Here is a 57534-nt window from a genome sequence, read left to right on the forward strand (position 1 = left end):
GGTCAGGGGCATCAACTTCGAACTGCCGATCCAGCGTGTTATCCGCGACAACCGATGGCTTGCCACCATATCGCCCAGGTCGACGTTTGTATCCGATCTGCGCTGCAATGCCTGCCAAGCTGGCCAAACGTGCCACACGGTTCTCTGAACAGGTCTCGCCAGCATCGCGCAGGTCGTCCGCCAATTTGCGATATCCATAGACCTTACCGCTATCGGCCCGTGCCTGCTGGATCAGCACCGTCTGACGTGCATCCTCAAGGGCACGCTGGCTTAACGGTTCTTTAAGCCATGCATAGAACCCGCTGAAATGAACCATCAGCACGCGGCACATGGACCGCACAGAAAACTCTGCGCGGTGAGCCTCGATAAACGCGTACCTCACTGAGATTCTCGCGCGAAGTACGCGGTCGCCTTTTTTAGAATGGTACGTTCCTCGGTCACTCGCGCCAGTTCGCGCTTCAGCCTTTTTTTATCTCAGCAGCCTGTTCTGCAACTTCAGATCGGACACGGGGCGACTTCGCAAATTGTGCCTTCCAAGTGTACAGCGATTTGGTGCTGATCCCTAGGCGCTCAGCAACTTCGCTGACCGCATATCCACGCTCAACAACCTGTGCCACAGCGTCCTGTTTGAACTCGTCCGTAAACCGTATTCCCTTGTTCATATCCGTCTCTCCTTGGTTCCAAAATTACCAGGCAAACCGTCTACAAATCTAGGGGCACCTCAAACCGCGCCACCTGACCATCGGTGATCGGCGGGATAATCTGAATGATGAGCGTGATCGGAGGGCAAACGGTGTGGATTGGAGAGCTCTCTAGAGTGTGGCCATGGGCACTTACTCAGCTCAAAGGTCGTTAATGCACACCCTCAGCACCCGCATAGGTGGTGTTGGAGCCGGGGCACTAAACCGGGGCATTCCCGTCGCTGGGGGCGCCTTAAGCGCTTAGTAGACTGGCTCTGAGACTGGTGGCTGGGGTGGTAGGATTCGAACCTACGATCTCCTGTACCAAAAACAGTTGCCCTACCACTAGGCCACACCCCAACACACCGCGCTATTAAGGGGATGGGGCGGGTTAGGCAAGACCCGAAATGCGAAAATTTGCTATTCTTCTGCGGCGTTCGCTTTCAGCAGATCTTCGCGGGCTAGTTCTGCCCTTTCTTGTGCCACAAATTTCTCCAACTCCTTATCTGCCGTCGCCATGACGTCTTGCACGGGGGCAGGTGTGGCGGCTTTGGCGGGGGTATGGGGCTCGGCGTCATCGGGCGCAGTTGTCTGGCCGGTGATCCGGTATGTCGGGTACGGTGCGGCGATACCGGCGTTGTCAAAAGCGGCCTGGGTAAGGCGAATGGCTTCGGACCGGGCGAGCACGATATTTGTGTCGTTCTGGTTGATCCACGCGGCCATTGTTAGTGTGACCCAGCTGTCGCCCACGGTTTCCACCCAGACCGAAGCCTCGGGGTTTTCCAGCACGAAAGACAATCCGTGCAGCGTTTCCAGCGCCATCATGCGGGCACGATCCAGATCGGCATCGGGGGCCACGCCAAGCGCAAAGGTAAAACGCCGCTCGGCGTTGCGCGAAAAGTTGACGATGCGGCTTTTGAAAACGGTCGAATTGGGGATGCGGATGTGGTTGCCATCAAAGCTCAGCAGGATCGTCGCGCGGCTGGTCAGGCGGATCACCTTGCCGGTGTCGCCCTCGATCTCGACCGTGTCGTTGGGGCGGAAGGGCTGGCGGATCGACAGCATGATGGATGCGATGAAATTCTCGACCGTGTCGCGTACGGCAAAACCGATGGCGAGGCCGACAATACCGGCCGCCCCCAGAATACCGGACAGCAGCGCGGTGGCATTGACGATATCAAGCGCGACAACCAGACCGCCGATGATGAACAGCAGGCGGGTGATCTGGCGGTAGATGTCGGCGATAAAGGCATTGGGTGACAGACGCTCCCAGGGCTGGCGCCGCCGGGCGAGCCAGAAGCCGAAGAGAACGATCAGCAAGAAGACCGTCAGGGCCACAAGGGCCAGCGGCAGAAAGGCGATGGTCTGTGCCGCACGATCGCGAAACCGTTCCAGCGCGGGGTTCAGCCGTTCGACCACATCGGTTGATTCCAGCACTTCGTTCCTGATCGCCACCACGCCTTCGATCCGGCCGACAATCGTGTTCAATCGTTGGGCTGCATCGGTGTCCAGTGTTGTCCCGCGCAGAGTGACAATACCCGAGGACACAACCACAGAGATATCCCCATAGCCGTCCAGCGCACCCAAAATATCGCGGATGCGCATCGCCATTGCAGCATCGGACTGTGCGTCGTCGGCGACAGCAATTGTGCCGGTTGGCTGATCATCGCTCTGGGCGAGACTGGCGATGGGAGAAATTAGAAATATCAGAAGTATAATGATGCGCATGGGAAATTCCGTGAAATATTTCACACCACGGTAAGGGGGGCTGAGTGGTGATGCAATCACCCAGCCCCTATGGCATCAGGTCGACGTACAATCGATAAGGATTGCGCCGCTGCGTCCGCCTGCTTCGACCGCTTCGTGTGCGGCAATAGTCTCGCTCAGGGGATAGATACGTTCGACAGGACAGTTCAACGCACCCGCGCCAAGTGCAGAATGCAGCTGCGCGATCCGTGCATCACGGGCCGATTTTTGCAGCAGATAAATCAGGATGATGTCAATTGTCACAGCTTTAAACAGCAGGGGCAGGAATGGCATCTTGGGTTCCATGCTTTTGGCAGATCCGTAGACGGCCAGGCGTCCGTTCGGGGCGATGGTCTCTGCGTCGCATGCGATATTGAGACCGAGTTCGACTTCGACCACTGTGGGAAAGAGCGCCCCGTCATTGGCTTGCACCGCACGTGCGGCCAGATCGGGGGCCGCATAATCCAGAACCACATCGGCACCGGCCTCTTTCACACGATCCATATCGCGCGGGCTACAGGTCGCAACGACAAATGCGCCAGCCCATTTGGCAAGCTGCACCGCAAGCAAGCCGACAGTGCCTGCGCCTCCTTGAATAAGGACGCTTTGGCCTTCGATGTCACCGCCGCCCAATACGGCCTCTGCGGCCGTAAGCCCCGGAATGCCAAGGATCGCGCCCGTTTCGAAGCTTACGTCATCGGGCAGCGGGACGGCCATGTCGGCAGGTAGGGTGATATGGCTGGCCGCAGTGCCAAAAGGGCGCTGCCACTGGCCGTTCCAGATCCAGACCCGCTGACCCACGCGCGTAGGATCGACGCCGTCGCCCACCGCTTCGATGACACCAGCGCCGTCACTATGCGGGATGATCGTATCGAAGGCAGGGCGGGTCATGCCGGGTCGGCCCATGCGGGATTTCACATCCGAAGGGTTCACGCCGGAGAAGGCAAGTGCGGCGCGGACTTCACCTGTAGCGGGCGCGGCATCAGATAAATCCTGTGCTGTCAGGACATCCAGGGCGGGGCCGAGTTTAGAATAGGTGATCGCATGCATGTCGCTGTCCTTTGCAAAGAGCGGTGCGTTCACCCTGACGCATCGGGACAGGCGGCGCAATTGCAAGGCGGGGGCAGAGATTCGGGTGCCACAGCTTGCGCAATAGACAGGCGGTGACGCTTATGGGATCAGTCCAGCACCTCTGTCGCGCCGACACCCCATAGGCGGGATTTGGGGGCCCAGCCCTTGTACCCACCCGAGCGCAATTCGCACCATTCCAGATCGCATTCCCCAAGGCGTGCCACGACACCGAGTTCGAGGGCAGCGGACACGGGTGCTGCGGGATCAGGTCGGGCATGGAGCGCCAGCATGTCGCGTTCGACCAGCACGGTACGGGTGCCGGAGAGCAACGAATAATGTACCCAGCCGCCCATGCCGTCACGGTCTTCGACTCGGCGCCAATGGCCGTGTTCAGCGGTGATGCGCAGCGGCATGTCACGGCGTTGAAAAACCCAGTCGATGCGGTGTGACAGCGACGGGCCGCGGCGCACGTTGCCCTCGGATGCCTTCATCGACACAAACCGCGGCAAAGGCAGATTGGTGACCGGCCCGGTTTCGCCCGCAGCGGCTGGCATGGCCAGACACTGCACGAGGATAAGCAACGCACCAAGGGTGCCTTTGACGGTATGTTTCAACATGGGTGCTGCCTGCACTATGATTTGTTTGCTCTTTTGCCGTGCGGGTTCTTGTGCCTCGCGCTTGCATGGGACACCATGCGCCCAAGGTACGTTAAGGCCAAGTCCCGGGAGGAAGAGAATGTCAAAGAAACGGTTGAGTGTTGTAGTGACGCGACGGTTACCCGACGCGGTTGAGACGCGCCTGTCGGAACTCTTTGATGTGAAGCTGCGGCTTGATGATGTGCCGATGACCCGGTCCGAGTTGAGTGAGGCGATGAAGGCTGCGGATGTGCTGGTGCCCACCGTGACCGACGAGATCGACGCCGCCATGATCGGGCAGGCAGGCGACCAATTGAAGCTGATTGCCAACTACGGCGCGGGCGTGGATCACATTGATGTGGCTACGGCGCGGCAGCGGGGCATTCTGGTAAGCAACACGCCGGGTGTTCTGACTGATGACACCGCGGATATGACAATGGCCCTGATCCTGAGCGTGACACGGCGGATGCCGGAAGGCATGGCCCTAATGCAAAAGGGGAAGTGGCCCGGCTGGTCGCCGACCGCTCTTTTGGGAGGACGTGTCAGCGGGCGGCGTCTTGGGATCCTCGGCATGGGCCGGATCGGCCAGGCGGTGGCGCGGCGCGCGGCGGCCTTTGGCATGCAGGTGCATTACCACAACCGCCGCAAGCTGCATGCGGAGATCGAAGAGAGCCTGGAGGCCACCTATTGGGAGAGCCTGGACCAGATGGTCGCGCGGATGGATGTGATTTCTGTGAACTGCCCACATACGCCGTCAACGTTCCATCTGATGAATGCACGACGGCTGAAACTGATGAAGCCCGATGCGGTGATCGTAAATACCTCACGCGGAGAGGTGATCGATGAAAACGCCCTGACGCGGATGCTGCGGGCCGGAGAGATCAAAGGCGCGGGTCTGGATGTTTATGAACACGGCACGCAGATCAACCCGCGTTTGCGCGAGCTCGATAACGTGGTGCTGCTGCCGCATATGGGGTCGGCAACGCTTGAGGGCCGGTTGGAGATGGGCGAGAAAGTCATCATCAACATCAAGACCTTTGATGACGGGCACCGGCCACCGGATCAGGTTGTCCCGTCGATGTTGTGAGAGTGTCGCGGGCGGTTGCATAAAGGAGCGGGCAAGCCCGCATTCGATTTGTTTTATTGGGGCTCTGTCTCAAACCCCGCGGGATATAAGGCCAAAAAGAGAAAGAGGGAGCGCGTGATGTGGAAGACTTTAAGTATCTTGTTTGTGGTTTTGGGCAGCGCCGTTGCGGCGCAGCAAGCCGCTGATGCGGTCGCGCCCGAAGCCGCTGGCGCGGGCGCGTTTGTAGATTTGCCGCCTGCCTTTGCCGAAGCGCTTGCCCAGAAGGATGCAGGTGCGCCTGTAGTGGCCCAGAATTGGATGATTGCGGCCGCGAACCCCCATGCTGTGCAGGCGGGGGCCGAGGTTTTGGCCACTGGCGGGACGGCTGCGGATGCATTGGTGGCCGTGCAGGTGATGCTTGGGCTGGTAGAGCCGCAAAGCTCCGGCCTTGGGGGCGGTGCGTTTCTGGTTTGGTACGATGCTGCCAGTGGTGAGATCACCACATTGGACGGGCGCGAAACAGCGCCTTTGGCAGTGACACCACGCTTGTTTCAAGATGAGGCTGGCGCGCCGTTGAAGTTCTTTGACGCGGTGGTCGGCGGATTGTCCGTTGGGACGCCCGGCACTCCTGCATTGATGGCAGAGGTGCATGCCCGTTGGGGCAATCGCGACTGGGCTTCGCTTTTGCAACCCGCGATTGATCTGGCCGAGACCGGATTTGCGGTGTCCCCCCGACTTGCCGGGTTGGTGGAGGGGGACCAGGCGCGGCTGGTCTCATCCGACGTTACAGCGGCGTATTTCATGCCGGAGGGTAAGCCGGTTGCCGTTGGTGATATCTTGAAGAACCCCGCCTATGCAGAAACGCTGCGGGCTTTTGCGGCGGATGGTGCTGCGGTTTTCTATGGCGGTTCAATCGGCAAGGATATTGTGGCAACGGTTCGGGGGGCCGATAATCCGGGTGTCTTGGCCGAGATGGATCTGGCGATCTACCGCGTGAAAGAACGCGCTGCGGTCTGTGCGCCTTATCGCGATCACGAGGTTTGTGGCATGGGGCCGCCTTCATCGGGGGCCGTGGCGGTCGGGCAGATTTTGGGCGCGCTTGAGGGATACGACCTGAGCGCGGGACCGCAGGATGCCACGGTGCGGCGGTTGATGGGCGATGCGGCGCGCTTGGCCTTTGCCGACCGGGGGCGGTATCTGGCGGACAGTGACTATGTGCCCGTGCCTGTCGCGGGCCTGCTTGATCCGGCCTATATGACCGGGCAGGCAATGCAGCTGGACACGGAAACTGCGCTGAAAGAGGTCGCACCAGGCAGCCCCGACTGGGATCACGCGCGGCTTTGGGCCGATGATGAGAGCATTGAGCTGCCCTCGACTTCGCATGTCTCGATCGTGGATGCGGCGGGCAATGTTGCCAGCTTGACCACGACCATCGAGAACGGATTTGGCAGCCGCCTGATGGTGGGTGGGTTCTTGCTGAACAACGAGTTGACGGATTTCTCCTTTCGCAGCCACAAGGACGGTGTGCCGATTGCCAACCGGATGGAGCCCGGCAAGCGACCCCGGTCCTCGATGGCACCGACGATTGTGATGAAAGATGGCGCGCCGGTAATGGCGGTGGGCAGTCCGGGGGGCAGCCGGATCATCGGCTATGTCACACAGGCCATTGTCGGCGTGATTGATTGGGGGCTTGATGTGCAGCAGGCGGTCAGCGTGCCGCATGCGGTAAACCGTTTTGGCGCTTATGACCTGGAAGAAGGCACAGACGCGGAAAAACTGAGCGCGCCGCTGACCGACATGGGGTTTGAGGTGAACACGCGGGCGCTGACGTCTGGCCTGCACATGATTGCAATTGGCGATGACCTGCTTGGCGGGGCCGATCCGCGCCGCGAAGGCATTGCATTTGGCGACTGAGGAGAGAACGACATGGCGGATGGTGGGGCACTTGAGGGCGCGCTGACACGCAACGAAGAGGGCATTCAGGGCGCTGTCGGGGTCTTGAAGCAGCAGTTTGGCGAGCGGTTTCAGACCGGCCAGTCGATCCGGGAACAGCATGGCCACACCACCACATGGATCGCCAACCAGATGCCCGACGGGGTGGTCTTTGCCCAATCCACCGCCGAGGTCAGCGAGATCATCAAGGTTTGTGCCAGCTATAAGGTGCCGGTAATTGCCTTTGGCACCGGCACATCGCTGGAAGGGCATGTGAACGCCCCTGCCGGCGGGATTTCCATTGATCTGAGCCAGATGGACAAGGTGCTGGAGGTCAACGCAGGTGATCTGGATTGCCGCGTGCAGCCCGGTGTGACGCGCGAAGCGCTGAACACCCATCTACGCGATCAGGGGCTGTTCTTTCCGATTGACCCCGGAGCCAATGCCTCGCTTGGGGGGATGACTGCAACGCGGGCATCGGGCACCAATGCGGTGCGTTACGGCACAATGAAAGACAACGTGCTGAGCGTCGAGGCGGTGATGGCGGATGGCAAAGTGATCCGCACCGCCAGCCGGGCCCGTAAATCTTCGGCAGGCTATGATCTCACACGGCTTTTGGTTGGGTCTGAAGGGACGCTGGGCATCATCACCGAGATCACGTTGCGGTTGCAGGGCATTCCCGAAGCGATGTCTGCGGCACGCTGTTCTTTTCCGAGCGTTGAGGCCGCATCGAAAACCGTGATGGCAGTCATTCAATACGGTCTGCCAGTCGCACGGATCGAACTGCTGGATTCCATGGTGGTGCGGGCGCTGAACAATTATTCCGGGCTGCATTTGCCAGAAGGACCGCTGTTGCTGCTAGAGTTTCACGGATCCGAAGCCGGAGTGCGCGAGCAGGCCGAAACCTTTGGCCTCTTGGCCGAGGAAGAGGGCGCATCGGGTTTTCAGGCCACCGCCACGACTGAAGAACGCAACAAACTTTGGCAGGCGCGGCACGATGCCTATTGGGCCATGCTGGCCCTGCGGCCGGGGTGCAAGGCAGTCACGACCGATGTCTGCGTGCCGATCTCACGGCTGGCCGAAGCGGTCACCACGGCGCAAGCCAAGGCCGAGGCGTTGGATCTATTTGCACCTATCGTTGGCCATGCGGGGGACGGGAATTTCCACGCATCTTTGCTGATCGATATGGAGGATGCGGCAGAACTGGAGCGCGCGAGAGAGTTCGTCAGTTGGCTGAACGATATGGCGATTTCAATGGATGGTACCTGCACAGGTGAACACGGCATCGGTCAGGGCAAACGGCCCTATCTGGTCAAAGAACTGGGGGCCGACACCGTTAGTGTGATGGGCGCAATCAAACAGGCGTTGGACCCTGACAACATCATGAATCCGGGCAAGATTTTGCCGGAGTGAGCTGCTTCTTTAGTTGCTTGGATAAATGTTCGGGATCGCGGAAGCCATAAATCTTCGCGAACCGGCCACAATAATATCGCAATTTCTAGGTCTTCTTGGACAAGATTCAGGAGGGCTGAACATGGCCAGATTTATATTGTTGATCGGTATTATGCTGTTGGCGGGCGCGGCCTTTGTGGTGAATGACGCCACCAAACGGTCGGTGCAGAACCCGGATTATACATTCGATACAGCCGCCTATGCCAGCGAGTTGCCGGGCAGAATCAAGACTTATATGTCCGATGATGTGGGGCCGCGCATCGCAGCTCTGCCGCAGGTTGCACGCGAAATGGTGCATGACTACCAAAACCCGCCCGAAGAACAGGTCGAGGCGACAGACCGTCTTGCCACCATCAAGCATCGCAACCGCTCGTTTGCCCGCAACGGGATCAGCATGGATGATCTGGCCAACATGAGCCCGTGGGAAATTTATGAAAACCGTGAACTGATCATGAAAAGCATGACGCAATCGGCCAAGAACCAGATGGGCAATGTCATGAAGTAGTGCGTCAGGGGTCTGGTAGGATCCTTGTCCGGCAGTCGGGGTTCCTGATTTTGCCGATTGCCTCACGGGCAGAACTTCGCCCCTGCTAAGCGTTCTCTGACCGCTTCCACCTCAACCTGTCTTCGTCCCTGCGGCGTCACGTGATCACAGGTCGGTTTCTTGATATGTTGGGTCGGCTGCTGCCTGCGCATTTGCTCTGCTGCCCGTAAAACGGATGCATGCGGTCAGAAGGAGTCGGGCAGATGAAAACAAACGTCAAAGCATTGGTTGTGGGTGGCGGTGCGGTGGGCACCTCGATTGCCTATCATCTGGCGGCTGCGGGCTGGGATGATGTCATGCTGCTGGAGCGGGACGAGCTGACCTCGGGCTCCACATGGCATGCGGCAGGGCTGCTGCCCTATTTCAATATGAGCTATGCTACAACGCATATTCACGACTACTCCATCCGCTTTTACAAAACGCTTGAGGAAGAGACAGGCCTGAACGCCGGTTTCGCTGTCGTCGGCAACCTGCGTATGGCGCAGACGGACGAGCGTATGGATGAATACATGCTCTACGCCTCTACCGCAGAGACATGCGGCGTGCCCTACACCTTCATGACCCCGGACGAGATCAAGGCGAAATGGCCGCTGATCCGTACCGAAGATCTCAAGGGTGCGCTGTACCACCAGACCGACGGCTATATTAACCCCGCCGATGTCACCATGGCGATGGCCAAGGGTGCGCGCCAGCGTGGCGTGATGATCGAGCGCAAATGGCAGGCCGATGCCTTTCACTGGAACGGCGAGGCATGGGAGGTCACCGCGACCAAGATGGTGGAAAAGGGCGGCAACCTTGTGCCGTCCGAAGAGCAAATCGTAATTACTGCTGAACATGTGGTCACGGCATCAGGCAACCACGCGCAGCGCACCGCCAAGATGCTGGGTATCAAGATGCCCGCGATCCCGGTTGAGCACCAGTTCATTGTGATGGATCAAGATCCCGCTCTGGTCGAATTTCGTAAAGGTCAGGGCAATGTCGAACATCCCGTCATCCGCGACGCTGATGCGCAATCCTATGTGCGAGAGGAACGCGGTGGCTGGATCCTGGGCGTCTATGAAAAGGACGCGCCAGCACGGTTTGAATACGGCGTGCCCGACAGTTTCCGCGCCGATCTGTTCCAGCTCGATCTTGAGCGGATCGAGAGCCAGTACGAAGCGATGATCCATCGCATTCCGTCTTGCGAAGACTCGGGCCTTAAGGACGATTTCAACGGCCCGATCTGCTATACCCCCGATGGCAACCCGCTGGTCGGTCCCGCACCCGGTCTGCGCAATATGTGGCTGGCTGAAGGGTTTTCGTTCGGCATCACGGCAGCGGGCGGCACGGGGTATTATCTCGCGCAACTCATGGTGAAGGGAGAGGCCGAGATCGACATGGCCTCGCTCGACCCCAAACGTTACGGCGACTGGATGACGACCGAATTCGCGGCCCGCAAGAACGAGGAAGCCTACGAGCACGTCTACATCCTGCACCACCCGGATGAAGAACGCCCCGCCTGCCGGCCGCTGCGCACATCGCCTGCTTACGACCGCCAAGCCGCCCGTGGTGCGCAGTTCGGCTGGGTCAACGGCTGGGAACGGCCCAACTATTTTGCGCCTGAAGGGTTCTCCGACCACGACAGTCGCAGCTTTCGGCGCGGTGGCTGGTGGCAATACGCGGTGGAGGAGGCCAAAGCGATCCGCGAGGGCGTCGGCCTGATCGATGCGACCGCCTTTACCAAACATCTGGTCAAAGGGCCGGGCGCGACGCAATTCCTCGATTGGTTCACCTGCAACAAACTGCCATCAGTGGGCCGCATCAACCTGACCTATGCGCTGACGGGCGCAGGCACGACGCGCACGGAATACACCATCGTGCGGCTGGCAGAGCATGAATATTATCTTGTGAGTGCAGGCGGTTGGACCGCCTATGACAGCGATTACCTGCGCAAGGCGATTGAGGACAAGGCACCTGAATTCGGCTATATCGAATGCCATGACGTCACCACACAATGGGGCGTCTTTGCTATCGCAGGCCCCAAATCCCGCGATGTCTTGAAAGAGATCGTGACGGATGCGGACCCCGAAACCGTCCTGTCCAACAAACGCTTTCCGTGGCTGACCATGCGCGACATCGAGCTGGGCATGTGCCCCGTGCGCGCCATACGCGTGGCCTATACCGGCGAATTGGGCTGGGAATTGCATCACCCCATCGAAATGCAGAACTACCTGTTTGATCAGCTTGAAAAGGCGGGCGAGCCACACGGCATGAAGCTGGTAGGTGCCCGTGCACAAAACTGGTTACGGCAGGAGAAGTCATACCGCGCCTTCGGTACGGAACTGGGCCGTGATGCCACGCCGCTCGAGGCTGATCTGCCGCGCTTTGTCGATCTGAACAAGGAATTCCACGGCAAACAGGCGATGGCCGATCACGGCATTAACGCGAAATGCGTGACCGTTCTGATCGACGGGCCGGACGATGCTGACCCCTGGGGCCGCGAAGTGCTGTACCTGGGCGACGAACGGACCGGACGTCTCACGTCAGGCGGCTATTCCGTGGCCTTCGGTAAATCCATCGGCATGGGCTATGTGAAACCCGACCATGCGGTTGTTGGCAACAAGCTGAAGGTTAAGATGTTCGACCAGCTTTGGGATGCCGAGATTGTCGAAGACAGCCCCTATGACCCCAAGAATACAACGATCCGCATAGACGGGTAAGGGATTCGCTGGGGGGCTTTACCGCGCCCGCCGTGCCACCCAGGCTTCCCAATCGGCCCGTGTGCCGTTGAAGGCGTTCAGGTCCACGTCCCCTTCCATACCGGGCACGCGGCCCGTGGCGCTGTATTGCCAAAAGGTCCAGCGCTGGCCGGGATAGGCCTCGCGCGGGGTCTTGGCCGTGGTGCGTAGCCAATAGTCGTATCCGGTAAAACTGCGCAGGTTGTTCTCTGCATAAAAACGCGGCGTGGTATAAATGATTGGGCGCTGGCCATAATGCGCCTCGACGATTTTCAGCCAGACGCGCATCTGCCGCTGTACTTCAGCAGCAGGCGGGCGGACGGTGGCGCAGGTGGGGGAGAACGGGTTCCACTCCATGTCCAGCACGGGCGGCAAGGCACCGGCCGTGCGCGGGACATTGCGGATGAACCACTGGGCCTGCACTTCAGGCGGGGTGCAGAAATAGTAGAAGTGATACGCCCCGCGCCACATGCCCGCACTGCCTGCATTGCGCCAATGCTCTTTAAAGCTAGGGTCCAGCAGATCGCCGCCCTCGGTCGCTTTCAGAAAGGCAAAGTTCGCGCCATTGGCCCGCGCGATGCCGAAGTGTACATTTTTCTGAAACCGTGCAGCATCAATGCCGTGTACCGGGAAACTGCGCGGTGTGGGGCGCGAGAAATCCACCGGGTCCGCATCGCGAAAATTCGGTGCAAACAGAACGCCGGGCGCGGCAGGTGGTTTGCCTGTGTCTCCGCCACCACAGGCGGCAAGCAAGACGAGGGCGAGGCTGGCGATCAGGGGACGCAGGATCATGGCTGGGGCTTTCTGGCAAAGAAGATCAGATTATTGGCGGGCATTTCAGCCGGTACATCGACGATAAGTCCGGCTGCATCCAGCCAGCTGCGCATCTCGGCCGTGTCTTTGTACCCGATTTCGGGGTCGGCGCTGCGCAATTCGCTATCGAATCTGACGTCCCCCGCGCTGGTCAGGACGCCATCGCGTTTAAATGGACCATAGATCACAAGACAGCCGCCGGGGGCGACAGCCTGCGCCGCTTCATCAAGAAGCGCGACAACGCTGCGTGTCGGGATGAGGTGCAGAAGGTTGACCACCAGCACGAGGTCATGCTCACCATGCTTAGCAGCCCAACCTTTTTGAGCCGCATCCAGCAGCGCGGCTGGGGCGACATTTCTGACGCCAGCCTCGGCCACATGCGCGTCGATGCTGCGCAAGCGCGCGGGTTCGATATCAGTCGGCTGCCACACCAAGCCCGGCAAGGAAGACGCGAAATGCGTGATATGCTGGCCCGTGCCGCTGGCAATCTCCAGCGCCTTGCCAGAAGCAGGTGCATGATCGCGCAGAAATTCTGCAATGGCCTGCGCATTGCGCGCGGCAGCGGGCGCAAAGAGTTTACCCCCTTCGCGGGGTTCTGCCACACTGGCGCTGGGCGGCAGCTTGCCGGTCATGTGGTGAACCTGTCGGGTGTCAGCGCTTCAACGGCGAAAGACGGCAGCGCGGGTGTCCGGCCCATGATCAGATCTGCCACGAGTTGCGACGCGGCGGGTGCTGTCTGAAAGCCATAGCCACCTTGACCTGCGCACCAGACAAAACTGTTCTCGATTGGGTCCGGCCCCAGAACCAGGGCGCGGTCGGGCGCAAAGCTGCGCAACCCCGCCCAAGAGGCGAGCAGCCGGGTGACAGGTTTGGTAACCATTGCCTCATAGCGGGCGATGCCTTCGGCCAGCACCATGTCGTCCGCGTAAGCGTCATGCGGCTCGACCGGGTCTTCATCGGCAGGCGAGACAAGCAAGGCGCCCGCGTCCGGTTTCGCATACCACGTCTCGCCTACACCAAAGAACATCGGCCAATTCGATACGTCATCACCGCTCGGTGCCGGTATCCGCGCCATAGAGCGGCGGTGCGGGACGATATTGAGGGGCGAAATGCCCGCCATGCGTGCGATTGTATCGGCCCAGGCACCTGCGGCATTCACAACTGTGGCGCAGGTATATTGTTCCTTTTCGGTATAGACGGTCCAACCCCGTGCCGAGCGCGTGATAGAAATGACCGGTGATTTGGCGATCACCTCGCCGCGGTTGCGACGTATCTCGCGAATGAAATCCTGCATCATCCGGTCGGTATCAATATCATAGGCCGCAGCGTGATATCCCGCAAAGGCAACAGCTTCTGGATCAAGCACCGGCACCATCTCGATAGCCTCAGCTGGCAAGATGACATCGACACCCATTTTCTGGGCGTCTGCCGTGAACACATCCTGCTCATCAGGGCCGCCAAGGATCATCAGGCCGCGGGGGCTTAGATAGCCGCCGTGTGCCTCGAAGTGGTAATCCTTGCTGGCGGTGTTCAGGGCGATTGTACTGGGCAGGCCATATTGCTCCTCGAACAGGGCGGCTGATCGGCCGGAGGCGTGATAGCCGGTGGCGTCTTCCTGTTCCAATACGGTGACCCGCGCATCAGCGGAAAGCCGCGCTGCGGCAGACAACCCTGCGATGCCGCCACCGATGATAACGATGTCGCTCATGCTTGTTCTTCTAATCTATCAGTGGCGGGGGGCGGCGTGGGCGAGAGCGCCGTGATGCGGGCATAAAGCGCGGGCGAGATGGTAAATTGCGTCGCATCCAGCGAAGGCTGCAACTGCGCAAGCGACCGTGCTGAAATGATCGGGCTGGGGCCAGTTGGATGTGCTGCGGCCCAAGCCACGGCAAGGGTCGCGGGATGCACGCCCTCTGCGGCAGCAAGATGCACCAAACCCTCTGCCGTGTGATGCATCGTATCGACGCCGTATCGCGCGGCGTAGCGGTCATTCTCGGTCAACCGGCCAGAGCCACCATCGCTGTATTTCCCGGTCAGCAGGCCACCGCCCAATGGCGAATAGGGGGCCACATGGATGTTCATCGCATCAGCCATCGGCAAGATCTCAACCTCTGCCTGGCGTTTGACGAGGTTGTACATCGGCTGGATCACCGCGACCGACAAATCAAACTGCGCCGCGATATGTGCGGCATTGGCGACCTGCCACGCGGCAAAATTTGACAGGCCGATTTGGCGGATATGGCCCTGCGCCTTGAGATCGGCAAAAGTGGCAAAGCTTTCTTGCAGCGGTGTGTCAGGGTCAAAGCGGTGCAGGTAGAGCACATCAAGCGTATCAATTCCCATCCGCTGCCGCGAGGTTTCGGCGGAGTTCACGATATTCACCCGACCCGCACCGCCTGAATAGGCGGCCTTGGTCGCAATGATCAGACTGTCGCGCTTTTCTTGAACAAATCCACCAAGCAGCCTTTCGGACGCCCCATCAGTATAGACATGCGCGGTGTCGAAATGGTTGATCCCCGCCGCGATGCAGGCATCGAACATGGCGCGGGATGCATCCGCGTCGGCGCCGCCGCCAAACTGCATCGTGCCGAAAGCAAAGCGGCTCGCGGGCGTCCCATCTGGGCTGGTGAGTGTTTGCTTCATTGGTCAGTTATTGCCTTTTTCAGTCGCGCGCTGATAGGCGGGGCGCGCCTTGATCTGTTTCACAAACTGCGCAAGTGCGGGGAATGCGTCGGCCTGTCCCATCCGCTCAACCGCGATTTCGGCAGGGAAGCTCAGCATGATGTCGGGCGCACTCAGATCATCCAGCACGAAATGCCCCGAAGGGCGGACAAGTCCGTTCATATAGCTGAAGTGGCTGGTCAGTTCTTCCTGGATACGCGGATGCAGCGGCGCGCCGGCATCGCCCAGACGCCCGACATAGAGGTTCAGCAAAATCGGGATCATGGCCGAGCCTTCAGCGAAATGCATCAGTTCCAAATGGCGGATGTATGCGTCACTGTCCGCTGGCGGGATCATCTGGGGCGCAAATTGCGCGCACAGGATTTCAGTAATCGCGCCGCTTTCGGTGATCAGTCTGCCGTCCATCTCAATCATCGGTGATTTGCCCAGCGGATGTACGGCCAACAATTCCGGCGGTGCCAGATTGGTCTTGGTATCGCGTGTATAGGAGACAACCTCGTAAGGTTCACCGATCTCTTCCAGGAGCCAGAAAATACGGTGCGAGCGGGAGCGGTTGAGATGGTGAAGTTTGATCATCGCGATGGGTTCCTGATTTGGGTCCATCGCAGTGTATTACCTGTTGAATGAAAGGAAAGGGCAGGATCAGTAACGATCGGGCAAAACGGCGCTGATCTGTCCCGGTTGGAACCCCTGAATGGCCCGGGTCAGTTACTCTATCTTCACGATCCGCAGGCGGGGTCACCGATTGAACTCTTTGGCATGTCGGATAGTGCGGCTTTAAACGCGAAAGGGCCAGCGCGACGGCTGGCCCCCTGAAAATGTCTCAGGCTTGCACCTAGTTCGGAATGTCGCCCTCGATGCCTTCGACATAGAAGTTCATGCCAGCGAGCGTGCCATCATCGGCTGTCTCGCCTTCTGCCAGAAAGTCGCTGCCGTCCTGTTTTTTCAGCGGGCCGGTAAAGGCGTGGTACGAACCATCGGCCAGCGATGCTTTTAACGCCAATGCCTGTTCCTTGACCTCGGCCGGGACTGCGTCCGAGATTTCACCGATGCCGACCATGCCAGCGCCGATGCCGTCCCATGTGTCAGTGCTTTCCCATGTACCGTCCATCACAGCACCAACGCGGGCGATGTAATAAGGGGCCCAATCGTCGATAATCGAGGACACACGCGGGAAGGGGGCGTACTGGCCCATGTCCGACGCCTGACCAAAGGTCACAACGTTGCCTGCTTCCTGCGCAGCGGCCTGTGGGGCGGTGGAATCTGTGTGTTGCAACACCACATCTGCGCCCTGTTCGATCAGAACCTTGGCGGCATCTGCTTCTTTTGCAGGGTCGAACCATGTGTAGGCCCAGACGATCTTGAACTCTACATCCGGGTTCACCTTGCGGGCATGGATGAAGGCAGAGTTGATGCCACGGATCACTTCGGGGATTGGGTAAGACCCGATGTAGCCGATAATATTGGATTTCGTCATCGAGCCCGCGATGTGCCCTTGGATGGCGCGGCCTTCATAGAAGCGTGCGGAGTAGGTCGATACGTTGTCCGCCCGCTTGTAGCCGGTCGCATGCTCGAACTTCACATCGGGAAACTTGGCCGCCACATTGATCGTCGGGTCCATATAGCCGAACGACGTGGTAAAGATCACATCGGCACCATCAAGCGCCATCTGCGTCATCACGCGCTCGGAGTCGGGTCCTTCGGCTACAGATTCGACGAATACGGTTTCGACCTTGTCGCCGTATTCCGCTTCAACAGCCAAACGGCCTTTGTCGTGCTCGTAGGTCCAGCCCCCGTCACCGATAGGGCCGACATAGACAAAGCCGACTTTGGTTTTCTCGTGGCCATCGGCATAGCCCGTGGTGGCCAGACCAAGTGCAACGGCGGCACTGGCCAGAAGTGTGGTGAGTTTCATGTATATCCCCATTTTATTACCCTTGTCGGGCAGTTGGCCTCTAGGACGAGGCGTGGAATGTCCGACCCAAACAGGCCGGAGCAGCAGACTTGTCACGGCTCAGGATAACCAGAACGATGATCGTGATCAGATAGGGCGACATTGCCAGATATTCGACAGGAATGGCAACGCCCGCTCCCTGTAGATTTAGCTGCAACTGTGTGATTCCGCCAAAAAGATAGGCACCCAACAACAGCCGCCAGGGCTTCCAGCTGGCAAAAACAACCAACGCGAGAGCGATCCAACCAACACCGGCGGTCATTCCTTCGGTCCATTGTGGCACGCGGATGAGGCTGATGTAGGCACCGCCCAACCCCGCACAAGCACCGCCGAACATGATCGCCAACGTACGAATGCGGACAACCTTATAGCCCAGCGCATGGGCCGCATCATGGCTTTCGCCGACCGCCCGCAAGATCAGACCGGCACGCGTAAACTTGAGCGTGGCCCAAACACCGGCGACCAGAGCAACGCCGAGATAAAGGATGATATCATGCGTAAACAGGATCGGGCCGATGACGGGAATATCTGCAAGCGGACCGAAGTTGATATCCGGCAGCCGCGGTGGTTTGATCCCGACATAGGACTGGCCCAGAAGCGCAGAAAGCCCAAGACCAAAGAGTGTAAGCGCAAGGCCCGAGGCCACCTGATTGGCAAGCGCGATTTGCGTGAGGAAGGCAAAGAGCAGGCTGAGCAACGCGCCGCCCACTGCTGCGGCTGCAAAGCCCAGCAGGGGAGATCCCGTCTCGACCGCCGTGGCAAACCCGCAGATCGCCCCGGTGATCATCATCCCTTCAACGCCAAGATTGAGCGTGCCGGATTTCTCGACGACAAGCTCGCCAAGCGCGGCAAAGATCAGAGGGGTCGCCGCGACCAGAAAGCCTGCGACAAAGAGGATCGGATTGATCGCTGAAAGATCCATTACGCCACCTCTGTCCGGCCCATGCGCAGCCGGTAATTTGTCAGCACATCCAGCGCCAGCAGGAAGAACAGAAGCATCCCCTGGAACACCTGAATCGCGGCGGCAGGCAAGCCCAGCTTGGATTGCGCGATGTCACCGCCAATATAGGTCAGCGCCATCAGCAGCCCTGCCAGCAGGATGCCAATTGGATGCAACCGACCCAGAAAAGCAACGATGATCGCCGTGAAGCCATAGCCGACATTGAAATCAATCGTCACCTGCCCGGCGGGGCCAGAAATTTCGAACATGCCCGCAAGACCGGCCAGCAACCCCGATGTGCCAAGGCAGAACAATACCAGCCGCGTCGGGTTCACACCAGAAAACCGTGCGGCGCGGGGGGCTTCTCCGGTGACGCGGATGGCAAAGCCAAGCCGGTGTTTGGTCAACAGAACATAGGCAAAGATCACCGCAATCATCGCCGCAACGACACCCCAATGCATGCCGGTGCCTGCGATCAGATCGGCGTTGTGCGCCGGCGCATACTGCTGCAGGTTGCGCGATCCGGGAAAGCCAAAGCCTTCTGGGTTTTTCAGCAAACCCAATGACATGGAAGCCAGAAATTGTTCCGCCACGTAGACCAGCATCAAGGAAACAAGGATCTCGTTGGTGCCAAACCTGACTTTCAACAGCGCCGGGATCATCGCCCAGATCCACCCTCCGAACGCACCGGCAAGCACCATCAACGGAAAGATGTAGAACCCCTCCGCCGGATAAAACGCAAGGCCCATGCCAGCGCCAAACAACGCGCCCATGATGTATTGCCCTTCAGCGCCGATGTTCCAGATGCCTGCTTTGAAGCCAAGGGACAGGCCGATAGCGATCAACACCAAAGGTGCGCCTTTGATCAACAATTGGGGTCGGTAGAAAAACGCGAACTCGCCAAAGAGCGGATCCCAGAAGATCGTCTTGATGGCGATGAACGGGTCTTTCCCCAATGCCGCAAACAGCAGCCCGCCGAAAAACATGGTCGCCAAAACCGCCAGTACCGGCGTGGCCAGAGAAAAGGCGCGGCTGGGCTGGGGACGTTTTTCGAGCCTGATCATGCGCCTGCTTCCCGCGTTATCTTGTTCTTAGAGTTTGAATGCCACGGTTCAGACATGGGCCACCTCCATACCATGTGCGCCGCCCATCATCAGGCCAATCTCCTCAACCGTCAGCCCCTCCGCAGGGCGTGGGTCTGACAGCCGCCCCTCGTTCAGCGCCGCAAACCTGTCGGAGATTTCCATCAGTTCGTCCAGATCCTGCGAGATCACGATGATCGCGGCACCACCCTCTGCGAGATCCAGCAAAGCCTGCCGGATCGCGGCAGCGGCCGAGGCATCGACACCCCATGTGGGCTGATTGACCACAAACAGATCGGGGCGTTGCAAGACTTCGCGGCCGATCACAAATTTCTGCAAATTACCCCCGGACAAAGACCGCGCTGCATTGCCTGGCCCTGGTGTGCGCACATCAAAAGCGTCGATGACCTTTTGTGCAAACCCCCGTGCCTTGTTCCAATTCAGCATCCCGCCTGTGTCCAGCTTTTCGCGCATCGCCGCGGTCAGCATTGCATTTTCGGTCAATGACATATCAGGGGCGGCGGCATGGCCAAGCCGTTCCTCGGGGGCGGAAAGGATACCCATCGCGCGGCGGGGCGTCGGACCCAAAAGACCAATGTCACGGCCTCGAAAGCTGATCATGCCGGGCGCACTAAGCGTCTCGCCTGACAAGGCGGCCAGCAGTTCATCCTGCCCGTTACCTGCGACACCACCAATGCCCAGCACTTCCCCGCCGCGCACATCGACCGAGATGTCGCGCAGAGGCATCCCAAAGGCGCTGGGCGATTTGGCAGACAGGCTTTGAAGCGATAACACCACATCACCCGGCGTCTTGCCCGCCCGCGTGGGCGTTTGCAGCAGCTTGCCGACCATCATTTCTGCCATGTCCCGGGCGGAAGTCTCGCGCGGGACACAATGACCCACCACCTTGCCCAGCCGCAGGATTGTTGCGCTGTCACACAGGGTGCGGATTTCCTCCAGTTTGTGCGAGATATAAAGGATCGCAGTTCCCTCGGCACTGAGCTTGCGCAGGGTTTTGAACAGGATTTCAACCTCCTGCGGGGTCAGCACGCTGGTGGGTTCGTCCATGATCAAGAGCTTCGGGTCCTGCAGCAGACAACGGATGATCTCGACCCGCTGACGTTCTCCGGCTGAGAGGTCACCGACAGTGCGGTCAGGGGCAAGCGGCAGGCCGTAAGTGTCGGAAACGTCTCGGATTCGCTGGCTCAGGGCGCTGAGCTTTGGTGCATTTTCCATCCCCAGTGCGATATTCTCTGCAACGGTCAGCGCCTCGAACAGCGAGAAGTGCTGAAACACCATGCCTACGCCAGCGGCCCGTGCGGCACGCGGCTCACTTGGGGCGAAGGGGGCGCCGAACATCTGCATTTGGCCTGCGTCGGGTTTGACCAACCCGTAGATCATCTTGACCAAGGTCGATTTGCCCGCGCCGTTCTCGCCCAGCAGCGCGTGCACTTCGCCCGGCGCAATGCGCAGGGAGACGTCTTCATTGGCGATCACACCGGGGTAGGCTTTGGTCAGGCCCGACAGGTCAAGCAGAGGTGTATCGGTCATGCAGCGGCCTTGCGTTCTATCTGCGCCAGAAGGGCATTAACCGTGCCTTTGGCGATCTGGTCGGGTCTTTTGCCCAGCGATTTGTCGCCAATGGGGCAGGTGATGGCCGCGGGGTCAAGCCCCGATTCTGTCAGTCGCTTGCGAAACCGTGCGGCTTTGGTGGCCGAACCAATCAATCCGATGCTGGTGGCATCGCGTTTTAGCAAGGCGGCGCAGAGGGCAAGGTCGATATCATGCGAGTAGGTGAAAATCAGGTGGTGCGCGCCGGGTGCGGCGTGACGGGCAAGGCGGGTCATATCTGTGGCAGGCGTGCAGGTGACATAATCGTCCACGTGGGCAGGAAACCGATCTGCGGCGCTGTCGATCCAGTGTATGTCGAAGACCTCCGGCGGGGCCGTACGGACCACTGCGCGGCCCACATGTCCGGCACCCCACAGCCAAAGTGGCGTGCGGACCTGTGGTTCGATTTTTGGCTGCCAAACGGGTGTTGTACTCGGGTCGGTGTCTCGTGGCGCATCGGTATAGCGCAGGGACACGACGCCACCACAACATTGGCCGAGGTTTGGACCAAGTGGCAGTGTTTCGGTACGCGCTGTTTCGCCCTTTTCCAGCATGGTGCGGGCGGTGGCGATGGCTGCATATTCCAGTGCGCCGCCCCCGATGGTCCCTTCGGTGCTGCCTGCCGTCACCTTCATCGCCGTGCCCGTGTCGCGGGGGGCAGAGCCACGGGTGCCTGTTATCTCGATCCAGATTGCGCTCATCCTCTGGTCCTTTCCACGGCGGCAAGAACGGCTTCGGGCGTGGCGGGCGCTTGCAAGTCGCCGTAGGCCGGACCGCAGGCCGCCACCGCATCCGACAGGGCGGCAAAGGCGGAAATACCCAGCATGAAGGGCGGCTCTCCCACCGCTTTGGATCGGTAGATGGTCTGTGCCGGATTGGGCTGATCCCAAAGCGTCACGTTGAAAATATCCGGTCGGTCCGAACAGGCGGGGATTTTATAGGTCGAAGGCGCATGGGTTTTCAGGACGCCGTCATTGTCCCAGACCAACTCTTCGGTCGTAAGCCATCCCGCGCCCTGCACAAACCCGCCTTCGATCTGGCCGATGTCGATCGCGGGATTCAGCGACGCGCCCGCGTCATGCAAGATATCCGTGCGCAGGATACGATTTTCCCCCGTCAGCGTGTCGATCACCACCTCGGTGCAGGCAGCCCCATAGGCAAAGTAGAAAAAGGGGCGGCCCTTGCCAGCGATGCGGTCCCACTCAATGTCTGGTGTCTTGTAAAATCCGGTGGCCGAAAGCGAGATACGCGCTTCATAGGCTGCGGCGGCGGCCTGAGCGAAGGTTATGGTATCTGAGCCGATGGTGACCAAGCCATCGGCAAAAGTAATGTCCTGAGTCTGATAGCGTTCGGACAAGTGTTCGGTGATGCGTTCGCGGATCGTATCGCACGCCGCGCGGACGGCCATGCCATTCAGATCGGTGCCGGAGGAAGCGGCAGTGGCCGAGGTATTGGGGACTTTTGCGGTGTCTGTCGCGGTGATCTTGACCGCGTCCAGCGGCACGCCAAAGCGGTCGGCAGCAACCTGCGCAACTTTCTGGAACAGCCCTTGGCCCATTTCTGTCCCGCCATGGTTCAGTTGGATCGAGCCGTCCTGATAGACATGCACCAGCGCCCCCGCCTGGTTGAGATGGGTCAGCGTGAAAGAGATGCCGAACTTGACCGGGGTGAGTGCGATCCCGCGTTTGAGGATGGGGTTGTCCGCGTTCCATTTTGCAATCGCGTCGCGGCGTGTCTGGTATGCGGCATCCGAGGCCAGTCTGTCGGTGAGGGCGTTGATGATGCAATCGGTGACGGGCTGGTGATAGGGCGTGGTCTGGATGTCCGATGGCATCTCCGGAATGTTCGCATTCTGCGACTGCTGCGCGCCGCGTGTCGTGCTGTCCTGTGCAACATCGGGCAGGGGTTGTGTGGTTTCCGGCACGGCGGGCGCGTCTTCAATACGGTCGGCATAAAAATTGACACGCCGCACCACCAGTGGGTCAAGCCCAAGATAAGCCGCGATATGATCCATGATGCGTTCGATCCCCAGCATCCCTTGAGGTCCGCCAAAGCCACGAAACGCGGTGGCAGAGGCCATATTTGTGCGCAACCGGTGCGAGGTGATGCGGATATTGTCCAGTTGATAGGCGTTGTCGCTGTGCAGCATCGCCCGGTCGGCCACCGGCAGGCTTAGATCCTGCGACCAGCCGCAGCGGGTGTAATGGGTCACGTCCAGCCCGGTGATCCGCCCTGTGCTGTCAAAACCTGCAGTGTAGTCGATGCGGAAGTCGTGCCGCTTACCGGTGATGATCATGTCAGCGTCGCGGTCATAGCGCATTTTACAAGGCTTGCCGGTCAGCGCAGCCGCGACGGCACAGGCCACTGCCAGCGCGTTGCCCTGGCTTTCCTTACCGCCAAAGCCGCCGCCCATACGCCGGGTTTCCACCCGGACCGCGTGCATCGGTTCGCCGATGGCGTGGGCGACTTTGTGTTGTATTTCCGTGGGGTGCTGGGTTGAGGAGTGCACGACCATGTCGCCGCCTTCTTGCGGCAACACCAGAGCAGCCTGGCCTTCGAGATAGAAGTGTTCCTGCCCGCCCATGGTGATGCAGCCCGTCAGAGTGTTTTCAGCTTTGCCGAGAGCCGATTGCGCATCGCCCTTTTGGTAGATGCGCGGGCCATCTTCAAAACGGCTGTTCGCGGCGAGTGCGTCTTCAATGGACAGGAGGGGGGGCGCTTTTTCGATCTCGGCGCTGCCTCGGGTGGCGGCGAAACGGGCGGCGAGATGGGACTTGGCGATGACCAGAAAGAGCGGCTGTCCTGCGTAGTGGACACTGTCTTGTGCCAGGAGCGGCTCGTCATGGGCCGAAGGGGAGACATCACAGTCATATGCGAGGTCTGCGGCGGTAAGCACCGCGATCACGCCGGGCGCGCTCTTCACCTTTTCAAGGTTCATCGCTTTCAGTTTTCCCGCAGCACGGGTGCTGGTGCCAAAGGCCAGATGCAGTGTGCCTGTGGGTGTGGGAATGTCGTCGGTATAACGTGCCGCGCCGGTAACATGCAGGCCGGCCGCGTCATGGGGCAGAGGCTTGGCGACGCTCATGGCATCACCGCAAGCAGATCTGTGGCCGTTCCTTGAGCGTCATGCAGATAGCGCAGCAGCATATTCTGAGCGGCCTGCATGCGGTAGGCGGCAGACGCACGGACATCTGTGAGGGGTTGAAAGTCCTCCATCATCGCCTTCATCGCGTCGCGCATCGTTGCTTCATTAAACGGCTGGCCGATTAGCGCAGCCTCGGTCTTTCCAGCGCGTTTCGGGGTGCCAGCCATGCCGCCGAAGGCAAGGCGTGCCGTCTTGATGGTGTCATCCTCGCGCGTGATCGAAAGGCAGCCGCAGACCGCCGAGATATCCTGATCGAACCGCTTGGAAAGTTTGTAACATCGCAATGTGTCCACTTGTTTCGGCACTGTAATCGCCTCGACAAATTCACCGGGTGCGCGGTCTTGTTTGCCGTAGGCGATGAAAAATTCTTCTAGCGGCAGGCTACGCCGTTTGTCCCCCCTGCGTAGGTGCAGGGTCGCGCCAAGGGCGATCAATGCGGGCGGGCTGTCGCCGATGGGGGAGCCGTTGGCGATATTGCCGCCCAGTGTCGCGGCGTTGCGCACCTGGAGGGAGCCATAGCGGCGCAGCATCGCGCCAAGGCTGGGAAAATGCGGGGCCAGGATCTGTTCGACTTCTGTGAGGGTGGTCATCGCGCCGATGCGGAAGTCCGTGGCGGTTTCGGTAATGCCGCGCAGATCAGTGCAGCGGTTTAGAAAGGCCACTGGGCCAAGGGTGCGGTGCTGTTTCGTGACCCAAAGACCCACATCAGTGGCTCCCGCGATCAAGGTTGCATCGGGGTGGTCGGCGTACCAATCGGCCAGTTCATTCTTGGTCGTGGGTTGGACGGTGCCGGACTGGAGATCGACCACCTTAGGCACCTGTGGTGTTGCGGTATTTTTAGCCAAAGAGAGGAGATGCGCGGGCACGGGTTGGCGGGCGGTGTCCTTTGCGGCGCGGATGATCGGCGCATAGCCGGTGCAGCGGCACAGATTGCCTGCCAGTTCCGTGTCGTGATCTGTCGCCCCGTTTAAATGGCTTGTGGCCATCGAGACGACAAAACCCGGGGTGCAAAAACCGCATTGGCTGCCGTGGTGGTCGATCATTGCCTGCTGCGCGGGATGCAGGCTGCCATCCGGTGCGCTGAGCCCTTCGACGGTCGTGATCTGTTTGCCGTTCACTTGCGGCAAAAACAGGATGCAGCCGTTCAAGGAGCGGCTGCTGTTTTCGTCTGTAATCATCACGGTGCAGGCACCGCAATCGCCTTCGTTGCATCCTTCTTTAGTGCCGGTCAGGCCGCGTTCTTCGCGTAGCCAATCCAGCAGAGTGGTGGTGGGGGAAACATCGTGAAGGGTAACGGGGCTTCCGTTCAGAGCAAAGGTGACGTCCATGCCTGTGAGCCAGTCGCGGTACGAGTGCCACATAAGGACTATTGCGTTCGATGCGACGTAGAACACGGGCGTCCGGGCGGTGCAGGTAAGCTATGCGCTGGGCGGCAGGGATTGCAAGAAAAAACCCTTCGGCATGGATTGGGTGCTGGCGGCTGGGGGGCGGGATGTCTAATCTTTGGGCATGAAACATGCTCCCCGATTCATTCACCTGCGCACCCATTCTGAATACTCGTTGCTGGAGGGGGCACTGCGGCTGAAAAAGCTGCCGCAGATGTGTGTCGATGCGGGCATGCCTGCGCTGGCGCTGACCGACACCAACAACATGTTCGCGGCGTTGGAGTTCTCGGTCGGGATGGCCGGGGCCGGGGTGCAGCCGATCATGGGCTGTCAGGTCGATCTGGCCTATGTCGCTGTGCAGCCCGGTGAAAAGCCGCGCGATCCTGCGCCCGTCGTCCTGCTGGCGCAGAGCGAGCGTGGATATGAGAACCTGATGAAGCTGAACACTTGTCTTTATGTAGATAAGGGCGGGCAGCTGCCGCAGGTGACCCTGGATGAGCTCGAGGCGCTTTCGGGCGATATTATTTGCCTGACCGGCGGGCCGGATGGCCCGGTTGGGCGGTTGCTGCGCGGTGGGCAAACTCCGGCGGCAGAGGCGCTGATGGTGCGGCTGGCGAAGATGTTTGGCGACAGGCTCTATGTCGAGCTACAGCGCCATCCCGGCGAGAATGGCCAGCCCGAAGCCGAACGGTTGACCGAGCGTGGGTTCGTCGAGATGGCCTACGCCATGGATTTGCCGCTGGTTGCCACAAACGACGTCTACTTCCCAAAGACAGAGATGTACGAAGCGCATGACGCGCTGATCTGCATTTCCGAAGGGGCCTATGTCGACCAGCAGGCAGACAGGCGGCGACTGACGGCGCAGCATTATTTCAAGTCGGAAGCCGAGATGGTGACGCTGTTTGCCGATCTGCCAGAGGCGCTTGAGAATACGGTCGAGATTGCCAAACGCTGTGCCTTCATGACCTACCGCCGCGATCCGATCCTGCCGAAGTTTGCCGATGACGAGATTGCCGAATTGCGCCGGCAGGCGCAGGAAGGGTTGAAGGCGCGGTTGGCGATCATCCCCCATGCGGCCAGTATCGAAGACTATGAAAAACGGTTGGATTTCGAGTTGGGGATCATCGAAGGGATGGGCTTTCCCGGCTACTTCCTGATCGTTGCGGATTTCATCAAATGGGCCAAGGATCAGGAGATTCCCGTGGGGCCGGGGCGTGGCTCCGGTGCGGGCAGTCTTGTTGCCTATGCGCTACTGATTACTGATCTGGATCCGCTGCGCTATTCCTTGCTGTTCGAACGGTTCCTGAACCCCGAACGGGTGTCGATGCCGGATTTCGATATCGACTTTTGCATGGACCGGCGCGAAGAGGTCATTCAATATGTTCAGCAAAAATACGGCCGCGACAAAGTGGGGCAGATCATCACCTTTGGTGCGTTGCTCTCGAAAGCTGCGGTACGTGACATCGGGCGCGTTTTGCAGATGCCATACGGTCAGGTGGACCGTCTGTCCAAGATGATTCCCGTCGAGGGAGTCAAACCGGTTTCGATCGAGAAAGCGCTTGCTGATGAACCCCGGCTTCGCGAGGAAGCCAAGAGCGAAGAGGTGGTGGCACGGCTGCTGAATTACGGCCAGCAGGTTGAAGGCCTGTTGCGTAACGCATCGACCCACGCGGCGGGCGTGGTGATCGGGGACAGGCCGCTCGACGCTCTTGTCCCGCTCTATCAGGATCCGCGTTCCGACATGCCCGCGACGCAGTTCAACATGAAATGGGTCGAACAGGCGGGTCTGGTCAAATTCGACTTTCTGGGCCTCAAGACATTGACGGTCATTCAGAACGCTGTGGACCAGATCAAGGCATCAGGCCGCCATTTGCATATCGCGGCGGACGGGACAGTGCTTTTCTCACCGCCCGAAGGATTGCTGGACGATATTGCGACCATCCCGCTGGATGACGAGGCGTCCTACAAACTTTATGCCAGTGCCAAAACGGTGGCTGTGTTTCAGGTGGAAAGCTCGGGTATGATGGATGCCCTCAAGCGCATGAAACCGACCTGTATCGAAGATATTGTTGCCTTGGTGGCACTGTATCGGCCCGGCCCGATGGAGAATATTCCGACCTATTGCGAGGTGAAGAACGGGCAGAAGGAGCTGGAGTCGATCCACCCGTCGATTGACCACATCCTTGCTGAAACCCAAGGTATCATCGTTTATCAGGAACAGGTGATGCAGATCGCGCAGGTCATGGCGGGCTATAGCCTTGGCGGTGCGGATCTGTTGCGGCGCGCGATGGGTAAAAAGATCGCCGAGGAAATGGCAAAGGAGCGCCCGAAATTCGAAAAGGGCGCGATGGAAAACGGGGTCGACAAGAAGAAAGCGACCGAAGTTTTCGACCTCTTGGAGAAATTCGCCAACTACGGTTTCAACAAATCCCACGCGGCTGCCTATGCCGTGGTCAGCTACCAGACCGCGTGGCTCAAAGCGAACCATCCAGTCGAGTTTATGGCCGGGGTGATGAACTGTGATATCCACCTGACCGACAAACTATCCGTCTATTTCGAAGAGGTCCGCAAGCGGCTGGAACTGCCTTGGGTGCCGCCCTGTGTGAACCGGTCGGATGCGACCTTCAAGGTGGTGGACGGCGCTTTGGTCTATGCGCTGGGCGCATTGAAGAACGTGGGCGTTGAGGCGATGAAACTTATCGTGGAGGGAAGGGACGGCAAACCTTTCGCCACGCTCTTTGATCTGGCGCGGCGGGTCGACCTGAAACGTGTGGGCAAGCGGCCGCTGGAAATGCTGGCGCGGTCAGGCGCGTTCGACCAGCTTGATCCCAACCGTCGCCGCGTGTTCCAGGCGCTTGATCCGCTGGTGAATTATTCCGCCGCGATCCATGAGCAGAAAGCGTCGAATCAGGTGTCGCTGTTCGGCGAAGCGGGCGATGACCTGCCCGAGCCGCGCATGATCCCTTGCGATGACTGGGAAGCGGCTGAGCGGCTGACCGAAGAATTCAAAGCGGTGGGTTTCTACCTCTCTGGCCATCCGCTGGATGACTATATGACCCCGCTCAAGCGCAAATGGGGCAGTGATGCAGGCGTGCCTTTCCTGACGCTGGACGAGTTGACCGATAAGGTCACAGACCGTGGCGCGATGAACGCACGGCTGGCGGGCGTGGTGGCGGGGCGGCAAGAACGGAAATCCGCGCGCGGCAACCGTTTTGCCTTTGCCCAGATGTCCGACCCCACGGGGGGCTATGAGGTCACGTTGTTCTCGGACACGCTTGAAGCCGCACGAGACCATCTGGAAACCGGGGCAAAGGTTGTCGTCACGGTCGAGGCGACGATGGAGAGTGATCAGCTCAAGCTTCTGGGCCGGTCTGTGGCCCCGATGGATATGGCGGTGGCGGACGCGGGCAGCATGGGTCTGCGCGTTTTCATCGACGGTGCGGATGCGATTGCGGCTGTGTCGGACGTGCTGGAAGGCGCGCGGCGCGCGACAAAATCTCCTGCACGCGGGCCGGTACACCTGTGCTTGATGGACGCGAAACTGCCCGGTGAAGTCGAGGTCGATCTTGGGCGTGAATATCCCGTCACGCCCAAGATCAAAGGCGCGATCCGGTCGCTGGGAGGCGTGCTCGAGGTCGAGGAAATCTGAGCACACTTCCTCATGCAAAGATCCGCCAAGTGCGCGATGCTTGGTGGACGCGCTTCACCGCTTCGGGTAGACGAACAGTTAACGGGAGTGAGGGGTGCCATGCGCGTTGCAGGGATTTTGACAAGTATTGCGCTGTTGGTATCGGCCTGCGCTGATCCGCTTGCAGGAGTGCCGCGCATATCAGATGTAGACTTGGCCGACACGGATCCCGCCGCCAGCGCGATTGCCACCGATTCCGAAGTCGCCCGCGAAGGATTTTTTGGCTCCGAAGCCGCCACAGGTGCCCAAGACCCTGCTGTGGCAGCGCCAACCGCAGCCCCTACGCGCCGTGGGGGGGTGCTGGACCTCTTTCGCTACAGGGCAAATACGCCCGCTTCTGGTGGTGCCGATGATCCGCTAAGCCAGGATGCCTTTGCCGCCGCGAAAGCCGCCGAAAACAATGCGGCGGCTGCGCCGACAGAGCGTGCGGCACCGGCCTCTGAGGCCGCGCCGGCACCCGCCCGAAAGGCCGGTTTCTTTGGTCGTCTGACCGCCCGCCCGTCAGCCGAGGAAAAACCCCGCAGCGGAATCGACGCGATGGAAGTCTCCTTTGGCGAAGTGCTGCCCTACGGACTGATCGCACGTAGCTGCGGTGCCAAGGGCAAATCCATGGGCCGCAAGGTCGAGAACGCCAGCGCCAGCGGTTTCGAGCTTTATGATTCCAACCCCTCGGCCACCGGCGCACGGACATTCTATATCACCGGTTTCAAGGATGGCTGCCCACGACAGCTGACGGCAGCGCAGGTCTTGCTCGGTGCACCATCGCTCTATGAGCAATTGCACTATGGACCGGGCGGAGAATTTTTGCCTGTTGGTGCCACCGACTCCGCCTATGAAAAGGTCAAAGGCCAGGTCTGTGGCGTGCGTAAGGGCAAACCCTGCGGCTCAAAAATGCGGCGGCTTGAACGCTCGACCTTCTTTGTCAACGCATACGCCAGCCCCACAGCCAACAACAGCTGGTCCGAATTGCTGATCCACGAAGGCGTTGTTGTGGCGTCTTCGATCAAGAAATCCAGCTGAGGTTAATAGTGAGGCGGCCGTTCGTCGCCGACCACAACACCACCGCTCTGTGACGCTTCCCGTTCGCCTTCGCGCTGCATCAGCATGTGCACGCGGCGGTTCAGGGTAACGATCTCCTCGGCCTGCCGCGCGACGATCTCGCTCAGGTCATCCACGGTGCGCGTCAGATGCGCAATCTGTTCTTCAAGCTGTTCCATGGGCGCGGCCCTAGCATGGACAGGCCCTCAAGCCTAGCCATAGCTTGCCCGTCCCTGCCGCATAAGCTAGACGCGCAATCAGACCAGACCCTGCTGCGTAAGGACCATCATGGCCAAGCCCAAAAAGACCCCCCGCCCCAAGGCAGAAACGCCAAAAGGCTTCCGCGATTATTTCGGGGCCGAGGTGACACAGCGCACCGAAATGCTGCGCAAGATTGCCGCTGTCTATCACCGCTACGGGTTTGATGCGCTTGAGTCGTCGGGCGTTGAGACGGTTGAGGCGCTGGGCAAGTTCCTGCCCGATGTCGACCGCCCGAACGAGGGTGTGTTTGCGTGGCAGGAAGACGCTGATCTGGAAAAGCCCGGCGATTGGCTGGCCTTGCGATACGACCTGACGGCCCCCTTGGCGCGGGTCTATGCGCAGCACCAGAATGATCTGCCCAAACCTTACCGCCGCTATGCGATGGGCCCCGTGTGGCGGAACGAAAAGCCCGGACCGGGGCGTTTTCGCCAGTTTTACCAGTGCGATGCGGATACGGTCGGCGCGTCCAGCGTGGCGGCGGATGCCGAGATTTGCGCAATGCTGGCAGATTGTTTGGAAGAGGTCGGGATCGAGCGCGGCGACTACATCGTGCGGGTCAACAACCGCAAGGTGTTGAACGGCGTGATGGAGGTTGCCGGTCTGGCCGGTGATGACAAGGAAGCCGAACGGGGGATCGTGCTGCGCGCGATTGATAAGCTGGATCGGCTCGGGCCGGACGGTGTTCGGGCGCTTTTGGGGGAAGGGCGCAAGGACGAGAGTGGGGATTTTACGGAAGGTGCGGGGCTGAGTGAGACGCAAATAGAGAAAATAATGAGTTTTGCTACAGTCAATGAGCACATTAGCTTTGTCTTAGAGCGACAGGAAGTACCCGAAAGCGTTGCAGTAAGATTTCCTGGCCTTGCGCAAGCTGCGATTGGTGCCGGATCACTTAAAGACGGTCGCCCAAGCATCGAAGGGCGTGGCAACGAACAATCTGGAAAGCTCTGGAATGTTGCGGCCATTAGAGCGCTTTCAACACTCGTAGCGGGCTCGGAAGATGGTGAAGCTGGTTTAAACGAGCTACTCACGATCGTGGATCTTCTAGAGCCGTTGGGCTATGGCCCCGACCGCATCGTCATCGACCCCTCCGTCGTGCGCGGCCTTGGCTACTACACCGGTCCAGTCTTCGAGGCCGAACTCACCTTTGAAATCAAAGACGAAAAAGGCCGCACCCGCAACTTCGGCTCTGTCGCGGGCGGGGGGCGCTATGACGATCTCGTCAAGCGCTTCACCGGACAGGAAGTGCCGGCCACCGGCGTTTCCATCGGCGTGGACCGGCTGCTGGCAGCGCTCGACGCCAAGGGTCGCCTCGACAAAACGGCGGACGGTCCCGTGGTCGTCACGGTCATGGATAAATCGCGCATGGCGGACTACCAAAAAATGGTTGCCGACTTGCGGCAGGCGGGTATCCGCGCCGAAGTATACCTCGGCAATCCCAAGAACTTCGGCAACCAGTTGAAATACGCGGACAAGCGCGGCTCTCCTGTTGCCGTGATCGCGGGCGAGGATGAGTTCCAGAACGAAAAGGTCCAGATCAAGGACCTGATCCTGGGGGCCCAAATTGCGGAAAACGCGACGCTGGAAGAATGGCAGGCGCGAGAGAACCAGTATGAGGTGGATCGCGGCGATCTGGTAAGCGAAGTCGCAAAGATCATACAAAGGCAGGCCTGATGCCCACTCGTTCGCAAACACTGGCGAAGGCCAATGCCCTGCGCGGCATGTTTGAAACGCAAGGCGCGGTTCTGGTCGAGCCGCCGATCCTGCAACCGGCAGGCACGCTGCTCGACCTTTATGGCGAGGATATCCGCGCGCGGGCTTATGTGACCTCGGATGCGCTGCGCGGGGAACAAATGTTGCGGCCTGATTTTACCGTGCCGGTGGTGCAGATGCATATGGCAGATGGCGCGGAACCTGCGCGATATACCTACGCGGGCGAGGTGTTTCGCCGGCAGGAACACGACCCTGACCGCGCCAATGAATATGTGCAGGTGGGCTACGAGGTCTTTGACCGCACCGACCCAGCAGGCGCGGATGCCGAAGTCTTTGCCCTGATTGCAAGCGCGCTGGACGGATTGCCCGTCACTCCTGTCACTGGAGACATCGGTGTGCTGATGGCTGCCGTGGACGGATTGCAAACCACCCAACGGCGCAAAGCTGCGTTGATGCGCCACATTTGGCGCCCGCGGCGGTTTCGACAGATGCTGCATCGCTTTGCGGGTCAAACACCGATACCCGCAACGCGCGCGGCTTTGTTGGCCGGCGACGTCATAACGGATGCGCCCTTAATCGGATTGCGCAGCGCGGCAGAGATCGGCGCACGGGTGCAGGCCCTGCATGATGATGCCGCCGCACCGCCGATCACCGGCGATGAGGTCGACTTGATCGAGGCGCTGCTTGGCCTGCGCGAAACCCTGCCGTTTGCTTTGACCCGGTTACATGATCTGGCGATGGACCTGCCCGCGATCTCAAGTGCTGTGGCGCGTATCGATGCGCGGGCGCAGGCATTGGCGGCGCGGGGCGTGGCGATTGACCAGCTTATGTTCGATGCCAGCTACGGGCGGTCGCAAATGGAATATTACGACGGTTTCGTCTTTGGCTTCCGCGCAGAGGGGCGGCCCGATCTACCCTCTATTGCGGGCGGTGGGCGCTATGATGCGCTGACACGGCGGCTGGGGCAGGGGGCCGAAATTCCTGCCGTGGGCGGCGTGATGCGCCCCGGTCTGATGCTCGAACTGGAGGCGGCGCGATGACGCTCAAGCTGGGTGTGCCCTCCAAAGGGCGGCTGATGGAAAAGACATTCGACTGGTTTGCGGCCCGTGGCATCACGTTGGAGCGGACCGGATCGGAACGCGAATATGCAGGCCGGGTCGAGGGGATAGAGGGCATCGGCCTGATGCTCTTGTCCGCGGGAGAAGTGCCACGCGAATTGGCGGCAGGGAACATTCACCTTGGCGTCACGGGCACCGATCTGGTGCAGGAAAAACTTGCGCTCTGGGATCAGCAGGTGGAGCCGCTGGCAGAACTCGGGTTTGGTCACGCAGACCTCATCCTGGCGGTGCCGCAGGCGTGGATCGACGTTGATACGCTGGATGATCTGGATGCAGCGGCGGCAGCTTTCCGTGAAAAACACGGGTTCCGCATGCGCATCGCCACAAAATACCACCGGCTGGTGCGCGACCACCTGCGCACCCACGGCGTGGCCGATTATGCGCTGGTCGACAGTCAGGGGGCCACCGAAGGCACCGTAGCCAACGAAACCGCCGAAGCCGTGGCCGACATCACCTCAAGCGGACAGACGTTGCGGGCGAACCATCTGAAACAACTCAGCGATGAACCGATCCTCCAATCACAAGCGACGCTGTGGCGCAGTCGCGTAGCTGAAATGGACAGCGGCGATGAGCAGGCGCTGAATGCGCTGCTCGCCCGGCTCTAGAGGACCCCGATCTCGGCCAGAGCGCGGTTCAGCTCGCTGGGGAGTGCAGCTTCGTTCTCGCGCCCTTTGGGCAGGTCCATTGGCGCATCGGTCGGATCAAGGTAGCGCCAGCCCTGAAACGGGCGCTTCAGCGACGGGGTCACGCGAATGATCTCTGGATCGAGCACAAAGCCGCATCGCCGGATGCCGTCCTTCCCGATCTTCTCGTCAAATCGCAGCACCTTTTGCCGCGCCTGTATCTCGCCCTTGATCACCCAATAGATCGATCCGCCGTTCAATACCTCGGCCTCGCGCTTGGGCCACATGCGGGTAATATGGTAGTACAAGCCATCCGCCACCTGCCGCGACCGGTGCTTCTGCCAGTGCTGTAAATCCTCAATACTGTCCGTGCCGACGCTGAGTTTCACCAGATTGACGTATTTGCTCATTTCTTACCCACAGATATATCCACAGACTCACCCCTGAGCCACGACATAAGGTAGTCGATTGGTCGCAGTAATCAAACTGTGGTGGTTTACCGCAGGATCGGTTACTTTGACTTTCCCCATTGATCAAAGGATTCGTCATGTCCCGCTTTGCCGCCCCCATCGCTGAACAAATCTGGGATATGAAATATAGGTTTAAAGAGGCCGATGGCACACCCTGCGATGTAACGGTCGAAGACACCTGGCGTCGCATTGCCCGCGATCTGGCGCAGGTCGAAGGCGAACCTGACGTTTGGGAAGACAAATTCTACGCGGCGCTTGAGGATTTTAAGTATCTGCCTGCAGGCCGTATCACCGCCGGTGCGGGCACCGCGCGTCGGGTGACCCTGTTCAACTGCTTCGTGATGGGCACGGTCCCCGACAGCATGGGCGGCATCTTTGACATGCTCAAAGAAGCGGCTCTGACCATGCAGCAGGGCGGGGGCATCGGTTATGATTTCTCCACCATCCGGCCCAAGGGTGCCGATGTGCTGGGCGTGTCCGCAGATGCGTCCGGCCCGCTGTCCTTTATGGATGTTTGGGATGCGATGTGCCGCACGATCATGTCCGCAGGCTCGCGCCGTGGCGCGATGATGGCGACCATGCGCTGCGACCACCCGGATGTGGAAGACTTCATCGCCGCCAAACAAGACCCCGTTCGCCTGCGCATGTTCAACATGTCGGTGCTGATCACCGATCCGTTTATGGACGCAGTCAAGGCGGATGGCTCCTGGGATCTGGTGTTCGACGGCAAGGTCTACCGCACCGTGCAGGCCCGCGACCTGTGGAACACCATCATGCAGGCGACCTACAGCTACGCCGAGCCGGGGGTGATCTTCATTGACCGGATCAATGCGGCAAACAACCTGAGCTATTGCGAGACCATCGCGGCCACGAACCCTTGTGGCGAACAGCCCCTGCCGCCCTACGGTGCCTGCCTTCTGGGGTCGATCAACATGGCGCGGATGGTCGCTGATCCGTTTGAGGACAGCGCAAAGCTGGATGAGACCGCCCTGCAAGAGCTGGTCGCCACCGCCGTGCGCATGATGGACAACGTGGTCGACGTGTCGAAATTCCCGCTGCCCGAACAAGAGCGCGAAGCACAAGCCAAGCGCCGGATCGGGCTTGGCGTCACCGGTCTGGCGGACGCTTTGTTGATGGTCGGTTTGCGTTACGGCTCTGATGAAGCCGCTGCGCAGACGGAGACATGGATGAAAGCTATTGCTCGCGCGGCCTATCTGGCTTCTGTCGAACTTGCCAAAGAAAAAGGGGCCTTCCCGCTGTTTGACGCCGATGCCTATCTTGCATCCGGCACCATGACGCAAATGGACGACGACGTGCGCGATGCGATCCGTACCCACGGCATCCGCAATGCGCTGCTGACCTCCATCGCGCCCACCGGCACGATCAGCCTATATGCGGGTAACGTGAGTTCGGGAATCGAGCCGGTCTTTGCCTACGCCTACACCCGCAAGGTCCTGCAAAAAGACGGCACCCGCACCGAAGAGGAAGTCGTCGATTACGCCGTGCAATTGTGGCGCGAGCTGAAGGGCGACGCGCCTTTGCCCGACTATTTTGTCAACGCCCAGACATTGCCCCCGCTGGAGCACGTCAAGATGCAGGCAGCCGCGCAAAAGTGGGTCGATTCAAGCATTTCCAAAACGATCAACTGCCCCGAAGACATCAGCTTTGATGCATTCAAAGAGGTGTACATGGAGGCCTGGGACACCGGCTGCAAAGGCTGCACAACCTACCGGCCAAACGATGTGACCGGCAGCGTGTTGAGCGTGTCTGAGGACACCAAGGCGGACAAGCCCTTGCCGGTGCAGGAAGGCGGCGAAGTGGTCTATATGTCCGAGCCGCTGGACCGTCCCGAAGAGCTGGAAGGCAACACCTACAAGGTCAAATGGCCCGACAGTGAACACGCAATCTATATCACGATCAACGACATCGTGCTGAACGGCCACCGCCGGCCTTTCGAGGTGTTTATCAACTCCAAGAATATGGAGCACTTTGCCTGGACCGTGGCGCTGACGCGGATGGTATCCGCTGTCTTCCGGCGCGGCGGAGATGTGTCATTCGTGGTGGAAGAACTGAAAGCCGTCTTCGACCCCCGCGGCGGCGCTTGGATGGGCGGCAAATACATCCCCTCCATCCTCGCCGCAATCGGCGGTGTGATTGAACAACACATGATCTCCACCGGGTTCATCGCGGGCGAGGGCATGGGGCTGAAATCTGATCCGCAAGCCAAGGTCGTGGGATTGGACGCGCCGCGTGGCAAAGCCTGTTCCAGCTGCGGTCAATACGATCTGCGCATGGTCGAAGGCTGCATGACTTGCGGCTCTTGCGGACATTCGAAATGCGGGTGAGTTGAGCAGAGGGGGATTGAGCCCTGTGTGGGACACACCATAACATGTCCATTATGTAGGGTTTCTTGTCCATTACGACACATGATTAATGACCACTGGCAACAAGAGCTGTCAGTGGTTTCTTTTTTAACAATGACTTAAGTTGGTTCAACGTCGTAGGGTGCGATGGCTTCCTTTGTCCCGTTGGTGAGACGGGGCTTGCGTTGACGTAGACGCTTGTTTGTTCTCTATAAGTTCCAGGGCTCCGGAGCCTTTCATATCAAACCCAATGTCGGACCATGGGTCAGGCAACCGGTGCATAGCAAAGCTGTGTGCTGGGATCTGAAAGGAATCCGTTATGCTTAAATCAAACATCCCGGTTGCGAACATTCGCTTCTTCGACGACGACCCCCACGGTTGCCCATCTTGAGAGGAGGTTCTCCCGATTTCTGAGAGGGTTTCGCGAGCGGCGATGCGTTGCCCGGCAGATTGTAAGAGTTGCTGAAGGTGGACCGAAGGAGAACTTAGACCTCTACGGGAACTCTCTTTCAACGCAAGATAAGGTCAAGATCGAGAGGCGCGGTTTAAGATATGTTGAACGGCAGGAAGCGGCGACAGGTTCACATTGCAACAATGGCCACAAAGAACATATACAGTCTTCACCAAGGGCAGGCATTTCTCGATAAGTTACTCCACGACGCGAAGTAACTGCTGCAGGCGCTGCACGGATGGCAACATATCCCAGTATTATAGAAGGGCTAAAAACCGGTCTGAACTAGCACACGACCTCTATCCAGCAGCCCCAATCTATACGATCATTCACATCGGCGCGCCCGACGCCCCCACGACTGCCGACCGGCAAGTGGGAGGTCGCAGTCTAGAGCGCGGTAGATGGCGACGCGCACATACCCCTGCCTACTTCGGAAACCAGTGCTGCGTCCTGTTGGCGAAGGCAACGAGCGAGAGCATCACCGGTACTTCCACCAGAACACCGACAACGGTTGCGAGAGCCGCACCGGAGCCCAGCCCGAAGAGGCTGATGGCGACGGCGACCGCCAGTTCGAAAAAATTAGATGTGCCGATCATGGCGCAAGGGGCTGCGACGTTGAACGGGATGCCCCATGCCCGGGCCGCGCCATAGGCCAAGAAGAAGATACCGTAGGACTGGATCAGCAGCGGCACCGCGATCAAGGCGATGATCAGCGGGCGGTCCAGAATGACCTCGCCCTGAAAGCCGAACAGCAGCACGACTGTCAGGAGCAGCCCGAGGATCGAGAACGGCTGCACGCGGGCTTTGAAAGCATCTACCGCCGCCTCGCCGGCCTTTGCGACAAGCCTCCGGCGCGTGGCATAACCGGCGACCAGCGGCAGCAAGACGTAAAGGCCGACGGAGAGGAGCAGCGTATCCCAGGGCACGGTGATGTCGGTCACGCCCAGCAGGAAGGCCACGATGGGTGCGAAGGCAAAGACCATGATCACATCGTTCACGCTGACCTGTACCAACGTGTAGGTTGCATCGCCGCGGGTGAGGTTCGACCAGACGAATACCATCGCAGTGCAAGGTGCCGCGCCCAGCAGGATCACCCCCGCGAGGTAGGCTTGCGCATCGTCCGGCGGAATAAGACCTGCGAAGACATACTCGAAAAACAATACCCCGAGTGCGGCCATCGTAAAGGGTTTGATCAGCCAGTTCACCACCAGCGTCACGACCAGCCCCTTCGGTTTGTCGCCGACCTGCTTTAACGATCCGAAATCCACGCCGACCATCATCGGATAGACCATCGCCCAGATCAGCACCGCAACCGGCAGGTTCACTGAGGCGACCTGCAGCGAGGCCAAAATGGAGAAGAGACCCGGAAAGAAGTTGCCCAGCAGCATTCCCGTGCCAATGGCGAGTGCCACCCAAACGGAAAGCCAGCGCTCAAAAACTCCCAGTCCCGCCGCAGCGGGAAGCGTTGTGTCGGTCATTTCGGGTGGGTATCCATTCTAGTTGTTTTTCGCATCAACACGCGCAGGAAAGCTCATCGATGACGGGTTGGCAAAGTTCAGGACGTCCGCCGCAGCAATCTTCCAAAAGAAAGGCCAACAGCCCGCGCACTCCGTCCATATTGGCGAAGTAGCGGATGCTACGACCCTCCCGCGCGCTCCGGATCAGGTCTGCACGTGACAGAATGCTCAGGTTGGTCGACATTGTATTTTGCCGAACCCCGAGCGTGTCGCCTATGTCGCCTGCCGTCAATCCGGCCTCGCCAGCCTTTATCAGCAGGCGGAATGCTTCGAGCCGGGTGGACTGGCTGAGTGCAGCGAAAGCGTCGAGAGCGGTTATTTCATCCATATATCTGGAAGTATTGATGTGTTTGATTGGAGTCAAACAGTTTTGAGAAAGCCGGGTTGCTTTGCCCATTCTTCTAGTCACTTAGAAGGTGTGTTCAGCAGTTCTCGAAAGTCTCACCGATATTTCAGCGGGCAGTCATAGCAGATATTGGTGCGATGCAAGCTACCGGCACATCTGGCTAGGTTCCCTTGGTGCGTTGACCTGAAGACCTTCTTGCGACTTAAAGGCTCCGGAAACCGGGCAAGAACGAAGCATCGTCGCCCATTGAGTAAGGTGAACCAATATGGCGGATCTCGGCGTGAAGTTCGGAAAAGACGTAAGGATCATTGTGACCGGCGGCACCCTTGATAAGGTGCACGACGTCCAGACAGAGGGTTTGGCGTTTTCATCTGATGGGACGACCCATCTGCCAGAAATGTTGAAGATCGGGCGCTGCTACTTTCCGGCTGTGCAGCTTTTGATGCTGAAAGACAGTTTGTACTTTGACGATGCCGATCGGGATGCGATTGCGGCTGCCGTCGCGGGGGCGGACGAGCAGGCAATCGTCATTACACATGGGACCGGAACCATGGGAGAAACCGCCCGGTTTCTGGCAGACCATGTCGGCGAAAAAACGGTCGTTCTGACGGGCGCGATGCGGCCTTTCTCGCTGTCGTCGTCAGACGGCGAATTCAATTTGGGCAGTGCAATCGTTGCCGCGCAATTGCTGGAAGCGGGGGTTTGGGGTGCCATGAACGGGCGCGTTTTTCCGGCAACTCAATTGAACAAGAACGTGGAACAGGGCAGGTTCGATGCCTAGGCAACCGCAGCTTTAAAACCATCCACAGGCACGAAAGACGCGCAATGAATTTCACCATCGGTATTGGCCCGAACATCCGTAAATCCGCTTACTTCGATGCAACCCTGCGCGACGGGGTCAGGGGGTTTTCGGTCTACAACCACATGTATATCCCTTCCCATTTTGGCGATCCGGAAGGGGAGTATGACCTGCTCATGACCGGCGTCGCCATGTGGGATGTGGCAGCCCAGCGGCAGGTGCAACTGGCGGGGCCTGACGCAGACAAATTGGCGCAATATCTGACGCCCCGCGATCTGAGCAAGACAAAGGTAGGGCAAGGCCGCTATGTTACTCTGTGTGATCACGACGGTTGGCTGATCAATGATCCGGTCCTGTTGAAGCTGTCCGAAAAGCGTTTCTGGCTGTCGGTTGCAGACAGCGACATTCACCTCTGGGCGACGGCGCTTGGCCGTGAAAAGGGCTGGGATGTCGAGGTGAGCGAGCCGGACGTGTCACCGCTTGCGATACAGGGGCCGAAAGCAGTGGAAGTCGCTGCGGCCCTGTTCGGAGATCGTGTCAGAGAGTTCCGCTATTTCGGGTTTGAGGAAACCGACCTTGACGGTATTCCGCTGGTGCTTGCCCGGTCGGGGTGGTCCAAACAGGGAGGCTACGAGCTTTACCTGATGGATCATACGCGCGGGTCCGAGTTGTGGGACAAGGTCAAACAGGCGGGGGCGGCGTATGGGATTGGTCCCGGCGCGCCAAACGATACGGAACGACTGGAAAGCGGTCTGATCTCATATGGCGCGGATATGCGCTGGCAAACGCATCCGGCCACGCCATTCGAGATGGGACTCGGCGGGATGGTCGATCTTGAGGCAGGCCATGAGTTTGTTGGGCGAGCGGCTTTGTCAGAACTGGCCAAAAATCCTCCATCAAGGGTTCGGGTCGGAGTGGTTATTGATGGCAATCCACCAATTCCGGGTGCACCCGTGCAGATGAAGCTTAATGCTGATGAGATTGGCTTTGTCAGCGAAGTCGCGGTGTCAAAGCGGTTGGGCAAAACTATCGGGATCGGATTGATCCGGGCTGAATTGGCTGAAGAGGCTGAAGGCCTGCAGGTTCTTATTGATGGAATTGCATACCCTGCGCATCTGCATGCCATCCCATTTGTAAAGTAAATCGCTAAAGTCAGAGCAATCGACAGAGCAGGGAACGCTGGGGCAGAGGATAGGGGGGGCGAAGATGACCGATAGTGCGAACAACTTTGACTATATTGTGATCGGTGCTGGATCGGCAGGGTGCCTGATGGCGAACCGGCTCAGCGCGGATCCGAAGAACCGCGTCTTGCTGCTGGAGGCAGGCAAGCCCGACAATTACCACTGGCTCCACATTCCTGTCGGGTACCTCTATTGCATCGGCAACCCGCGTGCGGACTGGATGTACAAGACGCAGGCCGCCAAGGGGTTGAACGGGCGCAGCCTGCTGTATCCACGTGGCAAAACGCTGGGCGGCTGTTCGTCGATCAATGGCATGATCTACATGCGCGGTCAGGCCCGGGACTACGACAACTGGGCCAGGCTGACCGGCGATGAGGACTGGAACTGGGAAAACTCCCTGTCCGATTTTATGGCGCATGAGGACCACTATAAACTGGATGACGGTGCAGACCCTGCGACCGGCGACAACAGCCGCTTTTCAGATATGCACGGCACGGGCGGTGAGTGGCGCATCGAAAAGCAACGTTTGCGCTGGGATGTGCTGGACAGCTTTGCCGATGCGGCGGTCGAAGCGGGTATCGAGAAAACTGATGATTTCAATTCGGGCGACAACGCGGGCGTTGGGTATTTCGATGTGAACCAGCGGTCCGGTTGGCGGTGGAATACATCGAAAGCGTTTCTGCGTCCGGCCAAGAAACGCGAGAACCTGACAGTCTGGACCGAAGCGCAGGTTGAGAAGTTGACGTTCGATAGGGATGCAAACGGCGCGTTGCACTGCACCGGCGCTGTCGTGAACCGCGCAGGTGCCTCGATCACCGTCACTGCAGGGAACGAAGTAGTCCTGTCCGCAGGAGCCGTGAACTCGCCGGCAATCTTGCAATTGTCGGGCATCGGGCCTGCTGCACTCTTGAAAGAACACGGGGTCGAGGTTGTCAAAGACGCCCCGTATGTAGGCGAAAACCTTCAGGACCATTTGCAGATTCGCACGGTCTACAAGGTGAAGGGAACCAAGACACTCAACACTCTGGCAGGGTCGCTGTTCGGCAAGGCAATCATCGGCCTCGAGTATATGTTCAAACGCTCCGGCCCGATGAGCATGTCGCCCAGCCAACTAGGTGCCTTCACGCGGTCGTCTCCTGACCGGGCCCATCCTAATCTGCAATACCATGTGCAGCCGCTCAGCCTGGAGGCCTTCGGCGAAGACTTGCATGACTTCCCGGCGATGACAGTCTCTGTGTGCAACCTGAACCCCACCAGCCGCGGTCACATTCGCATCGCGTCGTCCAATTTCCGCGATGCGCCGGAAATCTCGCCGAACTATCTGGACACGGAGGAGGACCGTAAGGTCGCGGCTGAAAGCCTCCGTCAGGTCAGAGAAATCATGTCCCGGTCCGCGATGAAGGCCTATGCACCAGAAGAACACAAGCCCGGCATCCAGTACCAGACCGACGAAGAGCTGGCCAAGCTCGCAGGCGACATTGCCAGTACGATCTTCCACCCCGTTGGCACTGTCAAAATGGGCCAGGATGATGACGCAACAGCCGTTCTGGATTCGCATCTGCGGATGAAAGGGGTAAAGGGGTTGAGGGTGGTGGATGCTTCCGTGATGCCTGAAATCACCAGCGGAAACACCAACTCTCCGACAATCATGATTGCTGAAAAAGCGGCAGGTTGGATACTGGCGGGCCAGTAAATTAGGTCGGCCACCCGCGACGATCGCAGGTGGCCGCAGAGTTCTTAGAACGGGCTGTCAGGATAGTAGAAGTCCATCGCGTTCTCTTGTGTCACCAGCACGGAGCCGATCACAAAGCTGCCGGACACCGGCGCGTTGGATGTGAGGCCAACGGCCGTCAGCTCAATCGCTGTGGCAATCATCGAGGGCGGGTAGGTGACATTTGCAGGGATCATCGCGTCGCCATCGGCGGTTCGCTTGATCATTTCCTTCATGCCTGCGCCGCCCAGTACGAATTTCACGTCATCGCGGCCAGCGGCTTCGATGGCGGCCAATACACCAATGGCCATGTCATCATCCGATGCCCACACCGCGTCGATGCTAGGGTATTTCGACAAGAAATCCTGCATCACGGTAAAGCTGTCATCACGATTCCAGTTGCCGTGCTCCATATCCAGAACGTTGATGCCGGACCCTTCGATGGCTGCGGTGAAGGCGTCGACGCGTTCATTGTCGATGGTGGTCGGAATGCCGCGGAAGACGACAATATCGCCGCCCTCCGGCATCTTGGACGTCATATAGTTGCCGGAAACCGTGCCAAAACCGGTGTTGTCTCCTGCCACATAGAGGTCTTCGATGCCTTCAACGGACAGACCACGGTCCACGACTGTGACCCAGGCACCGCTGTCAGACACGGCCTGAACGGGCGGAGTCAGAGGGTCGGATTCGAAGGGCAGAACCACCAGCGCGTCGATGTTGCGTGTGGCGACCATGTCTTCGATGTCATTGACCTGTTTGCCCGGATCAGAGGCAGTGGCCAGAACAAAATCAAGACCGGGATAGACATCTTCCAGACGCTTGACGGTCTCGGCTGCATGAAAGTTCATGCCACCGGCCCAGCCATGTGTCGCGGCGGGAATGGACACGCCGATCACTTTGACGTCGTCGTCTGCAAATGCAGCGGTGCTGACAGCTGTCGCCAGTGCCGCTGCGATAAACGTTTTTGTATATTTCATGTTTGCTCCTCCCATGAAGCGGTTGCGCGCGGCTTAACCTGCCGGCTTGCGTTCGCGCTGTAGGATCACAGCGAGAATGATGATGACGCCCTGGATCGCACCATTCAGATAGGGCGAGACAAAGTCGGTCAGATTGAGAATATTGCCGATCAGGCTGAGGATCAGCACGCCGATGACGGTGCCCCAGACACGGCCGAAGCCACCTTTGAGCACCGTGCCACCGATGATTACGGCTGCGATGGCTTCAAGCTCCCATAGCACGCCTGTCGATGCGGAGGCCGACCCAAGGCGGGGGACGTACATGATCGTCGCGATGCCAACCAGGATACCCAGTGCCGCATAAGAGATAAGGCGCGTGCGGCGAACATTTACGTTGGAATAATGCGCTACATGCTCGTTTGATCCGGTTGCCGCGCAATGACGGCCATAAGCAGTGCGAGACATGATGATCTCGCCGATAATCACGACGACGGCAAAGACGATAATCGGCCAGCTGATCCCGAGAATCCCGTCAAAGTAGACAGGCCGGTAGAAGGAGCGCAGGCCAAAATCCAGAGACAGCGTGCCGCCGTCCGCCAGCCATGTCACCAGTGAACGGTAAATGCCCATAGAGCCAAGGGTCACGATAAACGCCTCAATCCCCAGTGTTGTGATCAAGAACCCGTTGAGCAGCCCCGCCAACATCCCCGCAGCAATCGCCGTTAGCATGCCGAGCAGAATGATAGGGATGCCGATACCCATGCTGGGCAGGGCCGCATTCATCACTAGGATCATCAACCCAGCGATAAAGGCAGCCATCGAGCCCACCGACAAATCAAGCCCGCCTGCGGTAATCACAAATGTCATGCCCACCGCGATGATCCCGATAAAGGCGGAGCGCGCCAGCACGTTGGTAATGTTGGCCGCACTGAGGAAGTTGGCGTTGAGCATTGTGCCGATCAGCAAAAGCACCAAGAGCGCAATGATCGGGCCAAGCACCGACATGGAAGGCATTCGAAACCGCGTGGGGTTTGATGTAGTCGCATCTGTCATTCTTTTGATCCTCAAGCCATCTGTGGCGCTTGTTCGGCGCGTAATCCCATCGACAGGCGCACAATCGCAGCTTCGTTTATTTCATCGCGGGCAAGCGTGCCGCTCACCTCGCCCAAGCGCATCACCATGATCCGATCTGCTAGGCCGATGAGTTCGGGCATTTCGGACGCGATGACGATGATGGCATGACCGGCGTCAGCCAGTTTGCGCAAGAACGCATAGATTTGTTGCTTCGTCCCGATGTCGATGCCGCGTGTCGGCTCATCCACGATCAACACGCGCGGCTCGGAAAGCATAACCTTGGCCAGCAGCAGCTTTTGCTGATTGCCGCCGGACATGTTGCCCACGCGCACGTCCCGCGTCCCCGCACGAATGTCGAATTCCGCGATGGCGTTCGTCAGGGCGGCTTCTTCGGCGTTACGGTCGATCATGAAATCGCCGAACTTGTGCAAATTGGCCAATGTCAGGTTGTCACTCATGCCGCGCTCCAACAACAGCCCGCGCAGTTTGCGATCTTCGGTCAAATAACACAGGCCTGCGCGCTGCGCATCGCCGGGGCGCTTGAAGTGGACAGCATCGCCAAACAAGGTGATCTGGTGCGCTGTGGAAGGGCGCAAACCTGTCAGCCCCTCCATCAGTTCGGTGCGACCCGACCCGATCAGCCCGCCAACGCCAAGGATCTCGCCTTGGCGCAGGGTAAAGGACACGCCCTTGGCAAATCCGGGAACGCTCAGGTCTTGCACATCCAGAACCACAGGTGCATCCGCCGCCACGCCGGGTTTGTTGGGGTACAAGTCAGAGACATCGCGCCCCACCATTGCGGTGGCCATGGCATCCTCATCCATCTCTGCAGTGGGGCCGGCATGTACAACATCGCCGTCCCGCATGATCGTCACACGGTCCGAAATTTCTACCACTTCATCCAGTTTGTGAGAGGTGAACAGAATGGCCGTCCCTGCCGCGCGCAGCGCCTCAACCTGTTTGAACAGCACGTCGGTTTCGCGGTTGGTCAAGACCGCCGTCGGTTCATCCATGATCAGCACCCGCGCATCCCGGGACAGCGCTTTGGCGATTTCGACCATTTGTTTTTCGGAATTGGATAGATCCGACACCAGCGTATCGGGTGCCACATCGCAAGCCACCCGCGCCAGATATTCGATACAGCGCCGGCGCATTTGCGATTTGTCCAACAACAGCCCGCGTTTTAGCTCACGACCCAGAAAAATGTTCTGTTCGACGGTCAGTTGCTCGGCCAGATTGAACTCCTGATGGATCATAACGATCCCCGCAGCCTCGCCATCCTGCAAGCTGGCGAAGTGCACAGGCTTCCCTTCAAGCTGGACTTCGCCCTGTGTCGGCGGCTGATACCCCGCCAGAATTTTCATCGTTGTGGACTTGCCCGCCCCGTTCTCGCCAATCAATGCGTGCACACTGCCTGCATGCAACGCGAAGTTCACGCTGTGCAGCACCTCGACAGGACCAAAGCTTTTGCTGACGTTGCTCAAGGCGATGATCGGGGCAGGGGTCATAGGGCCGTCCAGGCGGCGTTGTTCGCCGATGAAGAAACGCAGGCCGTGATAAAGCGCATACCGTCCATGCCCGCAGTGATCCCGGGCAGAACCCCCATGGCGCTTGCCCGATCCGCGCCGCCTTGCACTGCACGAATGGCATCGGCGGCTTCGGTATAAAGTGTGGCAAAGCCTTCGAGGTATCCTTCGGGGTGGCCGCCCGGAATACGGCTGACAGCTTGCGAAGCTTCGGTTGCGCCGGACCCGTTGCGTGTCAACAAGCGTTTCGGCTCGCCGTGGGGCGTGAACCAGAGGTAGTTCGGATCCTCCTGGTTCCATTCCAGCCCGCCTTTTTCACCGTAAATCCGCAGCTTAAGCGCATTTTCGTTGCCGGGCGCGACCTGACTGGACCACAGCATGCCGCGCGCGCCACCCTCAAAGCGCAGCATCATATGCGCGTTGTCATCAAGCGTGCGACCCGCCCCGAAGGATTGCAGATCCGCCGCAAGGCTTTCGACGCGCAACCCGCTGACAAAGCACGCCAAATTATGGGCATGGGTCCCGATATCGCCGATTGAACCGCCTGCACCGGAGCGCGCAGGGTCGGTACGCCATTCGGCCTGTTTCACCCCTTCGTTTTCCATAGGCGAGGTCAGCCAGTCCTGCGGATATTCCGCCTGAACGATGCGCACCGTTCCCAGTTCGCCCGAGGCGATCATATCCCGCGCCTGCCGGATCATCGGATAGCCGGTGTAATTGTGGGTCAATACGAACAGCGCCTTGCTGTCTGCGACGGCCTTCTCCAGATCAGCGGCATCCTCCATGGTCGAGGTCAGCGGCTTATCGCAGATCACGTGGATGCCCTGCGCCAGAAAGGCTTTGGCGGCTGCGGCATGCACATGATTGGGCGTGACGATGGAAACGGCTTCAATGCCGTCCTCGCGCGCGGCTTCCGTCGATGCCATTTCCTCAAAGCTGCCGTAAGACCGTCCAATCCCAAGCGCTTTTGCACTTTCGGCTGATTTTTCAGGGGTTGAGGACAACGCACCGGCGACCAGCTCAAACCGGTCATCAATGCGCGACGCAATGCGGTGGACGCCGCCGATAAAGGCATCATTGCCGCCACCGACCATTCCCAAACGAATACGTGCCATCAGTCGATCCCCAACATCCTGCGATTTGCAGCCTCATCCGCGCCGCCATCTGCGAAGTCGTCAAAAGCGCGTTCGGTGACGCGGATAATGTGGTCGCTGACGAACTGCGCACCTTCACGCGCGCCGTCCTCGGGATGCTTCAAACAGCATTCCCATTCGACCACGGCCCACCCGTCAAAGTCGTTGGCCGCCATTTTGGAGAACACGGCCCCGAAATCGACCTGCCCGTCGCCAAGACTGCGGAAGCGGCCTGCGCGATCAACCCAGGGCTGATAGCCGGAGTAGACGCCTTGCCGTCCTGTCGGATTAAACTCCGCATCTTTGACGTGGAACATTTTGATGCGGTCTTTGTAGATGTCGATATTGTCCAGATAATCAAGGCATTGCAGGACATAGTGGCTGGGGTCATACAGCATGTTGCAGCGTGCATGATTGTCGACGCGCTCCAGAAACATCTCGAACGTGACGCCATCGTGCAGGTCTTCGCCGGGGTGGATTTCGTAGCAGATGTTGACGTCGTTATCTTCGGCATGATCCAGAATGGGCCGCCAGCGTTTCGCCAGTTCGTCAAAGGCGGTTTCTATCAGGCCGGCAGGGCGCTGCGGCCAAGGATAGACATAAGGCCACGCCAGTGCGCCGGAAAATGACACATGGTTCTTGATGCCCATGTTGGCCGAGGCAGAGATGGCTTTCATCACCTGATCCACAGCCCATTCCTGCCGCGCCTTAGGGTTGCCATGCACGGATGGATCGGCAAATCCGTCAAAGGCTGTATCATAGGCCGGATGCACTGCGACCAACTGCCCTTGCAGGTGGGTCGACAGCTCTGTCACCTCCACGCCGTTCTCGACGGCTTTACCCTTGAATTCATCGCAATAGTCTTTGCTCGACGCGGCCTTGGCTAAGTCGATCAGGCGTGCGTCCCATGACGGCACCTGTACGCCTCTGTATCCGCAATCAGCAGCCCATTTCGTGATGCTGTCCCATGAATTGAACGGCGCTTCGTCACTGGTGAATTGCGCCAGGAAAAGTGCGGGTCCCTTGATCGTTTTCATAGTGTTCCTCCCTGTTCGCCTAAACGAAGCGATTGACGATGTTTTCGAGAATTTCTTGTCGGCCCGAGCGTGGTTGCGGATTGACATCACCCGCCTCAAGCTCTGCCGCGATACTGGCGAAATCACTCTCAAGCAGCGCTTTGCCCTGGGTGCTGTCCCACCCCGCGTAACGCTCGGCGCGCATCGCCTCTAGCGTGCCGTCTTCCAGCATTGCAACCGCGGCTTTGAACCCGCGTGCGCAGACATCCATCGCACCTGCATGGCTGGCGATCAGATCAATCGGGTCCAGCGACTGGCGCCGCAGCTTGGCATCAAAGTTGGTGCCGCCGGTGGTGAACCCGCCCGCCTTCAGAACCTCGTAATAGGCCAGCGCGACCTCGGGCACATTGTTGGGGAACTGGTCGGTGTCCCAGCCTGATTGATAGTCGTTGCGGTTCATGTCGATGGAACCGAAGATGCCCAGAGAAGAGGCCAACGCCAACTCGTGCTCAAAAGAATGGCCCGCAAGAATGGCATGACCCTGCTCGATGTTCATCTGGACTTCATCTTCCAGGCCGAATTCTTTGAGAAAGCCGTACACCGTGGCGACATCGAAATCGTATTGGTGTTTGCTGGGCTCTTGTGGTTTGGGTTCAACCAGAATGGCACCTTTGAACCCGATCTTGTGTTTGTATTCCACGGCCATCTGCAAGAACCGCCCGGCCTGCTGGCGTTCGCGCTTCAGGTCGGTGTTAAGGAGCGTTTCGTATCCTTCACGCCCGCCCCAAAGGACATAGTTTTCACCACCCAATTTGTGCGTGGCATCCATGCAGTTTTTCACAGTCGCGGCAGACCACGCGAAAATCTCTGGGTCGGGGTTGGTGGCCGCACCCGACATAAATCGGCGGTGACTGAACAGATTGGCCGTTCCCCACAGCAGCTTTGTTCCGCTGGCGTCCATCTTCTCGCCCAGATAGTCGATGATCTCTTTGAAGTTGTTCAGGCTTTCTGCAAAGCTGTCGCCTTCGGGTCGGATGTCGGCATCGTGCCAGCAGAAGTAAGGCACATTGAGTAGGTTAAACATCTCGAAGGCCACGTCCGCCTTGAGCCGTGCCAGATCCATCGTGTTGCCGAACCAAGGCCGCTGAAACGTCTCGGCACCAAACGGATCACCGCCCGGCCATGCGAACGAATGCCAATAGGCCACGGCAAAGCGCAAATGCTCTTCCATCCGCTTGCCCATGATAACCTCGTCAGGGTTGTAGTGGCGAAAGGCCAGATCCGTGCTGTCCGGTGCGTAGGCCAATGGGGAGATATCGTTGAAAAAATCGGTCATGTGTTTTGGTCTTTCATTGGCTCGTTCAGGGGATCGGCAGGGAGATTGTCCCGCACATAGATTGTTGGCGTCAGCTCCGGCATGGCGGGTGTCTCGCGTTGGTCGATCAAGGCGCGCAGCACCGCAAAGGCGCGGTTGATTTCGACATCCGGGCGTTGGTCGATCACCAGATCAATCTGACCCGCGATCAAAGCCTGCCGCGAATGGGCGACCAGTTCGTGCACAACGCAATAGGGCCGCTGCGCAGGCTTGGCGCTGATGGCAGAGATCAGACCCGAGTTGCCAGCGCCCACATTGTAAAGCGCCGTCACATCGGTTTGCTGAGCCAGCAACCGGTCGGTTTCAGCCTGCAAAATAGAAGGGTCATCTTTGGTCAGGATCGGGTCAAGTACGGTCAACTTCGGAAAGTCGGCTGCAATCACCTCGCGGAAACCTTCTAGCCGCTCCGCGTGGTCGCGGGCGTCCAAGGACCCTACGAAGGTTTGGATCGCCCCGCGCCCTCCCGCATGGGCCATGCCGGTCATGCGTGCCGCCGTGCGTCCGGCAACGACATTATCAATGCCGATATAGGCCTCTCGGAAATCTCGGGGAAGGTCGGAGACCAACCCGATTACCTTGATCCCGCGTGCGCGCAGATCAGCAAGTGGTTCTTCAATGACGTTGCTTTGAAGCCCAACGATTGCGACGCCGTCAAAGTCCTTCTGACGGAAATCAGCAATGCTATCAGACAGCCCCTCGACGGAAAACGCCGAAACCTCATAGATATCGACACTCACACTCTCAGCACTCAGGTGCGCCGCGACCTGCGTTATGTGATCGCGGATCCTGTTGAAAAAGGCGTTCGTTCCTTTGGGGATCAAGAAAGCAATACGGTACACCCGTTTGCGCGACAAATTCGCCGCCGCAACATTGCGGACATAATCAAGGCGGGTAACCGCTTCGCGCACTTTGTCGATGGACTTCTGCGCCACATTTCCGCGGTTGTTTATCACGCGGTCTGCGGTCGCATAGCTGACCCCTGCCGCCTGTGCGACATCATGCAATGTTGGATTAGACATGATCGCTCCCCCCAAAGACGAATCTCCCAATCGTCTCCTTGTCGTGCATTTGAGCGCAGAAATATGATGGACGTCAATCATTTTCTGATAGACGTCCATCATTTCGGGCGGATTCATTGCTGTTTGAAGAGCTTCGCGGTCGGGAGGGCGAGCGTGTTAATGGTCGAAGGTTAGTCTTCTGGAAGAATGTTTAGCCCTCAAAAAGACGGTTGCCGACGGAGACCGAAAGCGCTCAACCGACCTTGTTTCCTTGGCTCCAGACACCTTTGAGCAGCGGAAGTTCACCTGCCATACGCACCCGCAAGACATCGCCGCGCGAGCCTTTTGCAAGGGCACCCCGATCCTTCAAGTGGGCAGCCTTGGCCGGATTTCGCGTAACGGTGGCAACAGCGCGTGGCAGGTCGTTCCAGATACTTGCCAGGCGGAAAGCGGAAAGCAGGAGGGCCGAGGGCACATAATCAGACGAGACGATGTCCAACAGATCCGCCTTTGCCAATTCCTCTGCGGCGACATTGCCAGAGTGGGAGCCGCCCCGGATCAGGTTCGGCGCGCCCATCATCACGGCGATCCCGTGAGCGCGACAAGCCTCTGCCGCCTCGACAGTTGTCGGGAACTCGGCAAACCCGACACCATTTCGGGCGGATGTTGCAACGTGGGCGGATGTTGTATCGTCGTGGCTGGCAAGCACCGCGCCAAGACGGCCAGCTTCGGTCACCGCACCGCTTTCATGCTTGGCACCAAAGCGCTTTTGCAAGCGCAGCAGGTTCTCCACATGCTCGGCAAACTCGGCATCGTTCATACCGCGTTTTTTGCTTACGTAGGTCTTGAGCGCGGTCATGTCGCGAAACTGTCGCTGCCCCGGCGTATGGTCCATCAGACTGACGATGCCGACGCGATCGGCCGGGCCAAAGGCGGCCAGTTCTTCCAATAGCGTTTCAGAGCAAATCTCTGCCCGCAGGTGCAAAAAGTGGCTTATCTTGAAGAAACCCTGCGCGCGGGCTGCCAGCATCTCGTTGGCCAGTGTGCGGGCATAATCAACGTAACGGCCCTTTCCGCTGTGAATTGATCCCACGCGCATGGCGTCAAAGACGGTGGTGATCCCGGTCGAGGCCAGTTCCGCATCATGTGCGATGAGGGCTGGAAGATGCGGCCAGTCTACTTCCGGGCGGGGCTCCATATGACGCTCGACGTTGTCCGTATGCAGTTCGACCAGACCCGGAAGCACCAGATCACCTTGGCAATTCATGGCACCGGTCGGGATGTGATCGCCTTCCTTGATCTCGGTGATGACCCCACCTTCGATGGTGACGGACCCGGTTATGACGCGGTCTGGCAGCACAAGCTGTGCATTCGCGAGGCAGAGATCACCCAACGTATCGTCGGGTTGCGTCAAGAATGACGGTGAAAAGGGAGAATTCATGTCATACCTCAAGGCGCTATGGCAAAGTTTGTCATTATGAAACCTGCGTCAGGTGGAGCAACGCTGTGCCGCGTGCAATAGTTTCGGAGAGCGGCCCATCGTTGCAAAGGTGGATCACCTCCAACCCGTCCGGCAAAGGCTTGTCCGCCTGAGCGAGCCGTAGTGCGATCTCGGCGCTGGTCTCTCGCCCCCGGGCCGCCAAACGGTGCGCAAGTGTCTCGGGCTTTGCGGTGATATTAAGCACGATAAGCTGCGGGAAAATCCTGGCTGCGTCCGCCAAAGCCTTGCGCGAGAAATTGACCAGACAATCGGTTCCCTTGCACAGCTGGTAATTGACCGTGATCGGCACGCCGTAATGCAAGCCGTGGGCACCCCAATGCACGGCAAATGCCCCATCCGCAGCCAAAGCTTCAAACTGGGCTGGTGTTACCGCATCGAAGTCTTCTCCGCCCAGTTCAGGCGCACGGGTAATGACGCGGCGCACCAGATGAATATCCGGCATCGTCTGTGCGATACCGACCATGACACTGTCCTTGCCAACGCCAGAGGGACCAACGACCGCGATAAGACGCCCTTTGCTCATGCCGCCAGACCCGGTGTGAAGCGTCCAACGTCGATTTCGCGGTCACACACCCGCGTTCGTGCAGCTTCGTCATGGAAGATGCCGATGATCGCCGCTCCACGGGTTTTGGCCTCTTCGATCAACGAGAGCACGACCTCTCGATTGGCCGCATCAAGGCTTGCAGTGGGTTCATCAAGCAGCATAGCGGGGTAGGGATGGGCAAAGCCTTGTGCGATGTTCACGCGCTGTTGCTCACCGCCCGAAAATGTTGTCGGCGAAAGGGACCAGAGGCGTTCGGGGATGTTCAGTCGGGTAAGCAAGCCCCGCGCGCGCTCTTGCGCCTCGTCTGCTGATACGCCCAAAGTGCGCAAAGGCTCTGCCACCACATCTAATGTCGCGACGCGTGGCACCACCCGCAGGAACTGGCTGACATAGCCCAGAACCTCCCGGCGCAGAGCGATCACCTCGCGCGGTTCAGCCTGCACCATATCCACACCACCTATGCGGATTTCGCCAGCCTGCGTCAGGTAATTGCCGTAGATCATGCGCATCAACGTGGATTTACCGGCACCTGAGGCACCTGTCAGCGCCACGCATTCGCCAGCAGACACCGCAAAGGACACATCATTGATCACCTCGATGACGGCGCTGCCCTGATTGTGCAGGGTGAAGGTCTTGGAAACGTTTTTCAGTTCAATCATGGTCATACCTGTAAAACGGAGCTGACAAGGAGCTGGCTATAGGCGTGTTGCGGATCGTCGAGCACCTGATCGGTCAGACCCGCCTCGACCACATGACCGGACTTCATCACCATCAGACGGTCCGCCAACAGGCGCACCACAGCCAAGTCATGGGTGACGATGATTGCAGACAGGCCCATGTCCCGCACCAAACCACGTAGCAAATCCAGCAGTCGTGCCTGCACCGAGACATCCAGCCCACCTGTCGGTTCGTCCATGAACACAAGCCTCGGGCCGGTGACGAGGTTGCGGGCAATCTGCAAGCGCTGCTGCATGCCGCCCGAAAACGTCGTGGGCCGGTCATCCAGACGGGAGGCATCAATCTCGACCCGGCCAAGCCAGTCTGTGGCTTTATCACGGATATCGCCGTAATGTCGCTCGCCCACGGCCATCAATCGCTCGCCAACGTTGCCACCCGCACTGACACCCATGCGCAACCCGTCGCGGGCGTGCTGGTGGACAAAGGCCCAATCGGTACGACCAAGCATCCGGCGCTCTGGTTCAGACATGGTGAGCGTGTCTCGGAAACCGTCCGTGCGGCTATCAAATATAACCTGTCCCGCATCGGGTGCCAGGTGTCCCGCCATGCAATTGAGCAGTGTGGATTTGCCTGACCCGCTTTCGCCCACAATCCCCATCACCTCACCGGGATAGAGGTCGAAAGACACATCGGCGCAGCCAATATGGGTGCCGTATCTCTTGGTAATACCCTCAACAGACAGCAAAGGTGTCATGCTGCGTCCTTTCCGCCATTGTCTTTCCCAATGTGGCCTGCCGCCTGCCGCGCTTCGCAATAGTCTGTGTCAGAGCAGACAAACATCCGCCCGCCCGTGTCATCGATGATCAACTCATCGAGGTAGCTGTCGGTCGCGGCGCACATGCCGCAGCCATGATCGGCTTTGGACGCCTCGAAGGGGTGATCCTCGAAGTCGAGGCTTGTCACTTGCGTATAGGGCGGCAGCGCATAAATCCGCTGCTCCCGACCCGCGCCAAAGAGCTGGATCGCCGCCATATCGCCCAGCTTGGGGTTGTCGAATTTGGGGATCGGGGAAGGGTCCATGACATAGCGCCCCTCAACCTTCACCGGATAGGCGTAAGAGGTCGCGATATGCCCGTGACGGCTGATGTCTTCGTACAATTTCACATGCATCAACCCGTACTCCTCAAGGCTGTGCATCTTGCGTGTCTCGCTTTCGCGGGGTTCCAGAAAACGCAGCGGTTCTGGGATCGGTACCTGATAGACAAGGATCTGTCCGTCGTTAAGCGGCTCTTCGGGTATCCTGTGGCGTGTCTGGATGACTGTCGCCTCCTGTGTTGCAGTCGTCGTCTGCACCCCGGCGGTGCGTTCGAAAAAGGTGCGGATCGACACCGCATTCGTGGTGTCATCGGCGCCTTGGTCGATGACCTTGAAGGTGTCATCCGGCGTCAGGACTGCTGCCGAGACTTGCACGCCGCCCGTGCCCCAACCATAGGGCATCGGCATTTCGCGGCTGGCAAAGGGTACCTGATAGCCGGGGATGGCCAGCCCCTTGAGGATCGCGCGGCGGATCATCCGTTTGGTTTGTTCGTCAAGGTAGGCGAAGTTGTATTCAATCATTCTGCAGCCTCCTGCACCTGGCCTGTGCCCGCTGCGTTTCGGAGCTTGCGCACCAGCTCCAGTTCGGACTGAAAATCGACGTAATGCGGCAGCTTGATGTGTTCGAGAAAACCCGTCGCCTGAATATTATCCGCATGATACAGGACAAATTCCGCGTCCTGTGCTGGCGCGCCAAGGTTGTCCTCTCCCAGCTCTTCCCACCGCAGGGCCCTGTCGACCAACGCCATAGAGATTGCCTTGCGTTCGGCCTGTCCAAAGACCAGCCCATAGCCACGGGTGAACTGCGGCGGTTCGGTTTTGGACCCTTTGAACTGGTTCACCGTTTCACATTCCGTCAATGTGACTTCACCAATTTCAACAGCAAAGCCCAGCTCGGGGATGTCCATCTCGACAGGGACTTTGCCAATGCGCAATTCACCTACAAACGCATGATTGCGCGCATAGCCGCGTTGGGTGGAGTAGGCGAGACCGAGCGTGAAACCCTCGTCAGCCCGCGTCAAAGCCTGCAAGCGCAACGCGCGGTCTGCGGGCATCTCAAGCGGCTCACGGGTCAGATCGGGGGGCGGGGTATCGTCCTGCGGGGCCTCTTCGATCAGACCTTCGCGGTTCAGAAACCCGGTCACATGGGGCACATCTCCCGTTTGGGCCTCGCGCGATGGTGCTTCTGGCACGTCACCCTCTGCTGCCAGTTTGAAATCGAGCAGCCGGTGTGTGTAGTCGAATGTCGGCCCAAGGATCTGCCCGCCCGGCAAATCCTTGAAGGTGGCAGAGATGCGTCTGTCACAAGCCATGGCACCGGTATCCACCGGCGCGGATGCGCCAAAACGCGGCAGCGTGGTCCGGTAGGCCCGGATCAGAAAGATCGCTTCGATCAGATCACCCCGCGCCTGTTTGATCGCAAGGGCTGCCAGATCCGGATCGTAGAGGGATCCTTCTGCCATCACGCGGTTCACCGCGAGGCTAAGCTGTTCGCGGATCTGCGCCACATCAAGTTCGGCAATCGTGACGTCGCCGCGGCGTTCCTCGGCGAGCCATGCGTGGGCGTTCTCGATCGCCCTCTCTCCGCCTTTGACTGCGACATACATCAGGCGCTTCCTTCTTCTCGCGACAGCGGTTTGCTGTCGGCACACAGAACTTCGGTAGAGCGGGGCAGTGCGGCGACACGGCTGCCGCTGGTAAATATGAAGTCCAACCCCAGCGGAAATAGCGCGCTGTTTTTCACGAAAGCGTCGTGTTCCGGCAAGGACAGCATCGCGCTTTCCTTAATCCCCGGCCCCTTGAGTGTGGCACTAGGCGCGTCCAGCGTGGGGCACTCCACAATTAGCGTCGCCGACCGATCCGGATATTCTGCAGTGCCGATCGGATAGGTCTCGAGCGGCGTCAATGCGTCCCAGGTGCCCAAAGCAAATGTGCAGTGCGATGGACCGGTCATTGGTGCGCCGGTGTGAAAGGCAAGCCAGGCGCGCACCGCGTCCGTGTCGGCGTCGCCTGCCAGATAGACTGGTGTTTCCGTGTCACAGAGCGTCAGCAGAACGGCGCCGGCGGCGGGTGACAGTGGTGCGGGCGGCGCGGCTCCGCTGATGTCCTGCAGCGTGCCGGGACGCGCCATGGCCTCCATCACGCTGCGAAAGGCATGGGCAGAGTGGAGCGATGGATCGGCAAAACCACCAGACAGCGTTTCGGCCTGCATCAGTCTTCTCCTCTTGTCATGGTAAAGAAATCGACCTTGGTTGCCGCGGCTTTGGCGGCGCGCGCTGCTTTTCGTTCGGCCATCTCTGATATCAGCGGATCAAGCACGGCCTCTTGCAACGTGTCCGCCAGCTTTGTCTGCATCAGCGCATCAACCACAGCAGCGGCTTCTGCATCCGCTTTGCGGCGCCCTTGGATATAGGCATGGCCGACCTCGCCTGTGTCCAGTGTCAGTGCACAGCGGGTGACCGTCAATTCACCCAGATTGAAAGGCGCGCCGGTCGCTCCTGCGCGCCCCCGTACCATGGTGCTTCCGATCTCGGGCACTCGCAGCCATGTGAATGTCGGAGGCGCGCCGACCGAAGCCAGCAGGCTGGCAACACGCCCTTCCGGGGCCAGTGCCATCAGGCTCATCCAAGCCTTGCGCGGGTTTTCTGTGTCCAAAGTGTCTTTCATGTCGACAACTTTTCCATATACTATACAACTATACATATCTTATCATGTCTGTGGCATTCCGACAGAGGAGTTTTGTGAAGTTTGCGTGACAGTCCCAGCAAGACACCGATCTGGCAGGCCATCGCCGATGCCTTGCGCAGTGAATTGACCGAAGGGCGCTATGCTGCGGGCGACAAACTCCCGACCGAAGCAGCTTTGGCGGACCGCTTCGGGGTCAATCGCCACACGGTGCGCCATGGT

Annotated in this window: 49 protein-coding genes, 1 tRNA gene and 1 pseudogene (1 of these 51 only partly in view); 15 read left to right on the plus strand and 36 right to left on the minus strand. The window is 59.2% G+C overall.

The features are described from left to right. The 5 genes and pseudogenes from Z945_RS20870 to Z945_RS0110180 all read right to left on the minus strand — a co-directional run. Positions 1 to 662: pseudogene (locus tag Z945_RS20870) on the minus strand (IS3 family transposase); the annotation flags it as partial. A 303-nt stretch (positions 663 to 965) separates the two neighbouring features. Beyond that, positions 966 to 1040: transfer RNA gene (locus tag Z945_RS0110165), tRNA-Gln, on the minus strand. Positions 1041 to 1100: 60 nt separating this feature from the next. After that, on the minus strand, positions 1101 to 2408 hold the full coding sequence (locus Z945_RS0110170; protein WP_025051998.1) for a mechanosensitive ion channel family protein: 1308 nt from the start codon (positions 2406 to 2408) through the stop codon (positions 1101 to 1103). Between the two features lie 75 nt (positions 2409 to 2483). Next, positions 2484 to 3476: an NADPH:quinone reductase gene (locus tag Z945_RS0110175; RefSeq protein ID WP_025051999.1), complete on the minus strand. Its 993-nt coding sequence runs from the start codon at positions 3474 to 3476 to the stop codon at positions 2484 to 2486. A 128-nt stretch (positions 3477 to 3604) separates the two neighbouring features. Then, entirely contained in the window at positions 3605 to 4051 is a 447-nt protein-coding gene (locus tag Z945_RS0110180; protein ID WP_241434537.1) for an SH3 domain-containing protein, read from the minus strand. Between the two features lie 181 nt (positions 4052 to 4232). Between Z945_RS0110180 and Z945_RS0110185 the strand changes: the two genes are divergently transcribed. The 5 genes from Z945_RS0110185 (at position 4233) to Z945_RS0110205 (ending at position 11825) form a co-directional block, all read left to right on the plus strand. Then, positions 4233 to 5219, plus strand: a complete 987-nt coding sequence (locus Z945_RS0110185) for a 2-hydroxyacid dehydrogenase (RefSeq protein WP_025052001.1) — start codon at positions 4233 to 4235, stop codon at positions 5217 to 5219. 117 nt (positions 5220 to 5336) lie between these two features. Then, entirely contained in the window at positions 5337 to 7112 is a 1776-nt protein-coding gene (gene ggt / locus Z945_RS0110190) for a gamma-glutamyltransferase (RefSeq protein WP_025052002.1), read from the plus strand. 12 nt (positions 7113 to 7124) lie between these two features. Then, positions 7125 to 8543, plus strand: a complete 1419-nt coding sequence (locus Z945_RS0110195; RefSeq protein WP_025052003.1) for an FAD-binding oxidoreductase — start codon at positions 7125 to 7127, stop codon at positions 8541 to 8543. A 121-nt stretch (positions 8544 to 8664) separates the two neighbouring features. After that, positions 8665 to 9087, plus strand: coding sequence for a hypothetical protein (locus Z945_RS0110200; protein ID WP_025052004.1), 423 nt, complete (start codon positions 8665 to 8667; stop codon positions 9085 to 9087). Positions 9088 to 9329: 242 nt separating this feature from the next. Beyond that, entirely contained in the window at positions 9330 to 11825 is a 2496-nt protein-coding gene (locus tag Z945_RS0110205) for a GcvT family protein (RefSeq protein ID WP_025052005.1), read from the plus strand. Between the two features lie 18 nt (positions 11826 to 11843). Here Z945_RS0110205 and Z945_RS0110210 read toward each other — a convergent pair whose 3' ends face one another. From Z945_RS0110210 to xdhA, 12 genes are all read right to left on the minus strand, one after another. Then, on the minus strand, positions 11844 to 12635 hold the full coding sequence (locus Z945_RS0110210; protein ID WP_025052006.1) for a glycoside hydrolase family 25 protein: 792 nt from the start codon (positions 12633 to 12635) through the stop codon (positions 11844 to 11846). Beyond that, positions 12632 to 13288 (minus strand): DUF938 domain-containing protein, encoded by a 657-nt coding sequence (locus tag Z945_RS0110215; RefSeq protein ID WP_025052007.1) that lies wholly within the window; start codon positions 13286 to 13288, stop codon positions 12632 to 12634. Before Z945_RS0110215 ends, Z945_RS0110210 begins: the two co-directional genes overlap by 4 nt. Then, the gene (locus Z945_RS0110220) at positions 13285 to 14364 is read right to left on the minus strand and encodes an NAD(P)/FAD-dependent oxidoreductase (RefSeq protein WP_025052008.1); all 1080 of its coding nucleotides are present in this window, start codon (positions 14362 to 14364) and stop codon (positions 13285 to 13287) included. Before Z945_RS0110220 ends, Z945_RS0110215 begins: the two co-directional genes overlap by 4 nt. After that, positions 14361 to 15299, minus strand: a complete 939-nt coding sequence (locus tag Z945_RS0110225) for an aldo/keto reductase (RefSeq protein WP_025052009.1) — start codon at positions 15297 to 15299, stop codon at positions 14361 to 14363. Before Z945_RS0110225 ends, Z945_RS0110220 begins: the two co-directional genes overlap by 4 nt. Positions 15300 to 15302: 3 nt before the next feature. Further along, a complete protein-coding gene (locus tag Z945_RS0110230) occupies positions 15303 to 15914 on the minus strand; it encodes a glutathione S-transferase family protein (protein ID WP_025052010.1) in 612 nt (203 codons plus the stop codon). Positions 15915 to 16173: 259 nt separating this feature from the next. Next, entirely contained in the window at positions 16174 to 17253 is a 1080-nt protein-coding gene (locus Z945_RS0110235; protein ID WP_025052011.1) for a BMP family ABC transporter substrate-binding protein, read from the minus strand. A gap of 40 nt (positions 17254 to 17293) precedes the next feature. Beyond that, entirely contained in the window at positions 17294 to 18214 is a 921-nt protein-coding gene (locus Z945_RS0110240) for an ABC transporter permease (protein ID WP_025052012.1), read from the minus strand. Beyond that, a complete protein-coding gene (locus tag Z945_RS0110245) occupies positions 18214 to 19296 on the minus strand; it encodes an ABC transporter permease (protein ID WP_025052013.1) in 1083 nt (360 codons plus the stop codon). Before Z945_RS0110245 ends, Z945_RS0110240 begins: the two co-directional genes overlap by 1 nt. A gap of 48 nt (positions 19297 to 19344) precedes the next feature. Continuing rightward, positions 19345 to 20865 carry an ABC transporter ATP-binding protein gene (locus Z945_RS0110250; protein WP_025052014.1) on the minus strand — a complete coding sequence of 507 codons (1521 nt, stop codon included), beginning with the start codon at positions 20863 to 20865 and terminating at the stop codon, positions 19345 to 19347. Next, positions 20862 to 21626 carry a xanthine dehydrogenase accessory protein XdhC gene (gene xdhC / locus Z945_RS0110255; protein ID WP_025052015.1) on the minus strand — a complete coding sequence of 255 codons (765 nt, stop codon included), beginning with the start codon at positions 21624 to 21626 and terminating at the stop codon, positions 20862 to 20864. Before xdhC ends, Z945_RS0110250 begins: the two co-directional genes overlap by 4 nt. Next, positions 21623 to 24010, minus strand: a complete 2388-nt coding sequence (gene xdhB / locus Z945_RS0110260) for a xanthine dehydrogenase molybdopterin binding subunit (protein WP_025052016.1) — start codon at positions 24008 to 24010, stop codon at positions 21623 to 21625. Before xdhB ends, xdhC begins: the two co-directional genes overlap by 4 nt. Next, entirely contained in the window at positions 24007 to 25398 is a 1392-nt protein-coding gene (gene xdhA / locus Z945_RS0110265; RefSeq protein WP_025052017.1) for a xanthine dehydrogenase small subunit, read from the minus strand. The genes xdhB and xdhA overlap by 4 nt, the downstream gene beginning before the upstream one ends. Positions 25399 to 25579: 181 nt before the next feature. Between xdhA and dnaE the strand changes: the two genes are divergently transcribed. Then, positions 25580 to 29104, plus strand: a complete 3525-nt coding sequence (gene dnaE, locus Z945_RS0110270) for a DNA polymerase III subunit alpha (protein WP_025052018.1) — start codon at positions 25580 to 25582, stop codon at positions 29102 to 29104. A 117-nt stretch (positions 29105 to 29221) separates the two neighbouring features. Then, on the plus strand, positions 29222 to 30163 hold the full coding sequence (locus Z945_RS0110275; protein WP_152541108.1) for a hypothetical protein: 942 nt from the start codon (positions 29222 to 29224) through the stop codon (positions 30161 to 30163). 2 nt (positions 30164 to 30165) lie between these two features. Here Z945_RS0110275 and Z945_RS0110280 read toward each other — a convergent pair whose 3' ends face one another. Beyond that, the gene (locus Z945_RS0110280; RefSeq protein ID WP_025052020.1) at positions 30166 to 30360 is read right to left on the minus strand and encodes a SlyX family protein; all 195 of its coding nucleotides are present in this window, start codon (positions 30358 to 30360) and stop codon (positions 30166 to 30168) included. Positions 30361 to 30469: 109 nt separating this feature from the next. On the opposite strand from Z945_RS0110280, the gene hisS reads away from it, so the two are divergent. From hisS to hisG, 3 genes are read left to right on the plus strand one after another with little or no spacing between them, the layout of a single operon-like run. Beyond that, positions 30470 to 32113 carry a histidine--tRNA ligase gene (gene hisS, locus Z945_RS0110285; RefSeq protein ID WP_025052021.1) on the plus strand — a complete coding sequence of 548 codons (1644 nt, stop codon included), beginning with the start codon at positions 30470 to 30472 and terminating at the stop codon, positions 32111 to 32113. Beyond that, on the plus strand, positions 32113 to 33192 hold the full coding sequence (locus Z945_RS0110290; RefSeq protein WP_025052022.1) for an ATP phosphoribosyltransferase regulatory subunit: 1080 nt from the start codon (positions 32113 to 32115) through the stop codon (positions 33190 to 33192). Before hisS ends, Z945_RS0110290 begins: the two co-directional genes overlap by 1 nt. Beyond that, complete coding sequence (gene hisG / locus Z945_RS0110295; RefSeq protein ID WP_025052023.1) at positions 33189 to 33875, plus strand: ATP phosphoribosyltransferase; 687 nt, start codon at positions 33189 to 33191, stop codon at positions 33873 to 33875. The genes Z945_RS0110290 and hisG overlap by 4 nt, the downstream gene beginning before the upstream one ends. Here the strand turns inward: hisG and Z945_RS0110300 are convergent. Beyond that, positions 33872 to 34303: a DUF1489 family protein gene (locus tag Z945_RS0110300; protein ID WP_025052024.1), complete on the minus strand. Its 432-nt coding sequence runs from the start codon at positions 34301 to 34303 to the stop codon at positions 33872 to 33874. The genes hisG and Z945_RS0110300 overlap by 4 nt on opposite strands. Before the next feature lie 137 nt (positions 34304 to 34440). Between Z945_RS0110300 and Z945_RS0110305 the strand changes: the two genes are divergently transcribed. Then, a complete protein-coding gene (locus Z945_RS0110305; RefSeq protein WP_025052025.1) occupies positions 34441 to 36708 on the plus strand; it encodes an adenosylcobalamin-dependent ribonucleoside-diphosphate reductase in 2268 nt (755 codons plus the stop codon). Positions 36709 to 37602: 894 nt separating this feature from the next. Here the strand turns inward: Z945_RS0110305 and arsB are convergent. Further along, positions 37603 to 38655: an ACR3 family arsenite efflux transporter gene (gene arsB, locus Z945_RS0110315; RefSeq protein ID WP_025052026.1), complete on the minus strand. Its 1053-nt coding sequence runs from the start codon at positions 38653 to 38655 to the stop codon at positions 37603 to 37605. A gap of 34 nt (positions 38656 to 38689) precedes the next feature. After that, entirely contained in the window at positions 38690 to 39022 is a 333-nt protein-coding gene (locus Z945_RS0110320; protein WP_025052027.1) for an ArsR/SmtB family transcription factor, read from the minus strand. Between the two features lie 283 nt (positions 39023 to 39305). Here Z945_RS0110320 and Z945_RS0110325 point away from each other — a divergent pair, with 283 nt between their 5' ends. The 3 genes from Z945_RS0110325 to Z945_RS0110335 all read left to right on the plus strand — a co-directional run bounded on the left by Z945_RS0110325 (position 39306) and on the right by Z945_RS0110335 (position 42713). Beyond that, complete coding sequence (locus tag Z945_RS0110325) at positions 39306 to 39821, plus strand: asparaginase domain-containing protein (RefSeq protein ID WP_025052028.1); 516 nt, start codon at positions 39306 to 39308, stop codon at positions 39819 to 39821. Positions 39822 to 39865: 44 nt separating this feature from the next. Next, entirely contained in the window at positions 39866 to 40981 is a 1116-nt protein-coding gene (locus Z945_RS0110330; RefSeq protein ID WP_025052029.1) for a glycine cleavage T C-terminal barrel domain-containing protein, read from the plus strand. A gap of 64 nt (positions 40982 to 41045) precedes the next feature. After that, positions 41046 to 42713 carry a GMC family oxidoreductase gene (locus tag Z945_RS0110335; RefSeq protein ID WP_025052030.1) on the plus strand — a complete coding sequence of 556 codons (1668 nt, stop codon included), beginning with the start codon at positions 41046 to 41048 and terminating at the stop codon, positions 42711 to 42713. A 44-nt stretch (positions 42714 to 42757) separates the two neighbouring features. Here the strand turns inward: Z945_RS0110335 and Z945_RS0110340 are convergent, their stop codons facing one another. From Z945_RS0110340 to phnG, 15 genes are all read right to left on the minus strand, one after another. Next, a complete protein-coding gene (locus Z945_RS0110340) occupies positions 42758 to 43708 on the minus strand; it encodes an ABC transporter substrate-binding protein (protein WP_025052031.1) in 951 nt (316 codons plus the stop codon). Between the two features lie 33 nt (positions 43709 to 43741). Beyond that, positions 43742 to 44740 carry an ABC transporter permease gene (locus tag Z945_RS0110345; protein ID WP_025052032.1) on the minus strand — a complete coding sequence of 333 codons (999 nt, stop codon included), beginning with the start codon at positions 44738 to 44740 and terminating at the stop codon, positions 43742 to 43744. A gap of 11 nt (positions 44741 to 44751) precedes the next feature. Next, positions 44752 to 46269: a sugar ABC transporter ATP-binding protein gene (locus tag Z945_RS0110350; RefSeq protein ID WP_025052033.1), complete on the minus strand. Its 1518-nt coding sequence runs from the start codon at positions 46267 to 46269 to the stop codon at positions 44752 to 44754. Then, on the minus strand, positions 46266 to 47402 hold the full coding sequence (locus Z945_RS0110355) for a Gfo/Idh/MocA family protein (RefSeq protein ID WP_025052034.1): 1137 nt from the start codon (positions 47400 to 47402) through the stop codon (positions 46266 to 46268). Before Z945_RS0110355 ends, Z945_RS0110350 begins: the two co-directional genes overlap by 4 nt. After that, entirely contained in the window at positions 47402 to 48457 is a 1056-nt protein-coding gene (locus Z945_RS0110360) for a sugar phosphate isomerase/epimerase family protein (RefSeq protein ID WP_025052035.1), read from the minus strand. Before Z945_RS0110360 ends, Z945_RS0110355 begins: the two co-directional genes overlap by 1 nt. 19 nt (positions 48458 to 48476) lie before the next feature. Beyond that, positions 48477 to 49772 carry a xylose isomerase gene (gene xylA, locus Z945_RS0110365; protein WP_025052036.1) on the minus strand — a complete coding sequence of 432 codons (1296 nt, stop codon included), beginning with the start codon at positions 49770 to 49772 and terminating at the stop codon, positions 48477 to 48479. Next, complete coding sequence (locus Z945_RS0110370; RefSeq protein ID WP_025052037.1) at positions 49769 to 50830, minus strand: LacI family DNA-binding transcriptional regulator; 1062 nt, start codon at positions 50828 to 50830, stop codon at positions 49769 to 49771. The genes xylA and Z945_RS0110370 overlap by 4 nt, the downstream gene beginning before the upstream one ends. 232 nt (positions 50831 to 51062) lie before the next feature. After that, positions 51063 to 52250 (minus strand): alpha-D-ribose 1-methylphosphonate 5-triphosphate diphosphatase, encoded by a 1188-nt coding sequence (locus Z945_RS0110375; protein ID WP_052862645.1) that lies wholly within the window; start codon positions 52248 to 52250, stop codon positions 51063 to 51065. A 34-nt stretch (positions 52251 to 52284) separates the two neighbouring features. After that, positions 52285 to 52833, minus strand: a complete 549-nt coding sequence (phnN, locus tag Z945_RS0110380; RefSeq protein ID WP_025052039.1) for a phosphonate metabolism protein/1,5-bisphosphokinase (PRPP-forming) PhnN — start codon at positions 52831 to 52833, stop codon at positions 52285 to 52287. Then, positions 52830 to 53513: a phosphonate C-P lyase system protein PhnL gene (phnL, locus tag Z945_RS0110385; RefSeq protein WP_025052040.1), complete on the minus strand. Its 684-nt coding sequence runs from the start codon at positions 53511 to 53513 to the stop codon at positions 52830 to 52832. Before phnL ends, phnN begins: the two co-directional genes overlap by 4 nt. A gap of 2 nt (positions 53514 to 53515) precedes the next feature. Further along, positions 53516 to 54286, minus strand: a complete 771-nt coding sequence (gene phnK, locus Z945_RS0110390) for a phosphonate C-P lyase system protein PhnK (RefSeq protein WP_025052041.1) — start codon at positions 54284 to 54286, stop codon at positions 53516 to 53518. Beyond that, positions 54283 to 55149: an alpha-D-ribose 1-methylphosphonate 5-phosphate C-P-lyase PhnJ gene (locus tag Z945_RS0110395; protein WP_025052042.1), complete on the minus strand. Its 867-nt coding sequence runs from the start codon at positions 55147 to 55149 to the stop codon at positions 54283 to 54285. Before Z945_RS0110395 ends, phnK begins: the two co-directional genes overlap by 4 nt. After that, positions 55146 to 56234 carry a carbon-phosphorus lyase complex subunit gene (locus tag Z945_RS0110400; protein ID WP_025052043.1) on the minus strand — a complete coding sequence of 363 codons (1089 nt, stop codon included), beginning with the start codon at positions 56232 to 56234 and terminating at the stop codon, positions 55146 to 55148. The genes Z945_RS0110395 and Z945_RS0110400 overlap by 4 nt, the downstream gene beginning before the upstream one ends. Beyond that, a complete protein-coding gene (gene phnH, locus Z945_RS0110405) occupies positions 56234 to 56839 on the minus strand; it encodes a phosphonate C-P lyase system protein PhnH (protein ID WP_025052044.1) in 606 nt (201 codons plus the stop codon). Before phnH ends, Z945_RS0110400 begins: the two co-directional genes overlap by 1 nt. Then, positions 56839 to 57294, minus strand: a complete 456-nt coding sequence (gene phnG / locus Z945_RS0110410; RefSeq protein WP_025052045.1) for a phosphonate C-P lyase system protein PhnG — start codon at positions 57292 to 57294, stop codon at positions 56839 to 56841. Before phnG ends, phnH begins: the two co-directional genes overlap by 1 nt. An 81-nt stretch (positions 57295 to 57375) precedes the next feature. Here phnG and phnF point away from each other — a divergent pair, with 81 nt between their 5' ends. Continuing rightward, on the plus strand, positions 57376 to 57534 hold the start of the coding sequence (gene phnF / locus Z945_RS0110415) for a phosphonate metabolism transcriptional regulator PhnF (RefSeq protein WP_025052046.1). The gene runs 561 nt beyond the window's last position; only the first 159 of its 720 coding nucleotides appear in the window; its start codon is at positions 57376 to 57378; the stop codon falls past the right edge of the window.

This window comes from Sulfitobacter noctilucae, assembly GCF_000622365.1.
Lineage (GTDB): Bacteria > Pseudomonadota > Alphaproteobacteria > Rhodobacterales > Rhodobacteraceae > Sulfitobacter > Sulfitobacter noctilucae.

Excerpts from the sequence above, each read along its gene's own strand:
- xdhC (WP_025052015.1), bottom strand. The coding sequence starts at position 21,626 with ATGAGCGCAATCTGGATCGAGATAACAGGCACCCGTGGCTCTGCCCCC.
- dnaE (WP_025052018.1), top strand. The coding sequence starts at position 25,580 with ATGAAACATGCTCCCCGATTCATTCACCTGCGCACCCATTCTGAATAC.
- ggt (WP_025052002.1), top strand. The coding sequence starts at position 5,337 with ATGTGGAAGACTTTAAGTATCTTGTTTGTGGTTTTGGGCAGCGCCGTT.
- Z945_RS0110225 (WP_025052009.1), bottom strand. The coding sequence starts at position 15,299 with ATGAAGCAAACACTCACCAGCCCAGATGGGACGCCCGCGAGCCGCTTT.
- hisS (WP_025052021.1), top strand. The coding sequence starts at position 30,470 with ATGGCCAAGCCCAAAAAGACCCCCCGCCCCAAGGCAGAAACGCCAAAA.
- phnK (WP_025052041.1), bottom strand. The coding sequence starts at position 54,286 with ATGACACCTTTGCTGTCTGTTGAGGGTATTACCAAGAGATACGGCACC.
- Z945_RS0110220 (WP_025052008.1), bottom strand. The coding sequence starts at position 14,364 with ATGAGCGACATCGTTATCATCGGTGGCGGCATCGCAGGGTTGTCTGCC.
- hisG (WP_025052023.1), top strand. The coding sequence starts at position 33,189 with ATGACGCTCAAGCTGGGTGTGCCCTCCAAAGGGCGGCTGATGGAAAAG.
- Z945_RS0110360 (WP_025052035.1), bottom strand. The coding sequence starts at position 48,457 with ATGAAAACGATCAAGGGACCCGCACTTTTCCTGGCGCAATTCACCAGT.
- Z945_RS0110395 (WP_025052042.1), bottom strand. The coding sequence starts at position 55,149 with ATGATTGAATACAACTTCGCCTACCTTGACGAACAAACCAAACGGATG.
- xdhB (WP_025052016.1), bottom strand. The coding sequence starts at position 24,010 with ATGAGCGTCGCCAAGCCTCTGCCCCATGACGCGGCCGGCCTGCATGTT.
- Z945_RS0110175 (WP_025051999.1), bottom strand. The coding sequence starts at position 3,476 with ATGCATGCGATCACCTATTCTAAACTCGGCCCCGCCCTGGATGTCCTG.
- Z945_RS0110355 (WP_025052034.1), bottom strand. The coding sequence starts at position 47,402 with ATGGCACGTATTCGTTTGGGAATGGTCGGTGGCGGCAATGATGCCTTT.
- Z945_RS0110290 (WP_025052022.1), top strand. The coding sequence starts at position 32,113 with ATGCCCACTCGTTCGCAAACACTGGCGAAGGCCAATGCCCTGCGCGGC.
- Z945_RS0110215 (WP_025052007.1), bottom strand. The coding sequence starts at position 13,288 with ATGACCGGCAAGCTGCCGCCCAGCGCCAGTGTGGCAGAACCCCGCGAA.
- Z945_RS0110325 (WP_025052028.1), top strand. The coding sequence starts at position 39,306 with ATGGCGGATCTCGGCGTGAAGTTCGGAAAAGACGTAAGGATCATTGTG.
- Z945_RS0110340 (WP_025052031.1), bottom strand. The coding sequence starts at position 43,708 with ATGAAATATACAAAAACGTTTATCGCAGCGGCACTGGCGACAGCTGTC.
- Z945_RS0110200 (WP_025052004.1), top strand. The coding sequence starts at position 8,665 with ATGGCCAGATTTATATTGTTGATCGGTATTATGCTGTTGGCGGGCGCG.
- Z945_RS0110240 (WP_025052012.1), bottom strand. The coding sequence starts at position 18,214 with ATGGATCTTTCAGCGATCAATCCGATCCTCTTTGTCGCAGGCTTTCTG.
- phnN (WP_025052039.1), bottom strand. The coding sequence starts at position 52,833 with ATGAGCAAAGGGCGTCTTATCGCGGTCGTTGGTCCCTCTGGCGTTGGC.
- phnH (WP_025052044.1), bottom strand. The coding sequence starts at position 56,839 with ATGCAGGCCGAAACGCTGTCTGGTGGTTTTGCCGATCCATCGCTCCAC.
- arsB (WP_025052026.1), bottom strand. The coding sequence starts at position 38,655 with ATGACCGACACAACGCTTCCCGCTGCGGCGGGACTGGGAGTTTTTGAG.
- phnG (WP_025052045.1), bottom strand. The coding sequence starts at position 57,294 with ATGAAAGACACTTTGGACACAGAAAACCCGCGCAAGGCTTGGATGAGC.
- Z945_RS0110320 (WP_025052027.1), bottom strand. The coding sequence starts at position 39,022 with ATGGATGAAATAACCGCTCTCGACGCTTTCGCTGCACTCAGCCAGTCC.
- Z945_RS0110300 (WP_025052024.1), bottom strand. The coding sequence starts at position 34,303 with ATGAGCAAATACGTCAATCTGGTGAAACTCAGCGTCGGCACGGACAGT.
- Z945_RS0110335 (WP_025052030.1), top strand. The coding sequence starts at position 41,046 with ATGACCGATAGTGCGAACAACTTTGACTATATTGTGATCGGTGCTGGA.
- Z945_RS0110170 (WP_025051998.1), bottom strand. The coding sequence starts at position 2,408 with ATGCGCATCATTATACTTCTGATATTTCTAATTTCTCCCATCGCCAGT.
- Z945_RS0110195 (WP_025052003.1), top strand. The coding sequence starts at position 7,125 with ATGGCGGATGGTGGGGCACTTGAGGGCGCGCTGACACGCAACGAAGAG.
- xylA (WP_025052036.1), bottom strand. The coding sequence starts at position 49,772 with ATGACCGATTTTTTCAACGATATCTCCCCATTGGCCTACGCACCGGAC.
- Z945_RS0110245 (WP_025052013.1), bottom strand. The coding sequence starts at position 19,296 with ATGATCAGGCTCGAAAAACGTCCCCAGCCCAGCCGCGCCTTTTCTCTG.
- Z945_RS0110400 (WP_025052043.1), bottom strand. The coding sequence starts at position 56,234 with ATGTATGTCGCAGTCAAAGGCGGAGAGAGGGCGATCGAGAACGCCCAC.
- Z945_RS0110235 (WP_025052011.1), bottom strand. The coding sequence starts at position 17,253 with ATGAAACTCACCACACTTCTGGCCAGTGCCGCCGTTGCACTTGGTCTG.
- Z945_RS0110370 (WP_025052037.1), bottom strand. The coding sequence starts at position 50,830 with ATGTCTAATCCAACATTGCATGATGTCGCACAGGCGGCAGGGGTCAGC.
- Z945_RS0110345 (WP_025052032.1), bottom strand. The coding sequence starts at position 44,740 with ATGACAGATGCGACTACATCAAACCCCACGCGGTTTCGAATGCCTTCC.
- Z945_RS0110375 (WP_052862645.1), bottom strand. The coding sequence starts at position 52,250 with ATGAATTCTCCCTTTTCACCGTCATTCTTGACGCAACCCGACGATACG.
- Z945_RS0110330 (WP_025052029.1), top strand. The coding sequence starts at position 39,866 with ATGAATTTCACCATCGGTATTGGCCCGAACATCCGTAAATCCGCTTAC.
- Z945_RS0110180 (WP_241434537.1), bottom strand. The coding sequence starts at position 4,051 with ATGCCAGCCGCTGCGGGCGAAACCGGGCCGGTCACCAATCTGCCTTTG.
- xdhA (WP_025052017.1), bottom strand. The coding sequence starts at position 25,398 with ATGGACGTCACCTTTGCTCTGAACGGAAGCCCCGTTACCCTTCACGAT.
- Z945_RS0110210 (WP_025052006.1), bottom strand. The coding sequence starts at position 12,635 with ATGATCCTGCGTCCCCTGATCGCCAGCCTCGCCCTCGTCTTGCTTGCC.
- Z945_RS0110185 (WP_025052001.1), top strand. The coding sequence starts at position 4,233 with ATGTCAAAGAAACGGTTGAGTGTTGTAGTGACGCGACGGTTACCCGAC.
- Z945_RS0110205 (WP_025052005.1), top strand. The coding sequence starts at position 9,330 with ATGAAAACAAACGTCAAAGCATTGGTTGTGGGTGGCGGTGCGGTGGGC.
- Z945_RS0110350 (WP_025052033.1), bottom strand. The coding sequence starts at position 46,269 with ATGACCCCTGCCCCGATCATCGCCTTGAGCAACGTCAGCAAAAGCTTT.
- Z945_RS0110280 (WP_025052020.1), bottom strand. The coding sequence starts at position 30,360 with ATGGAACAGCTTGAAGAACAGATTGCGCATCTGACGCGCACCGTGGAT.
- Z945_RS0110230 (WP_025052010.1), bottom strand. The coding sequence starts at position 15,914 with ATGATCAAACTTCACCATCTCAACCGCTCCCGCTCGCACCGTATTTTC.
- phnL (WP_025052040.1), bottom strand. The coding sequence starts at position 53,513 with ATGATTGAACTGAAAAACGTTTCCAAGACCTTCACCCTGCACAATCAG.
- Z945_RS0110305 (WP_025052025.1), top strand. The coding sequence starts at position 34,441 with ATGTCCCGCTTTGCCGCCCCCATCGCTGAACAAATCTGGGATATGAAA.
- Z945_RS0110250 (WP_025052014.1), bottom strand. The coding sequence starts at position 20,865 with ATGACCGATACACCTCTGCTTGACCTGTCGGGCCTGACCAAAGCCTAC.